The 55,215-nt window shown below is 64.8% G+C and carries 55 protein-coding genes and 1 pseudogene (2 of these 56 only partly in view); 23 read left to right on the top strand and 33 right to left on the bottom strand.

Going from position 1 to position 55,215, the window contains the following annotated elements; all coding sequences use genetic code 11:
• Both F3H96_RS30425 and F3H96_RS08330 read left to right on the top strand, forming a co-directional pair.
• On the top strand, positions 1-63 hold the final stretch of the coding sequence (locus F3H96_RS30425; RefSeq protein WP_188131323.1) for a hypothetical protein. It extends 105 nt beyond the left edge of the window; 63 of the gene's 168 nt are visible here — the last part of the coding sequence; the start codon falls outside the window, past its left edge; its stop codon occupies positions 61-63.
• 61 nt (positions 64-124) lie between these two features.
• A complete protein-coding gene (locus F3H96_RS08330; protein ID WP_149791461.1) occupies positions 125-1,153 on the top strand; it encodes a LacI family DNA-binding transcriptional regulator in 1,029 nt (342 codons plus the stop codon).
• Between the two features lie 33 nt (positions 1,154-1,186).
• On the opposite strand, the gene F3H96_RS08335 is transcribed toward F3H96_RS08330, so the two are convergent.
• The 8 genes from F3H96_RS08335 to F3H96_RS08370 form a co-directional block, all read right to left on the bottom strand.
• Positions 1,187-2,251, bottom strand: coding sequence for an ABC transporter ATP-binding protein (locus tag F3H96_RS08335; protein WP_149791462.1), 1,065 nt, complete (start codon positions 2,249-2,251; stop codon positions 1,187-1,189).
• Entirely contained in the window at positions 2,251-3,039 is a 789-nt protein-coding gene (locus F3H96_RS08340; protein ID WP_149791463.1) for an ABC transporter permease, read from the bottom strand. Before F3H96_RS08340 ends, F3H96_RS08335 begins: the two co-directional genes overlap by 1 nt.
• Positions 3,039-3,908, bottom strand: a complete 870-nt coding sequence (locus F3H96_RS08345; RefSeq protein WP_149791464.1) for an ABC transporter permease — start codon at positions 3,906-3,908, stop codon at positions 3,039-3,041. Before F3H96_RS08345 ends, F3H96_RS08340 begins: the two co-directional genes overlap by 1 nt.
• A gap of 27 nt (positions 3,909-3,935) precedes the next feature.
• Complete coding sequence (locus F3H96_RS08350; RefSeq protein WP_149791465.1) at positions 3,936-5,000, bottom strand: ABC transporter substrate-binding protein; 1,065 nt, start codon at positions 4,998-5,000, stop codon at positions 3,936-3,938.
• A 40-nt stretch (positions 5,001-5,040) separates the two neighbouring features.
• Positions 5,041-6,015: a PfkB family carbohydrate kinase gene (locus tag F3H96_RS08355; RefSeq protein ID WP_149791466.1), complete on the bottom strand. Its 975-nt coding sequence runs from the start codon at positions 6,013-6,015 to the stop codon at positions 5,041-5,043.
• Positions 6,012-7,046, bottom strand: coding sequence for an ADP-ribosylglycohydrolase family protein (locus F3H96_RS08360; protein WP_188131324.1), 1,035 nt, complete (start codon positions 7,044-7,046; stop codon positions 6,012-6,014). The genes F3H96_RS08355 and F3H96_RS08360 overlap by 4 nt, the downstream gene beginning before the upstream one ends.
• Positions 7,047-7,048: 2 nt before the next feature.
• Entirely contained in the window at positions 7,049-7,774 is a 726-nt protein-coding gene (locus F3H96_RS08365; protein ID WP_149791468.1) for a GntR family transcriptional regulator, read from the bottom strand.
• A 228-nt stretch (positions 7,775-8,002) separates the two neighbouring features.
• Positions 8,003-8,773, bottom strand: a complete 771-nt coding sequence (locus F3H96_RS08370) for an IclR family transcriptional regulator C-terminal domain-containing protein (protein ID WP_149791469.1) — start codon at positions 8,771-8,773, stop codon at positions 8,003-8,005.
• Between the two features lie 100 nt (positions 8,774-8,873).
• On the opposite strand from F3H96_RS08370, the gene F3H96_RS08375 reads away from it, so the two are divergent.
• From F3H96_RS08375 to pcaF, 3 genes are read left to right on the top strand one after another with little or no spacing between them, the layout of a single operon-like run.
• Entirely contained in the window at positions 8,874-9,731 is an 858-nt protein-coding gene (locus tag F3H96_RS08375; protein ID WP_149791470.1) for a CoA transferase subunit A, read from the top strand.
• The gene (locus tag F3H96_RS08380) at positions 9,728-10,531 is read left to right on the top strand and encodes a CoA-transferase subunit beta (protein ID WP_149791471.1); all 804 of its coding nucleotides are present in this window, start codon (positions 9,728-9,730) and stop codon (positions 10,529-10,531) included. The genes F3H96_RS08375 and F3H96_RS08380 overlap by 4 nt, the downstream gene beginning before the upstream one ends.
• On the top strand, positions 10,532-11,737 hold the full coding sequence (pcaF, locus tag F3H96_RS08385; protein WP_149791472.1) for a 3-oxoadipyl-CoA thiolase: 1,206 nt from the start codon (positions 10,532-10,534) through the stop codon (positions 11,735-11,737).
• Positions 11,738-11,751: 14 nt separating this feature from the next.
• Here the strand turns inward: pcaF and pobA are convergent, their stop codons facing one another.
• From pobA to pcaD, 6 genes are read right to left on the bottom strand one after another with little or no spacing between them, the layout of a single operon-like run.
• Positions 11,752-12,924 carry a 4-hydroxybenzoate 3-monooxygenase gene (gene pobA, locus F3H96_RS08390; protein WP_149791473.1) on the bottom strand — a complete coding sequence of 391 codons (1,173 nt, stop codon included), beginning with the start codon at positions 12,922-12,924 and terminating at the stop codon, positions 11,752-11,754.
• Positions 12,924-13,976 (bottom strand): 3-carboxy-cis,cis-muconate cycloisomerase, encoded by a 1,053-nt coding sequence (locus F3H96_RS08395; protein WP_149791474.1) that lies wholly within the window; start codon positions 13,974-13,976, stop codon positions 12,924-12,926. Before F3H96_RS08395 ends, pobA begins: the two co-directional genes overlap by 1 nt.
• Before the next feature lie 11 nt (positions 13,977-13,987).
• Positions 13,988-14,602, bottom strand: a complete 615-nt coding sequence (gene pcaG, locus F3H96_RS08400; RefSeq protein ID WP_149791475.1) for a protocatechuate 3,4-dioxygenase subunit alpha — start codon at positions 14,600-14,602, stop codon at positions 13,988-13,990.
• Positions 14,602-15,354: a protocatechuate 3,4-dioxygenase subunit beta gene (gene pcaH, locus F3H96_RS08405; protein ID WP_149791476.1), complete on the bottom strand. Its 753-nt coding sequence runs from the start codon at positions 15,352-15,354 to the stop codon at positions 14,602-14,604. Before pcaH ends, pcaG begins: the two co-directional genes overlap by 1 nt.
• Positions 15,347-15,751 (bottom strand): 4-carboxymuconolactone decarboxylase, encoded by a 405-nt coding sequence (pcaC, locus tag F3H96_RS08410; RefSeq protein WP_149791477.1) that lies wholly within the window; start codon positions 15,749-15,751, stop codon positions 15,347-15,349. Before pcaC ends, pcaH begins: the two co-directional genes overlap by 8 nt.
• Positions 15,744-16,556, bottom strand: coding sequence for a 3-oxoadipate enol-lactonase (pcaD, locus tag F3H96_RS08415; protein WP_149791478.1), 813 nt, complete (start codon positions 16,554-16,556; stop codon positions 15,744-15,746). The genes pcaC and pcaD overlap by 8 nt, the downstream gene beginning before the upstream one ends.
• Before the next feature lie 92 nt (positions 16,557-16,648).
• On the opposite strand from pcaD, the gene pcaQ reads away from it, so the two are divergent.
• From pcaQ to F3H96_RS08470, 11 genes are all read left to right on the top strand, one after another.
• Positions 16,649-17,566 (top strand): pca operon transcription factor PcaQ, encoded by a 918-nt coding sequence (gene pcaQ / locus F3H96_RS08420; protein ID WP_149791479.1) that lies wholly within the window; start codon positions 16,649-16,651, stop codon positions 17,564-17,566.
• 99 nt (positions 17,567-17,665) lie between these two features.
• A complete protein-coding gene (locus tag F3H96_RS08425) occupies positions 17,666-18,631 on the top strand; it encodes an RNA polymerase sigma factor (RefSeq protein ID WP_149791480.1) in 966 nt (321 codons plus the stop codon).
• 208 nt (positions 18,632-18,839) lie between these two features.
• Complete coding sequence (locus tag F3H96_RS08430) at positions 18,840-19,208, top strand: carboxymuconolactone decarboxylase family protein (RefSeq protein WP_244619938.1); 369 nt, start codon at positions 18,840-18,842, stop codon at positions 19,206-19,208.
• 72 nt (positions 19,209-19,280) lie between these two features.
• On the top strand, positions 19,281-19,829 hold the full coding sequence (locus F3H96_RS08435; protein ID WP_149791481.1) for a VOC family protein: 549 nt from the start codon (positions 19,281-19,283) through the stop codon (positions 19,827-19,829).
• 245 nt (positions 19,830-20,074) lie between these two features.
• Positions 20,075-21,391 (top strand): ABC transporter substrate-binding protein, encoded by a 1,317-nt coding sequence (locus F3H96_RS08440; protein ID WP_149791482.1) that lies wholly within the window; start codon positions 20,075-20,077, stop codon positions 21,389-21,391.
• Between the two features lie 34 nt (positions 21,392-21,425).
• Positions 21,426-22,157, top strand: coding sequence for an ABC transporter ATP-binding protein (locus tag F3H96_RS08445; protein WP_149791566.1), 732 nt, complete (start codon positions 21,426-21,428; stop codon positions 22,155-22,157).
• Entirely contained in the window at positions 22,154-22,882 is a 729-nt protein-coding gene (locus F3H96_RS08450; RefSeq protein ID WP_149791483.1) for an ABC transporter ATP-binding protein, read from the top strand. Before F3H96_RS08445 ends, F3H96_RS08450 begins: the two co-directional genes overlap by 4 nt.
• On the top strand, positions 22,879-23,775 hold the full coding sequence (locus F3H96_RS08455) for a branched-chain amino acid ABC transporter permease (protein WP_149791484.1): 897 nt from the start codon (positions 22,879-22,881) through the stop codon (positions 23,773-23,775). The genes F3H96_RS08450 and F3H96_RS08455 overlap by 4 nt, the downstream gene beginning before the upstream one ends.
• On the top strand, positions 23,772-24,833 hold the full coding sequence (locus F3H96_RS08460; RefSeq protein ID WP_149791485.1) for a branched-chain amino acid ABC transporter permease: 1,062 nt from the start codon (positions 23,772-23,774) through the stop codon (positions 24,831-24,833). Before F3H96_RS08455 ends, F3H96_RS08460 begins: the two co-directional genes overlap by 4 nt.
• A 2-nt stretch (positions 24,834-24,835) precedes the next feature.
• The gene (locus F3H96_RS08465) at positions 24,836-25,621 is read left to right on the top strand and encodes a coniferyl-alcohol dehydrogenase (protein WP_149791567.1); all 786 of its coding nucleotides are present in this window, start codon (positions 24,836-24,838) and stop codon (positions 25,619-25,621) included.
• Between the two features lie 40 nt (positions 25,622-25,661).
• Entirely contained in the window at positions 25,662-27,107 is a 1,446-nt protein-coding gene (locus tag F3H96_RS08470) for an aldehyde dehydrogenase (RefSeq protein ID WP_149791486.1), read from the top strand.
• Positions 27,108-27,119: 12 nt separating this feature from the next.
• Here F3H96_RS08470 and F3H96_RS08475 read toward each other — a convergent pair whose 3' ends face one another.
• The 5 genes from F3H96_RS08475 to F3H96_RS08495 form a co-directional block, all read right to left on the bottom strand.
• Positions 27,120-27,974 carry a sugar phosphate isomerase/epimerase family protein gene (locus tag F3H96_RS08475; RefSeq protein ID WP_149791487.1) on the bottom strand — a complete coding sequence of 285 codons (855 nt, stop codon included), beginning with the start codon at positions 27,972-27,974 and terminating at the stop codon, positions 27,120-27,122.
• A gap of 1 nt (position 27,975) precedes the next feature.
• Complete coding sequence (locus tag F3H96_RS08480) at positions 27,976-28,752, bottom strand: ATP-binding cassette domain-containing protein (RefSeq protein ID WP_149791488.1); 777 nt, start codon at positions 28,750-28,752, stop codon at positions 27,976-27,978.
• A complete protein-coding gene (locus tag F3H96_RS08485; RefSeq protein ID WP_149791489.1) occupies positions 28,749-29,741 on the bottom strand; it encodes an ABC transporter permease in 993 nt (330 codons plus the stop codon). The genes F3H96_RS08480 and F3H96_RS08485 overlap by 4 nt, the downstream gene beginning before the upstream one ends.
• 66 nt (positions 29,742-29,807) lie before the next feature.
• Positions 29,808-30,797: a substrate-binding domain-containing protein gene (locus F3H96_RS08490; RefSeq protein ID WP_149791490.1), complete on the bottom strand. Its 990-nt coding sequence runs from the start codon at positions 30,795-30,797 to the stop codon at positions 29,808-29,810.
• 61 nt (positions 30,798-30,858) lie between these two features.
• On the bottom strand, positions 30,859-31,935 hold the full coding sequence (locus F3H96_RS08495) for a LacI family DNA-binding transcriptional regulator (protein ID WP_149791491.1): 1,077 nt from the start codon (positions 31,933-31,935) through the stop codon (positions 30,859-30,861).
• A gap of 146 nt (positions 31,936-32,081) precedes the next feature.
• Here F3H96_RS08495 and F3H96_RS08500 point away from each other — a divergent pair, with 146 nt between their 5' ends.
• The gene (locus F3H96_RS08500) at positions 32,082-33,113 is read left to right on the top strand and encodes a hydroxyacid dehydrogenase (protein ID WP_149791492.1); all 1,032 of its coding nucleotides are present in this window, start codon (positions 32,082-32,084) and stop codon (positions 33,111-33,113) included.
• 46 nt (positions 33,114-33,159) lie between these two features.
• Here the strand turns inward: F3H96_RS08500 and otsB are convergent, their stop codons facing one another.
• The 4 genes from otsB to F3H96_RS08520 all read right to left on the bottom strand — a co-directional run bounded on the left by otsB (position 33,160) and on the right by F3H96_RS08520 (position 39,141).
• Positions 33,160-33,942 (bottom strand): trehalose-phosphatase, encoded by a 783-nt coding sequence (gene otsB / locus F3H96_RS08505; RefSeq protein WP_149791493.1) that lies wholly within the window; start codon positions 33,940-33,942, stop codon positions 33,160-33,162.
• Positions 33,939-35,732: a trehalose-6-phosphate synthase gene (locus F3H96_RS08510; protein WP_149791494.1), complete on the bottom strand. Its 1,794-nt coding sequence runs from the start codon at positions 35,730-35,732 to the stop codon at positions 33,939-33,941. The genes otsB and F3H96_RS08510 overlap by 4 nt, the downstream gene beginning before the upstream one ends.
• 148 nt (positions 35,733-35,880) lie before the next feature.
• The gene (locus F3H96_RS08515) at positions 35,881-38,043 is read right to left on the bottom strand and encodes an amylo-alpha-1,6-glucosidase (RefSeq protein ID WP_149791495.1); all 2,163 of its coding nucleotides are present in this window, start codon (positions 38,041-38,043) and stop codon (positions 35,881-35,883) included.
• Between the two features lie 39 nt (positions 38,044-38,082).
• A complete protein-coding gene (locus tag F3H96_RS08520; protein ID WP_149791496.1) occupies positions 38,083-39,141 on the bottom strand; it encodes a glycosyltransferase family 4 protein in 1,059 nt (352 codons plus the stop codon).
• A gap of 270 nt (positions 39,142-39,411) precedes the next feature.
• Here F3H96_RS08520 and F3H96_RS08525 point away from each other — a divergent pair, with 270 nt between their 5' ends.
• The 3 genes and pseudogenes from F3H96_RS08525 to F3H96_RS30880 all read left to right on the top strand — a co-directional run.
• Positions 39,412-40,617: an ROK family transcriptional regulator gene (locus F3H96_RS08525; protein WP_149791497.1), complete on the top strand. Its 1,206-nt coding sequence runs from the start codon at positions 39,412-39,414 to the stop codon at positions 40,615-40,617.
• A 3-nt stretch (positions 40,618-40,620) separates the two neighbouring features.
• On the top strand, positions 40,621-41,121 hold the full coding sequence (locus F3H96_RS08530) for a peptide deformylase (RefSeq protein ID WP_149791498.1): 501 nt from the start codon (positions 40,621-40,623) through the stop codon (positions 41,119-41,121).
• A gap of 16 nt (positions 41,122-41,137) precedes the next feature.
• Positions 41,138-41,233, top strand: a pseudogene (locus tag F3H96_RS30880) (LysR family transcriptional regulator); the annotation flags it as partial.
• Positions 41,234-41,236: 3 nt separating this feature from the next.
• On the opposite strand, the gene F3H96_RS08540 reads toward F3H96_RS30880, so the two are convergent.
• From F3H96_RS08540 to F3H96_RS08550, 3 genes are all read right to left on the bottom strand, one after another.
• The gene (locus tag F3H96_RS08540) at positions 41,237-42,583 is read right to left on the bottom strand and encodes a sorbosone dehydrogenase family protein (RefSeq protein ID WP_149791499.1); all 1,347 of its coding nucleotides are present in this window, start codon (positions 42,581-42,583) and stop codon (positions 41,237-41,239) included.
• On the bottom strand, positions 42,570-43,022 hold the full coding sequence (locus F3H96_RS08545; RefSeq protein WP_149791500.1) for a DUF2231 domain-containing protein: 453 nt from the start codon (positions 43,020-43,022) through the stop codon (positions 42,570-42,572). Before F3H96_RS08545 ends, F3H96_RS08540 begins: the two co-directional genes overlap by 14 nt.
• Positions 43,023-43,160: 138 nt before the next feature.
• A complete protein-coding gene (locus F3H96_RS08550; protein ID WP_149791501.1) occupies positions 43,161-44,537 on the bottom strand; it encodes an aspartate aminotransferase family protein in 1,377 nt (458 codons plus the stop codon).
• Between the two features lie 198 nt (positions 44,538-44,735).
• Here F3H96_RS08550 and F3H96_RS08555 point away from each other — a divergent pair, with 198 nt between their 5' ends.
• A complete protein-coding gene (locus F3H96_RS08555; protein ID WP_149791502.1) occupies positions 44,736-45,851 on the top strand; it encodes an NAD(P)/FAD-dependent oxidoreductase in 1,116 nt (371 codons plus the stop codon).
• 124 nt (positions 45,852-45,975) lie between these two features.
• On the top strand, positions 45,976-47,472 hold the full coding sequence (locus F3H96_RS08560) for an aldehyde dehydrogenase family protein (protein ID WP_149791503.1): 1,497 nt from the start codon (positions 45,976-45,978) through the stop codon (positions 47,470-47,472).
• 52 nt (positions 47,473-47,524) lie between these two features.
• Here the strand turns inward: F3H96_RS08560 and F3H96_RS08565 are convergent, their stop codons facing one another.
• From F3H96_RS08565 to F3H96_RS08580, 4 genes are all read right to left on the bottom strand, one after another.
• Positions 47,525-48,433 carry an intradiol ring-cleavage dioxygenase gene (locus F3H96_RS08565; protein ID WP_149791504.1) on the bottom strand — a complete coding sequence of 303 codons (909 nt, stop codon included), beginning with the start codon at positions 48,431-48,433 and terminating at the stop codon, positions 47,525-47,527.
• Between the two features lie 31 nt (positions 48,434-48,464).
• Positions 48,465-49,526 carry a maleylacetate reductase gene (locus F3H96_RS08570; protein WP_149791505.1) on the bottom strand — a complete coding sequence of 354 codons (1,062 nt, stop codon included), beginning with the start codon at positions 49,524-49,526 and terminating at the stop codon, positions 48,465-48,467.
• A 303-nt stretch (positions 49,527-49,829) separates the two neighbouring features.
• Positions 49,830-50,822, bottom strand: a complete 993-nt coding sequence (gene ftsZ / locus F3H96_RS08575; protein WP_149791506.1) for a cell division protein FtsZ — start codon at positions 50,820-50,822, stop codon at positions 49,830-49,832.
• Between the two features lie 157 nt (positions 50,823-50,979).
• Positions 50,980-52,020, bottom strand: a complete 1,041-nt coding sequence (locus F3H96_RS08580) for a proline racemase family protein (protein WP_149791507.1) — start codon at positions 52,018-52,020, stop codon at positions 50,980-50,982.
• A 95-nt stretch (positions 52,021-52,115) separates the two neighbouring features.
• On the opposite strand from F3H96_RS08580, the gene F3H96_RS08585 reads away from it, so the two are divergent.
• Positions 52,116-53,075: a dihydrodipicolinate synthase family protein gene (locus F3H96_RS08585; protein ID WP_149791508.1), complete on the top strand. Its 960-nt coding sequence runs from the start codon at positions 52,116-52,118 to the stop codon at positions 53,073-53,075.
• A gap of 100 nt (positions 53,076-53,175) precedes the next feature.
• Here the strand turns inward: F3H96_RS08585 and fghA are convergent, their stop codons facing one another.
• The 3 genes from fghA to F3H96_RS08600 form a co-directional block, all read right to left on the bottom strand.
• Positions 53,176-54,009 (bottom strand): S-formylglutathione hydrolase, encoded by an 834-nt coding sequence (gene fghA, locus F3H96_RS08590; RefSeq protein ID WP_149791509.1) that lies wholly within the window; start codon positions 54,007-54,009, stop codon positions 53,176-53,178.
• A gap of 291 nt (positions 54,010-54,300) precedes the next feature.
• Positions 54,301-54,492 (bottom strand): hypothetical protein, encoded by a 192-nt coding sequence (locus F3H96_RS08595; RefSeq protein WP_149791510.1) that lies wholly within the window; start codon positions 54,490-54,492, stop codon positions 54,301-54,303.
• Between the two features lie 138 nt (positions 54,493-54,630).
• Positions 54,631-55,215 carry the 3' portion of an NYN domain-containing protein gene (locus F3H96_RS08600; RefSeq protein WP_149791511.1) on the bottom strand. 168 nt of this gene lie beyond the right edge of the window, so 585 of the gene's 753 nt are visible here — the last part of the coding sequence; its start codon lies beyond the right edge, outside the window — the gene reads right to left on this strand; it ends in the stop codon at positions 54,631-54,633.

Consider the following 55,215-nt stretch of genomic DNA (forward strand, 5'->3'; position numbering starts at 1 on the left):
CCGGCTTGCATGCGGGCCAAGGCCGGTTACATCATTTCACATCAGAATCGCGGTCGCGGCTGAGGCATTTTTCGGAACGGATTGGAAGCTGCGTGATTTTGATGCTTGCGATGAGGTGCTCGACGTGCGGTCAACCCTGACAGACATAGCCCGGGAAGCCGGCGTTTCTCCGGCCACGGTCGACCGTGTGCTGAACAACCGTCCAGGCGTGCGGGCTCGCACACGCGAGATCGTCATCGAGATGGCGCAGCGCCTTGGCTACATCGCCGAGACCCCGAATGGCACCCAGCAGCGATCGGCGCCGGGCCAGACGATCAGGCTCGACTTCGCGCTGCCCGCTGGCACCAACTCCTTCATCAAGCTGCTGCACCGTCATATCGAAGCCCAGGCGCTGACGCGGCCCGATCTCGATGTTCGCGTGACGACCATCGAAGGTTTCAATCCCGATCGGCTCGCCCGCCTGCTGCAGGATCTCCATGGCCAGTCGCAAGGCGTCGGCGTCATCGCGCTCGATCATCCGACGGTGCGCGAGGCGATCCGCTCGCTGTCGGCCAGCGACGTCAAGGTCGTCACCATCGCCTCCGACATCCTGCATGTGCCGCGGGTCGCCTATATCGGCATCGACAACCGCGCCGCCGGGCGGTTGGCCGGCTATCTGCTCAACCGTTTCATGGGCGCCGGTCATCCGGGCAAGGTGGCGCTGTTCGCCGGCTCGCTCGCCTATCGCGGCCATGAGGAGCGCGAGATGGGTTTTCGCCATATCGTCGCCGAGGAATCCCCCAACCTCGAGATCGTCGAGATGCGTGAAATGCTGGACGATCGCGAGAAGGCCTATACGGAGGCCTCCGCTTTGTTCGAGCGCCACCCGGATCTTGCCGCCATCTACAATGTCGGCGCCGGCAACACCGGCATCGCCCGCGCGCTGAAGGAGCGCGGGCGGGCGAAGGAGATCCTCTTCCTCGGCCATGAGGTGACAGACGGAACCAAGGAGCTCCTGCTCGACGGCACGCTGGACGCGGTGATCGACCAGAACCCGCGTGTGGAGGCCAGGGAGGCGCTCAACATCCTGTCCCACTCCGTCAGGGGATTGCCCTACGAACTGCACCAGCCGCGGCTGCAGGTCATCTTCCGCGAGAGCATCCCGGAGATCTGAGCGCTCTCGGCCCGGCTCCGAGGATCGGTAGCCTCAGGCCGCGATCAGCACGGTGCTGTCCGGCGACCAGCTGAGCATCACGGGCTCACCTTCGGCCAATCTTTCGGCGCCGGTGTTTTGGACGATTACCTTCAGCGTCTGGCCTTCCCGGTCGACGAAATAGGTGCTGCTGTTGCCGGCGAAGATGCGTTTTGAGACCTTCCCCTCGAGCGTGTTGGCATCGACTCGATCAGGCTTTGCCGAGCCGGTGGAAATCTGGATGCGCTCCGGCCGAACCGCGCAGCTCGCCTTGGCGCCGGCCGGCACGGACGCGCCTGAGGCGGCATTGATCGTCGTGCCGTCTTGCAGCCTGATCCCGCTGCCGGTCGCATCGCCGCGGAAGATGTTGGCGTCGCCGAGGAAGGTCGCGGCGAACTCGCTTTGCGGCCGGTCGTAGATCTCCTCCGGCGGCCCTTCCTGCACCAACCTGCCGTCGCGCAGGATGCCGATGCGGTCGCTCATTGTCAGCGCCTCTTCCTGGTCGTGCGTGACGAAGATGGTGGTGATGCCGATCTCGCGCTGGATGCGCTTCAACTCTATCTGCATGTCGACGCGCAGCGCCTTGTCGAGCGCGCCGAGCGGCTCGTCGAGCAGAAGCACGCGCGGCTTGGTGACGATGGCGCGCGCCAGCGCCACGCGCTGGCGCTGGCCGCCGGATAGCTGGTGCGGCCGACGGCCGCCGAGCTTGCCGAGTTGCACGAGGTCGAGCGCGCGCTGCACCTCGGCAGCGATCGTCGCCTTCGCTTCGCCGCGCACCGAAAGGCCGAAGGCGACATTGTCGGCGACGCTCATATTGGGAAACAGCGCATAGTTCTGGAACACCATGCCAATGCGGCGCTTCTCGACCGGCACGCGCTCCACGCTCTCGCCGCCGATGGCGATGCGACCGGCGTCGGGGAAATCGAAACCGGCGATCTGGCGCAACAGCGTGGTCTTGCCGCTGCCCGAAGGTCCCAGCAGCGCATAGAAGCCGCCGTCGGCAAAGTCGATCGAGACGTCGTCAAGCGCCTTCATCGCGCCGAAGCTACGAGAGACGTTCGCGACCTGCACGCCTGCCATTATTTCTCTCCGCCGAATTTGAAGAAGCGCGCCGTGAGCAGCATCAGCCCCATCGACACAACGATGATGATCGTCGACACCGCGTTGATCTCCGGGGTAAAACCCTTGCGGATCGCGGCATAGATTTCGACAGGCAGCGTCGTCTGGCCGGGCGTCGACAGGAAATACGAGACCACGAACTGGTCGAACGAGACGGCAAAAGCAAACAGCCCGCCTGCGATCACGCCAGGCATGATCCAAGGCAGCGTGACGCGCATAGTCACCTGCCACTGATTGGCGCCGAGCGAACGCGCCGCCTCTTCCAGCTCCGGCGCGAAGGTCTGCAGCCGGGCCGACACGACGACGATCACATAAGGCAGTGCCAGCGCGACGTGGCCGAGCAGGATGGCAATGAGCCCGCGGCCGATGCCGACGCCGAAGAAGAAGATCAGCATCGCGGTGCCGGTGATCAGCCACGGAATGGCGATCGGCGGGAAGAGCAGCGCCTGCAGGACTTTCTTGCCGCGGAACTCGTAGCGGTAGAGCGCCAGCGACGCCATCGAGCCCAGCGCCGTTGAGATGATCGTGGTGATAACGGCGATCTCGATGCTGTTCCGGGTCGCCGCGATCAGCTGGTCGTTCTGCCAGAGCGAGGCATACCAGTCCGTCGTCCATTCGAACGGCAGCTGGTAGAAGGGCGAGGCGTTGAAGGACATCGCCCCCATGATGATGATCGGCAGATAGAGGAAGCCTAGCAGCAGCACGACGTAGAAGCGGCCGAGCCATTCGAGGATGCGCGTAGTCGCCATCAGCCGGCCCTCCGCAAGACCGGCGCCGCCAGCGCCAGGATGATCAGCACGACGGCGAGCAGGATGAAAGAGAGCGCCGCGCCCAACGGCCAGTTGAAGACGGCGACGAACTGGTCCTCGATGACGGTGCCATAGAAGGTTCCGGTGCGGCCGCCAAGGATGCGCGGTTCCATGAAGGACCCGACCACCGGCACGAAGATGAGTGCTGAGCCCGCGATCAGGCCGGGCATCGACAGCGGGATAATCACCCGCCGTAGCACCTGCCGCCGCGAGGCGCCGAGCGAGCGGCCCGCCTCGATCAAAGAATCGTCGATGGCCTGCAGCGTGAGATAGCAGGTGAGCACCATGTAAGGTACGTAGGAGTGCACGAGGCCGATGATGACGGCCGGATAGGAATACATCAGGTCGATGTTGATCTTGAACGGCAGCACGGCGTTGAGCGCGGTGTCGAGGATGCCGCCTTCGCGCAGCACCATCGCCCAGGAGAAGATGCGCACCAGCCCGTTCGACCAGAATGGCAGGATGACGAGCAGGAAGATCGCCTCGCGGCTGCGCCCTTTGAGCACTTTGGCCAGCACATAGGCCGCCGGATAGCCGATGACGACGCACCATAGCGTCACCTCGAGGCCGAGCCGAAGCGAGGCAAACAGGAGCGTCGAATAGAGGCTCTGCGAGAAGAAGGCGGCGTAATTGCCGAGCGTGAACGCCCATTCCTTCCCGGCCAACGGCAGGTCGGTCATGAAGGAGAAGAACACCATGGCCGACAGCGGCAGGAAGATCGCCACCGTCAGCCATAGATAGGCGGGAAGCAGAAGCGGCAGGGCAGGCCTCAGTCCGCGGCGCGAACCGGTCGCGAGCTGGTCAGCCATTTTGCCTCTCCTCCCCGAAGACGCCGGTTACTTCACGTTGACCTTCAGCTCCTGCCACAGCGCCAGGTACTTCTCGCGCTGCTCGTCGCTGACCGGCGCCTGGAACTGGATGCGCTTGGCGACCTCGGGGCTGCCCATGACCTTGCGGTTGAAGGCATCCTCGGGCAGCGCCTCGACCGCCTTGGTGTTGGCCGAGACCGGCGCGCCGACCTTGGTGACCCATTCGACATAGAATTTCGGGTCGATCATGTAGTTGATGAAGGCCTCGGCGCCGGCGACGTTCTTGGAGCCGACGGGGATCGAGAAGGCGTCGAGCCATGCGACAGCGCCTTCCTGCGGGATGACCAGCGAAACCGGCAGCTTGAAATGCGTCTTGGCGCGGTCGGCCGAGCCGCTCCAATAAGTGCCGATGTCGATCTGGTTGGACGCGACCATCTGGTTCCAGTCGTTCTCCGAGCTCCAGAAGGTCTTGATCTGCGGCATCAGCGAGGTGAGCTTCGTCTTGACCGCTTCCATGTCCTTGATGTCGTTGATGTTCTGCCCCGACGCTATAGCGCCGAATTGCACCGCCTCGACGGCGTCGTCGCGGATGATGACGCGGCCCTTATGCGCCGGGTTCCACATCTCGGCGATGCTGGTCGGCGGCTTGTCGAACGACTTGTCGTTGATGGCCAGCGCCGTCAGGCCCCAGACCCACGGCACGCCATAGACCTTGCCGTCATGGTTGAGCATCGGCGAGCCGGCCTTGTCCTTGGCGATGTCGGCATAGTTGGAAAGTTTCGAGACATCGATCGGCTGGATCAGCTTGCCGGCCATCGCCTGGTCGTTGAAGGCGGCGTTGATCATGACGACGTCGTAGAGGCCGGGATTGGTCCGGATCTTGGTCAGCATCTCCTGTTCGGAGTTGAAGAAGTCGTTGACCACCTTGAAGCCGGTCGCCTTCTCGAAATTGGCGACCGCCCACGGCTCGTCGGCGCCGTAGCCTTTCCAGTTGAGCACATGCACTTCTTCGGCTGCTTGGGCAGCCAGCGTGAATGCTGAGACGAAGACGGCGGTCGCCGCCAGAAACGCGGTCAGTCGGGGCATGCGCATGTTTTCTTTCCTCTCATTGTTTGCCCGGTTGATGGGCTTGTTAAGTTGCGGTCGCTTCCTCATGGCCATGCGAGGTCGTTGCTTGGCCGTGCTGGCTGAGGAATTCCTGGATTTCCGTGTCGGTCGGCGCCGAAGACCCGCCGTGGCGGGTGACCGAAAGCGCGGCAGCCGCATTGGCATAGCGTGCCGCATCGCAAGGGCGCATACCGCGCCAAAGGCCACTGACGAAGGCGCCTATATGCGTGTCGCCAGCCCCATTCGTGTCGACCGCTTCAACGTCGAAACCGGGCACCGCGCGGGTGCCGCCGTCGGCCGTGCGCACAAGGCAGCCATGCGCGCCGGCGCGGATGACGACGCCTCCAGCCTTGGGGCAATGCTCGGCAAGCAATCGGATAGCGACCGTCTGGGCATCGCCCGCGCCGGCGATTTCGGCGGCCTCATTGGTGTTGCAGCTGAGCCAGGTCGTGCGCGCCAGCACCCTGTCCAGGATTGTCCGTGGAATGTCGGCGATCACCGGTGTCGGATCGAACACGAACGGAATGCCGGCCGGCAGCGCCTCGATCCAGTCGGCGAGCGCGTCGCGGCTGCCAGGATAGCTCAGCGTGTAGCCGGAGGTGAAAACCCAATCACCAGGGACGACTTGGACAGGCGCCATCATGTCCTGCGTGAGCCGGCTCTCGGCGCCCGGCCAGGAGACGAAGGTGCGCTCGGCGTCGCCGCTGATCATGGCGACGCAATTGCCGCTGTCCATGCAGAGCGACGGCGGCGTCAGCGTCTCGATGCCTTCGGCCGCGAAAGCGGCGCGCAGGAAGTCCCCGTCCGGCCCGGTGCCGAGCTGGCCGCCGAACACCACCTTCATGCCGGTTCGACTTGCCGCGACCATCATGTTGAAGCCGCCGCCGGCGACCCGGGCATAGCTCGTCGCCGTCTTTTCCGTGCCGGCCGCCGGCAAGGCGTCGATGCGGTAGACATAGTCGACCACCGCGCTGCCGACATGGACGAGCCGCCCGCTCATGCGGCATCCTCCTTGCCTGGGCCTGCCTTCCCGGTTCGCGCTGCGACGAGATCGTTGGTCAGCGCGCGAACCTTCGCAATGTCGATGCCGTGCAGTTGGGCGATGCGATCCCGGGGCAGCTCCGACAGGCCGGCGCAGGCGCCGGCCATGCCGGCGGCAATGGCGCCGATCGTATCGGTGTCGCCGCCGAGATTGGCCGCGATGACGGCCGCCCGCCATGCTTCCCCTTGCGCGACTTCCAGCACCGCGAAGGCCGCCGGTACCGATTCCTGGCTGGCGACGCCCGTGCCGACGAGGTCGACGATCAGCTTGATCGCTTCTTTCTCCGTCCTGCCCCGAACAAGCTCCTGCGCCCAGAGAATGCGCGCGGCGATGTCGCCGCCGGTGACCCAATGGCCGAGCGCAGCACCAAGTCGCGCCGCTGCGACCGCATGGCCTGATGCGGCGCGCCAGTCGCCGCCCGACACACCGAGGCTGACCGCGGCGGCAACGGCGGCAGCCGATGCAATGGCGATCGAGGTGTTGTGCGTCGCCCGGCAGGTTTCCGCGACTTTGGCGACGAGCGCATCGAGCGGCTCCGGCGGCATCATGATGCCAACCGGCGCGATGCGCATCGCCGCGCCATTGGTGTCGCCGCCACGTCCGGCCTCCTCGGCGGGCACACCGCTGTTGATGGCGTCGATGGCGCGCTTGGTTGACGGTCCAAGCAGGTCGTAGCTGCCGCGCGCCTTCACGTCCCGCTCCCAGTCGAGCAGCGCGTTGACCCAGCGCGCATGGTCGAAACCCTCTCCGGATTCCGCGAGGATGCGGCCGAGCAGCAGCGCCTGCTCGGTATCGTCGGTGATCGCGCCGGCCGGCAGCCCCTTCGACACCGGGTGATCGGCGGCAGGCGCGACGAAACCCTCGACATGGCCGTAGAGTTCGGCGATGCGGGCCGGCGACAGAAGCTGCGTCGGCATGCCCAGCGCATCTCCCAACGCCCCGCCGATCAGCGCGCCCATTGCCCGATCCATCAAGTCAGCGTCCGCCATGCTCAAAATTCCAGATGCAGGGCGAAATGCGCCGGGTTGAGCAGGCTCGTGACGAATTCGATGGCGCGTCCGTCGGCGGCGCGCGTCAGGCGGCGCGTGCGCAGGAACGGCGTGCCGGGCGCGCAGGCGAGGATCGCGGCGTCGGCGGCGCTCAGCATCTCGATGTCGACCCACTCCTCGCCATGATCGGGCACAAGCCCTGCCCCGCGCAGCGTCTGGTGCAGCGTGCCCTCGCGCAGGCCGCGCAGCGGTATGTCTTCCAGCTCGGGCGACAGCGGCACGCGGCTGCGCTCGATCGAAATGGCGTGACCGTCATCGGCATTGGTGCGGGCTCGGTCGACGGCGATGAAGGACGGGCTCTCGACCCCGAGCCTGGCCGCCAGTTCGGCGTCCTCGATGATTTCGAGCCGCAATGTGCGGGTCTCGGCATTGGCGCCCGCATTGGCAAGCGCGCGCGACCAGCCGATCGCATCATCGACCGGCTTGCCGTCGAAGGTCACGAAGGAGCCGATGCCGACCTTGGTGGTGATCAGCCCCCGGCTCGACAATTCCTCGAGCCCCTTGCGGACTGTGTTGCGGCTGACCGAAAAGCGCTGGACGAGCTCGTTCTCGCTCTGCAGGCGGTCGCCGAAGCCGAGCAGGCCGGAGCGTATCTCATGCTCCAGAACCGTCGCGATCTGCTCGGGCTTGCCCGTGCCGGGTGAAAGCTGCATCGCGCGACGGGCCATATCGATACCTGTTCAATGAACCTGTATAGTCCTGTTCATTAGCCTATCCGAAATGAAGCGTCAACGGCCTTTGCGGCTAGCCCCTTCCCCCGTCACCATACGGGGAGAAGTGCCCGGCAGGGCGATGAGGGGCGGCCCTGACTCTTGGCGGTTCGCCGATACAGCTGAGAGTCGCTATCACCCGAGGTGAGCACGCTGCACACGCAAGATGGACTAGCTGTCGTCGGATCAGACGAAGAAGAATTCCTCCACCCGCTGCTTGGCCTTGCGCAGCACCGGCAGGATTTCGCGCTCCATCGCCTCGACCGAGAAACGCGCCGACTGCGTCGAGACGTTGATCGCCGCGACGGTGCGGCCGGCGCGATCGGTGATCGGCACCGCAATCGAGCGCAAGCCGAGCTCCAGCTCCTCGTCGACGACCGCAAAACCGTCCGCCCTCGCCTTGTCGATAGCCTTGCCGAGCCCGGCGCGACTGGTGATCGTCTTCGGCGTTCGTCGCTCGATCGTCGCTGCCGTGAGGAAGCTCTTCAGTTCATCCGCCGCCAGGCCGGCAAGCAGCACCCGCCCCATCGACGTGCAATAGGCCGGCAGCCGCGTCCCGACATCGAGCGCCACGCTCAAGATACGCCGTCCGGGAATGCGCGCGACATAGACGACGTCCTCGCCCGACAGCACCGCCGCGTTGCAGGCTTCGTCGAACCGACCCGCCACTTCGCGCATGATGGGAGCGGCAAAGGTCCAAAGCGAAGCGCCGCTGAGCCAGGTCCGGGCGACCGTCAAAAGGCGTGGCGAGAGCGAAAACAGCCGGCCGGACTGCGTAGCGTAGCCGGTCACAACCAACGTCAGCAGAAAGCGGCGGGCGCCCGCGCGCGTCAGTCCTGCCTCCTCGGCCATTTCGGTCAACGTCATGCCGCCTGGATGGCGCGCGAGGATTTCCATCACCGCCAGGCCGCGTTCAAGCGAGCCGACATGGTCGCGTGAAATGGCTTCGTCTTGCACGAGCGTCTCCAGGCCGGCGTTGACTCCACGCAAAGATTGGAGCTAAAAGTATTTCATATAAAACAAAAGTTCGCAATACGAACTTCTTGGGAGCCTGAAGATGGTCAAGTTCCTGCCACTGAAAGAGGCGGTCGCGGCGAACCTGCATGACGGCGATACGGTCGCTTTCGAGGGTTTTACCCATCTGATCCCGACCGCCGCCGCGCATGAGGCGATCCGGCAGGGTTTTCGCGAGCTGACGCTGATCCGCATGACGCCCGACCTGATCTACGACCAGATGATCGGCATGGGCATGGCCAGGAAGATCGTCTTCTCCTATGTCGGCAATCCGGGCGTCGGCCTGCTGAGGCGCGCCCGCGACGCTATCGAGAACGGCTTTCCGCGATCGATCGAGGTCGAGGAGCACAGCCACGCCGGCATGGCCAACGCCTATGAGGCGGGCGCCGCCGGCCTGCCCTGCGCGGTGTTCCGCGGCTATCGCGGCGCCGGTCTTGTATCGGTCAATCCCAACATCAAATCCGTGACCTGCCCGTTCACCGGCGAGGTGCTGGCCGCGGTCCCGGCGATCCGGCCGGACGTCACCTTCGTCCACGCGCAGAAGGCGGACCGGAAAGGCAACGTGCTGGTCGAGGGCATCATCGGCATCCAGAAGGAGGCCGTGCTTGCGGCCAAGCGCGCTGTCGTGACGGTCGAGGAAGTGGTCGACAATTTCGACGACCTCCACCCCAACCTCAGCGTGCTGCCAAGCTGGACCATCGCGGCCATCGCGGTCGTTCCGGGCGGTTCGCACCCCTCCTACACGCATGGCTATTACGAACGCGACAACGCCGCCTATCTCGAATGGGACGAGATCGCCGCCGACCGCGACCGCTTCCAGGCGTGGATGAACGAGAACGTCATCGAAAGCAGCGCCGACGACTTTGCCGGCCGGGTCAAGCATCTGAGGAAGGCTGCATGAGCGACGCTGACAATCCGGGTTTCACCCCGATCGAGATGATGACGATCGCCGCCAGCCGCGCATTGAAAAGCGACGATGTCTGCTTCGTCGGCATCGGCGCGCCATCCGCCGCCTGCAACGTCGCGCGGCTGACCCATGCGCCCGACATCACGCTGATCTATGAGAGCGGCACCATCGGCACCGCGCCTGACGTGCTGCCGCTGTCGATCGGCGACGGCGAATTGTGCGAGACGGCGGTGACCACCGTCGCGGTGCCGGAGATGTTCCGCTACTGGCTGCAGGGCGGCCGCATCTCGATCGGCTTCCTGGGAGCCGCCCAGCTCGATAAGTTCGGCAACATCAACACCACCGTCATCGGCGACTATGCGCATCCGAAGACCCGCCTTCCCGGCGGCGGCGGCGCGCCGGAGATCGCCACCTCGTCGAGACAGGTCTACATCACCATGGCCCAGTCGAAGCGCGGCATGGTCGAGACAATCGACTTCTTCACCTCCTTCGGCCATGGCGAAGGCGGCGATCACCGCAAGCGGCTCGGCATCGACACCGCTGGCCCCACGCTTCTGATCACCGACCTTGCCATCTGGAAGCCGGATCCGGTGACCAAGGAATTCACCGTGGTGTCCCTGCATCCCGGCGTCACGCGTGAGCAGGTGCAGGACACTTGTGGCTGGGTCGTAAAATTCGCCGAGGCTCTTGACGAGACGCCGGCGCCGACGGAACTCGAGCTGAAGACGTTGCGCGACCTGCAGGCCCGCACCAAGGCGGCGCATCAGGGGACCGCCAAAGGGAAAGCTGCCTAGATGACCGAAGCCTTCATCTGCGACTACATCCGCACGCCCATCGGCCGCTTCGGCGGCTCGTTGTCCTCCGTGCGCGCCGACGATCTCGGCGCCATCCCGTTGAGGGCGCTCGTCGAGCGCAATCGGGGCGTCGACTGGGCGGCAGTCGACGACGTCGTCTATGGCTGCGCCAACCAGGCCGGCGAGGACAACCGCAACGTTGCGCGCATGGCGCTGCTGCTGGCCGGCCTACCCCAGGACATTCCGGGTTCGACCGTCAACCGGCTGTGCGGTTCGGGCATGGATGCCGTCACCATCGCCGCGCGCGCCATCAAGGCCGGTGAGGCCGAACTGATGATCGCCGGCGGCGTCGAGTCGATGAGCCGCGCCCCCTTCGTCATGCCGAAGGCCGAAACAGCCTTCTCGCGCAAAGCCGAAATCCACGACACCACCATCGGCTGGCGCTTCATCAACCCGGTGATAAAGAAGCAGTATGGCGTCGAGTCCATGCCGGAGACCGGCGAGAACGTCGCCGAGGACTTTTCCGTCAGCAGAGCTGACCAGGACGCTTTCGCCGTGCGCAGCCAGGACAAGGCAATGGCCGCGCAAGCCAATGGCCGGCTGGCGAAGGAGATCACGCCGGTGACCATCCCGCAGAAGAAAGGCGATCCGGTGGTCGTGGCGAAGGACGAGCATCCGCGCGCGGGCACGACCATCGAAGTGCTTGCCAAACTGCCGACGCCGTTCCGCCAGGGCGGCACGGTGACCGCCGGCAATGCCTCAGGCGTCAACGATGGCGCCGCCGCTCTCATCATCGCCTCGGAAGCGGCGGCGAAGCAACATGGGCTGACGCCGATCGCCCGCATCCTCGGTGGTGCCGTCGCCGGTGTGGCGCCGCGCATCATGGGCATCGGCCCTGCGCCGGCCACGAAGAAGCTTTGCGCCCGTCTCGGACTGACGCCGGAGCAGTTCAATGTCATCGAATTGAACGAAGCCTTCGCCTCCCAAGGCATTGCCGTGCTTCGCCAACTCGGCATCGCCGAGGATGCCGCGCACGTCAATCCGAACGGCGGCGCGATAGCACTCGGTCACCCGCTCGGCATGTCCGGTGCCCGCATCACCGGCACTGCGGCGCTGGAGCTGCGCGAACGCGGCGGCCGTCTGGCGCTCGCCACCATGTGCATCGGCGTCGGCCAGGGGATTGCAATAGGGCTGGAGCGGGTTTGATCGCTTCGCCTCGATCAATACGGTAGGCCGACGTAGTTTTCCGCCAGCGCGGTCGACGCGGCTTTCGAATGCACGAGATAGTCGAGCTCGGCTTCCTGGATGCGCTGGCCGAACTCGCCCGCCTCGGGAAAGTAGTGCAGCATCGACGTCATCCACCAGGAAAAGCGCACCGCTTTCCAGACACGCGCCAGCGCCTTGGCTGAATAGGCGTCGAGCCCGGCCTCCGATTTGTCGCGATAGAATTCGCGAAGCCCGGCAAACAGATAGCGCACGTCGCTGGCAGCGAGGTTGAGGCCCTTGGCGCCGGTCGGCGGCACGATATGGGCGGCGTCGCCGACCAGGAACAGCCAGCCGAAGCGCATCGGCTCGGCGACGAAGGAGCGCAGCGGCGCGATCGACTTCTCGAAAGACGGCCCGGTGGTGACGGCCGCCGCCGTCTGCGGCGGCAAGCGGCGGCGCAACTCGTCCCAGAAGCGTTCGTCGGACCAGGCTTCAACGCGCTCATCGGCGGGAACCTGCACATAGTAGCGGCTGCGCTGCGGCGAGCGCATGGAGCAGAGCGCAAAGCCGCGTTGGTGATTGGCATAGACCAGTTCATGGTCGGCCGGCGGCACCTCGGCCAGCACGCCCAGCCAGCCGAACGGATATTGCCGCTCGAAAGTCTTCAAGGCGCCCTCCGGCGCCGATCGGCGGCTGACGCCATGATAACCATCGCAGCCGGCGATGAAGTCGCAATCGATGCGATGCGTGGCGCCATCCTTGGCGTAAGTGACGAAGGGCGCAGCGCCATCGAAATCGTGCAGCGCGACATTCGACGTTTCGAACACTGTCGTCAGCCCAGCCGCCTCGCGCTTCTGCATCAAATCGAGCGTCACCTCGGTCTGGCCGTAGACGGTGACATGCTTGCCGCCGGTGAGCGCGGTCATGTCGATGCGATGCAGCCGGCCGTCGAAGGCGAGCGAGATGCCCGCATGCAGCAGACCCTGGGCATGCAGCCTGTCCGCCGCGCCGGCCTCGCCAAGCAGGTCGACCGTACCCTGTTCGAGCACCCCCGCGCGAACGCGCCCGAGCACATGTTCGCGGCTCGAACGCTCGAGGATGATCGTCTCGACGCCGATGGTGGCCAGCAACTGGCCGAGCAGCAGGCCGGACGGTCCCGAGCCGATGATGGCGACTTGCGTGCGCATCAGTGGCCGAGGCTCTCGATCTGCGTGGCCAGTTCCGCAGCGAGCCTCAGCGCCGCCGCGGTCGCCACCACCATTTGCGGCAGGATGAGCCATTCCAGCGTCCAGGCGGCGCCCGAGCGCTCCTGTTCGTGCACCAGCGCCTGGTGCAGGCCCGAGAGCTGGACGGCATTGAAACGCGCCAGCGCCACCAGCGCTTCCGCCTTCACCGGATTCTGCTTGTGCGGCATCGCCGACGAGCCGCCACCGCCGGACAGTTTGATGTCGGCTCCGGCTTGCGCCATCAGCGCGATGTCCTGGCCGAACTTGCCAAGGCTGCCGGTCACCAGCGACAGCCAGCCGGCGAACTCGGCAAGCGCGTCGCGCTGGCTATGCCATTGCAGCGTGTCGCCAAGACCGAGCCTGGCTGCAAGGGCGGCACGCACTGTCGGCGCCTTGTCGCCCAGCTTGTCGAGCGTGCCGGCGGCACCGCCGAACTGCACCACGAGCAGTCGGCCGGCATGTTCCTTCATGCGTTCCTGATGGCGTTCGAGCGGCGCTCGCCACGAAGCGATCCGACCCGCCACGATGATCGGTATGGCCGGCTGCATGCGCGTCACCGCCATCAGCGCCTTGGCGCCGAACTCCTCTTCGAGATTGGCGAGGCGGACGATGTTTTCGCTGAGCAGCAGGCCGATATGCTCGACCGCCTGGCGCAGGCGCAGCACCAGCGAGGTGTCGATGACATCCTGGCTGGTCGCGCCGAAATGAACGAATTCGCTATGCGGCGCGCCGACCACCGCCCCGATCTGGCGCACCAGTTCCGGTACCACGACACCGTCCTTGGCGACACCGGCGCGCAGCTTCGTGGTGTCCGGCCGGAACGAGGCCAGCGCTTTGATGATCGCCGCTTCGGCATCACGTGCAATCACGCCGCACTCGGCTTCCGCCTCGGCCAATGCCCGTTCGAAGGCAAGCATCGCGGCGATATCGGCTTCGACCGAAAAATGCCTCGCCGCCTCCTCGTCGCCGAGCAGGCCGGAAAGCAGTGGGTGGTCGAAGGGCGATACGGTCATGTGGCGGCCGGTCAGCTGTCGAAGAAGACCGTCTCCTTCTCGCCCTGCAGATGGATATCGAAGACGTAAGCATCGCCCCGCCGCTCGGCGATCAGCGTAGGCACGCGCAGCCGATGCTCGATGCGGGCAAGGATCGGATCCTCGGCATTGGCCTTTGCCTCGTCGGAAAAATAAAGCCGCGTGTGCAAGCCTATATTGATGCCGCGTGCGACGATCCACAGCGTGATATGCGGCGCCATCAGACGCCCGTCGCGGAATGGCACGCGGCCGGGCTTGATCGTCTGGAACAGGCAGATACCCGTTTCCATGTCGGTCGGCTTTCGGCCCCAACCCTGGAAGTTCGGATCGGCGGCGCCGCGCATCTCCGCCGGCGAATTGTAGAAACCGTTGCTATCCGCCTGCCAGATTTCGATCAGCGCATCCTTGAGCGGCGTGCCGGTGCCGTCGAGCACGCGAATACGAAGGTCGATGCGCTCACCCTTGGTCTGGTCGTTGACCATGGCCGAGCCAAGGTCGCTCTGATAGACGCCGCCGATGCCGCAGAAATTGGGCGTCAGCCCGATATGGACGTAAGGCCCGGCGGTCTGCGAAGGGCTCTCCTTCAACCGGTCGAGCGATTGCGCCATCAATTGCCCTCCGGCCTGTTCTCGAACAGCGTCGAGCGACGCCCGCGCAGCACGATGTCGAACTTGTAGGCGAGCGCGTCCATCGGCATCGTCGACTGCATGTCGAGCGCGGCAATCAGCGCCTCCACCGCCGCCCTGTTGGAAATGCCGCCGACGATCGGGCAGCGCCAGATCAGTGGATCGCCTTCGAAATACATCTGCGTGATCAGCCGCTGCGCGAAGCCGTGGCCGAACACCGAAAAATGGATATGCGCTGGCCGCCAGTCGTTCGGGCCGTTCGGCCACGGATAGGGGCCGGGCCTGACGGTGCGAAAGGCATAGCTGCCATCCTCGCCGGTGATCGCGCGGCCGCAGCCGCCGAAATTCGGATCGAGCGGCGCCAGATAGCCGTCCTTTTTGTGACGGTAGCGGCCGCCGGCATTGGCTTGCCAGCACTCGAGCAAGACACCGGGCACGCCTTTGCCACGTTCGTCAAGCACGCGCCCATGGACGATGATGCGCTCGCCGATGGCGCTCTCGCCGGGTTTGGCGAAATTATGGATCAGGTCGTTGTCGAGTTCGCCGAGCAGCGCGTGCCCGAAAACCGGACCGGTCAATTCCGACAGCGTGTTGTCGAACGACAGCAGCGCCTTCTGCGGCGAGCGCAGCACGGAACTCTTGTAGCCCGGCGTGAACGCCGGCGGATGCCACTGGCGATCGCGCTGGAAGAAAGCGCCGGTTTCAGGCGAGTGGTTGGAGCCAGGCTCAGCCATGGGCGGTCTTGGCTCCATCCATCTGAGCGAACACATCCTTGGCGATCTTGAAGGCGCGGTTGGCGGCCGGCACGCCGGCATAGATCGCGACATGCAGGAAGGCCTCGCAGATGTCGTCGCGCGATGCCCCAGTGTTGACGGTGGCGCGCACATGCATGGCCACTTCCTCGTCATGGCCAAGAGCCGCGAGCAGCGCCAGCGTCACGATCGAGCGCTCGCGCTTCGACCAGCCGGGCCGCGCCCATACCGTTCCCCAGGCGGCCTCCGTGATCAGTTGCTGGAATGGCCGGTCGAAAGCGGTCGCGGCGTCCTCGGCGCGGTCGACATGCGGATCGCCGAGCACGGAACGGCGGACCTCGAGACCGGTCCGGTAGCGGTTCTTCGTGACATCATCCATGAGCAGATTTTCCCTCGGGCAACGAGGCGACGAAGTCGCGGATCAGCTTGGCAAGCGCGTCGGGCTGCTCGATGCACGGAATATGCCCGGCGCCGTGGATCACCTCGAAGCGCGCGCCAGGAATCAGGTCGGCCAGCGCGCGAACGAGATCGGGCGGCGTCGAACCGTCCTGGTCGCCGACGATGCAGAGCGTCGGCACCGCGATGCGGCGCGCGCTGTCGGTGAAATCGGCGTCGCGCACCGCGAGGCAGGTGCCGATATAGCCGGGCAGCGCCTGCCTGGTCAGCATGTTGCGACAGCCGGCGAGATCAGCCGCGCGCCCTTGGTGGAAATCCGGCGTGAACCACACCTTCATGATACCGTCGGCAATCGCCTCGATGCCGTCGCGCTCGATCGTCGCGATGCGGCTGTTCCAGCTCTCGGCGGTACCGATCTTGTGCGCCGTGTCGCTGAGGATCAGCGCCTCTACACATTTAGGATGGCGGGTATAGAGCCGCTGCGCCACCATGCCGCCGACCGACAGGCCGAAAAGCACGACCTTGTCGAAACCGAAATGATCGATGAGCCCGCTGAGATCATCGGCATGGTCGTCGATCGAGCGCACACCGCCGCCGATATCGGAGAGCCCATGGCCGCGCTTGTCGTAGACGAGCATCGGCATTTCACCGGTAAGCCGCGCGACAATACCGTCCCAGATCCGGAAGTCGGTGCCCAGCGAATTGATGAAGATGATCGGGCGTGACGTACCGGTCGCCTCGATGGCGCGGTGGTGCAGCGTGACGCCGCCTATGCTGACGAATGGCACGATTTCGATCCTCCAAAGCCACATTGCACGAGCAGTTTGGTTCGGTAAAATGATATTTTGCTGCGTTTCACTAACTCCGAGGTTATCAAACCATGGCCGAAAGCCGGATCCGCTTCCGCCATCTGCAGGCGTTCCTTGAGGTCGCGCGACAAGGCAGCGTGGCGCGCGCGGCCGACTTGCTGCACGTCAGCGCGCCGGCCGTGACCAAGACTTTGCGCGAACTCGAAGACGCGCTCGGCATCGCCGTCGTCGAGCGCGACGGCCGCGGCATCCGCGTCACCAGGCTCGGCGAGATCTTCCTCGCCCATGCCGGCTCGGCGATCTCGGCGCTGAAGCGCGGCGTCGATTCCGTGCGCCAGGACGGTGCGGTCAACCGCCACCCGATCCGCATCGGCGCGCTGCCGACCGTCTCGGCCCGCGTGATGCCGCTTGCCATGAGCCTGTTCCTCGAGGAGAACACCGGCGCCGCGCTCAAGATCGTCACCGGCGAGAACGCCGTTCTGCTCGAGCAATTGCGCGTCGGCGCGCTCGATCTCGTCGTCGGCCGGCTTGCGGCACCGGAACACATGGCGGGCTTCTTCTTCGAGCATCTCTATTCCGAACAGGTGCTGTTCGTGGTGCGGGCCGGTCATCCCCTGGCAGAGCCGGGCGCCGATATCTTCGCCCGGCTCGACGAGTTTCCCGTCCTGATGCCGACGCGGGAATCCGTCATCCGTCCCTTCGTCGACCGGCTCTTCATCACCAATGGCATGACCGCGCCCGCCACGGAGATCGAAACCGTTTCCGATTCCTTCGGCCGCTCCTTCATGCGGCAGAGCAATGCGGTATGGATCATCTCGGCCGGCGTCGTCGCCAATGAGATCGCCAGCGGCGCCTTCGTCGCCTTGCGCGTGGACACAGACGAGACCAAAGGGCCGGTAGGCTTGACCATGCGCACCGACACCGCGCCCTCGCCTGCCTTCACCATCCTCTTGCAGACGATCCGCGAGGCGGCGCGGCACCACGTCTGACGAAGCGACCTGGCTCGCGCGTATCGAACCTCGATCGGCGAACCTTTGCCCGGCGCGAAGCATCCTTATATCTGATAGGCTACGTATCCGGAGGCACGCATGGATCGCGACAGCCCGGCGCAACGGCAAAACACCGGCGAAACCGCGCTCGCCCTGGCGGCCATAGGCGGTTGCGCGGAAAGCCTGAGCCTCCTGTTCCAGCACCATCGGCCCCGGCTTTACGCGAACGCGGTTGCGCTGCTCGGCTTCACGAGCGATGCCGAGGACGCCGTGCACGACACCTTCCTTGTGGCGATCGCCAGGATCGGCCAATTGCGTGAGCCGGGGGCATTTGGCGGATGGCTTCACGCGATGCTGCGAAACCGTTGCCTGATGGAAAGACGGCGGCGCCGGCCGCAGACCGGCGGCGCCGAAGCGGAGCGGCATTTTCGAGAATTGCCCGATGAGGAGCGCATCGAGACAGGCATCGAGAATCGCGAGCTGCGGGACTGGATCTGGGCAGCGTTGCAAAAGCTGCCGGAAACGCAGCGTGTCACGGTGATGCTGCGCTATTTCGGTTCCTGCGATTCATACGAGGAGGTGGCCTCTATCCTGGGGGTTCCGATCGGAACGGTGCGAAGTCGTCTGTTCGACGCCAAGATAAGGCTGTCGGATCTGCTGTTGTCGTCGGCGGCGGGTCGGGACGACGCGCACGAAAAACTGCAGGCCGAGCGCAAAGCCTTCTATAAGAATGCTTTTCACTCGCTGTATCGCGGTAATCGGGACAAGTTTCTTTCGCACTATGCTGATGATCTGCATCTGCTCTGGTCGACGGGAACACAGTCGCATGGCCGAGAGCACTTCGATGTCGAGATGGACACAGATTTGCGGACCGGCGTTCGCATCCGGCCGAAAAGCGTCATGGCAAGCGGCAACGTCACCGTGGTCGAAGGCGTTGTCGTCAACCCGCCCGAAAAACCTTACCTCTGCCCACCCGGCTGCGTTCTGGTCATGAAGGAAGGCCGCAGCCAGGTGGAGCGCCTGCACATCCACCTCGCCAGACGCCCGTCACCTCCCGCAGGCTGAAATACAACGAGATCCCGGTCCCGGCGGGCGAACTTTCATGCCGTCTAATGCATCTCCTTTCAGGGGCAGGTGCCCCAGCCATGAAGAAGGAGTTTCCACATGACCGCTTCGTTTTCGATGCTCGCGCGCATGCTCGTTCTCGCCGCGTTGGTGCTTCTGGCGCCAGGCCCGATCCGGTTGGTCCACGCCGACGAAGCCTCGGGCGCGCTTGCCAGAACCCACCAGGATATCGGAAAGGTCTTCGGCAAGGTGCCGGACTTCCTCAAGGTGTTTCCCGACGACGGGCTCCCCCGGCGCCTGGGACGAACTCAAGGCCGTCGACTTCGCCGACGGCGCTCTTACCGTAAGGACAAAGGCACTGATCGCGCTTGCGGTCGCGGCGCAGATTCCATGCCAGTACTGCATCTGGGCTGACACAGTGGAAGCAAAACAGGCCGGAGCCAGCGACGCGGAAATCAAGGAGGCCGTTGCCGTCGCCGCGCTCGAAAGGCACTGGAGTACAGTGTTCAACGGCATGCAGGTCGATCTGGCACAATTCAAGAAGGATCTCAGCGGCGACACCGCCGGCAGTCACTAGCGGGGATTTAGCTGAACGAGGTCGGCGCCCTCTGGCGCCGGCTTCCGGATTTCTTGAACGGAGGAGAAAGACATGAAAGTCCTGCCGCAAGTGCTTGGAGCGACTGAGATGTCGAACAGCTTTCTCGGCAGCCTGGTTCAGGTCTGTGTCGTCACGCGCAATTATCGGCGGACGATCGAAGGGTTCGTCAATCTTGGCATCGGCCCGTGGACGATTCGTATGATCGACGGATCGAACGTGTCGGGTATCTACCGGGGCCAGCCTGCCGATTTCTCGGCCAAGCTGTGCCTGGCCAACAGCCAGAACATGAACTGGGAGGTGATCGAGCCGATCAGCGGACGATCAATCTATGCTGAATTCCTCATGCGGCACGGCGAGGGAGTGCAGCACCTCGCCTTTAATTGCAACGGCATCGATTATGAGGAGCGGGTTCGACAATTCGAAGAACGCGGTTATGTGGCCGTCCAGCACGGCGTGATTTTCGGCGGCATCGATTTCCACTACTTTTCCGCCGAAGACGACCTGCGGACGACGATCGAAATCTATCGAGTGCCGCCCGGTTATATCTTCCCGAAGCCTGACGACTGGTATCCGGCATCGCCGCCGACGGAGCCACGGTAGCGTTAACGGACGCCGTGCCGACGCAGCACAGAGCTGACACTCCCGTCGCGCGTACCTGACAGTCCTAGGACTCGAAGCTCCGACCGATTCAATAACTGCCAGGTTAATAAAACACCGTAAAATATCATTTTACCGAACCAAACCGCCAGTGCAATGTGGCCCTCGGAGGATCGAAGCCGTGCCATCCGGCCGCAAACGGAAGACCTGTTTGCCGTCGTATCGAACGGTCACTGAGGGAGGAGCAGATGTCTCACATTATCGGCAGCAAACCCGCTTTGTCGGGCATTTCGCGACGCCATTTCATCGCCACTTCGGTGGCTGGCGGTGCGGCACTGGCATTCGGCCGCGGCAAGGCCTTCGCGCAAGCCGCCGACAGGCTCAAGGTCGGTTTCGTCAGCCCGCGCACCGGCCCGCTCGCCGGCTTCGGCGAAACCGACGGCTATGTGCTCGACCTTGCCCGCAAGGCTTTGGCCAACGGCATCGAGCTCGGCGGCAAGAAATACAGCGTCGAAATCCTCGATCAGGACACCCAGTCCGATCCGTCACGCGCGGGCCAGCTCGCCAAGGACCTGATCAACAATCAGGCCATCGACCTGATGCTTGCCGTCTCCACGCCGGAGGTTATCAACCCGGTGGCGGATGCCTGCGAGGCGGCCGGTGTGCCTTGCCTGTCGACCGTCATGCCCTGGGAGGCCTGGTATTTCGGCCGCGGCGCCAAGCCCGGCGCGCCCTCGCCCTTCAAATGGACCTATCATTTCGGCTTCGGCGTCGATGAATTCTTCAAGACCTATGTCTCGCAGTGGAACCTGATCGAGACCAACAAGAAGGTCGGCGTCATGTATCCCAACGACGCCGACGGCAACGCCATCCGCGCCCATCTGGCGCCATTGCTCGCCAAGCAGGGTTTCACCATCGTCGATCCCGGCGCCTACGAGACCGGCACCACCGACTATTCCTCGCAGATCGCGTTGTTCAAGCAGGAAGGCGTCGAAATCTTCAACTCCTTCCCGATCCCTCCGGACTTCGCCGCTTTCTGGCGACAGGCCGCGCAGCAGGGCCTGATCAAGCAGATCAAGATCGCCCAGGTCGCCAAGACCGGCCTGTTCCCGTCCGACATCGAGGCGCTCGGCGATCTCGGCATGAAGATTTCGAGCGCCGCGTACTGGCACAAGGCCTTCCCTTACAAGTCACCGCTGGCCGGCGTTTCCGGAACCGAGCTTGCCGATGGCTACGAAGCGACGAGCGGCAAGCAGTGGACGCAGCAGCTCGGCGCCTCGATGTCGTTGCTCGACGCCGGCTTCGAAGCGCTGAAGGCGAGCGCCGACGCCAAGGACAAGGCGGCAGTCGCCAAGGCGCTGAGCACGCTGAAGACCGAGACCATGATCGGCAAGGTCGACTTCACCAGCGGTCCGGTCGCCAATGTTTCGCCCGGCCCGATCATCGGCACGCAATGGGTGGCCGCCAAGGAAGGAGCCAAGTTCCCGCTCGATTATGTCGTGACCGAGAACGCCACCGACCCGAAAGTGCCGATCGAGGCCAAGCTCCAGCCGTATAACGGCTGATCCGGCGGCGCGTGAGGACCGCATCGTGAACGCTATGCCCAACGGCGCGATCCTCAGCGCCACCGGCATCCACAAGCGCTTCGGCGCGCTTGTGGTGCTGGACGACATCGACTTCGCCATGGGCGCCGAGGAGGCAGTGGGCATCGTCGGCCCGAACGGCGCCGGCAAGACGACGCTGCTCAGCGTGCTCTCAGGCGCCTATCCGCCGAGCGCGGGAACGGTTGCCTTCAAGGGCGGTGACGTGACGGCGCTGCCGGCAACGCAACGTTGCCGGCTGGGGTTGGTGCGTACCCATCAGGTGCCGAAGCCCTTCGGCGGCATGACCGCTTTCGAGAATGTCTTCGTCGCCGCTTCGCACGGCGCCGGGCTCAGCCGCGACGAAGCGTATGAGGAAGCGCTCGGCTCGCTGAAGCTGTGCGGCGTGCTTGGCGTTGCCAACCGGCGCGCCGAAACGCTCGGCCTGCTCGATAGAAAGCGACTGGAATTGGCGCGCGCGCTCGCGGCAAAACCGACGCTGCTTCTGCTCGACGAGATCGGCGGCGGCCTGACCGATGGCGAAGCCGGCGAGCTGGTCGAGACGATCCGCGAATTGCGCCGCCGCAGGATAGCCATCGTCTGGATCGAGCACATCGTCCATATCCTGCTACAGGTGGCGGAGCGATTGATCTGCATGGACGCCGGGAAGATCATCGCCGACGGCGAGCCGCAGGCGGTGATGGCCGACCCGCAGGTGATCAGCGCCTATCTCGGCGGAGGTCCGAAATGAGCCTGCTGTCGGTCGAGAATCTGGTTGTCCGGCACGGCCTGCTGCAGGCGGTGCGCGGTGTCAGCCTCACCGTTGAGCGCGGCGAGACGCTGGCGCTGGTCGGCGCCAACGGCGCAGGCAAGACGACGCTGCTGAGGGCAATCGCCGGCGCGCACCAGGCAGCCTCCGGGCGAGTGATCTTCGACGGTACCGACCTTTCCGGCGTGCCCGCGCATGAACGCGTCCGGAAGGGCGTAGCGCTGGTGCCTGAAGGCCGGCGGCTCTTCGTGCAGATGACGGTCGAGGAAAATCTCCTGCTTGGCGGCACCGCCGGCCGCCCCGGCGACTGGAGCGTCGAGCGCGTGCTCGACACCTTCCCCAACCTCAAACCGCGCCGTCACGCCAAGGCCGGGCATCTCTCCGGCGGCGAGCAGCAGGCAACGGCAATCGGCCGCGCGCTGATGAGCAATCCCGACCTGCTTTTGCTCGACGAAGTCTCGCTCGGCCTGTCGCCGCTGGTCGTCGATCGCGTCTATGCCTCGCTGCACGGGCTGATCAGCTCAGGCACGACGATCATCCTCGTCGAACAGGATCTCAACCGCGCGCTCTCCGTCTCCGACAAGGTCGTCTGCGTGCTGGAGGGTCGGGTCGCGCTTGCGGGCGACAGCGCCATCGTCTCGCGCGACGAGGTGACCAAAGCCTATTTCGGATTGCACCGCAAAGGCGCCGAAGGCGTGCTGGCATGAGCAACCAAATCGTCCAGGGCATCCTGCTTGGCGGCTATTACGCGCTGATCGCCTGCGGCCTCTCCTTCATGTTTTCGGTCATGCGTATCATCAACCTCGCGCATGGCAGCCTCGCCGTTTTGTCGGCCTTTGCCCTGTGGCTGCTCGCCTCGCGCTTCCACATCCCACCCTTCTACGGCCTCGCCATCGTGCTGCCGCTGATGGCCGTGATCGGCTGGGCCTTGCAGCGCTTTCTGCTGGAGCGCAGCGCTCGCGGCGGCGCGCTGCTGCCGATCCTCACCACTTTCGGTCTCGCCATCGTCATCGACAATTTCCTGTTCGAACAGTTCGGCGCCGACACGCGCTCGCTGGCGCCTTTCATCGGCAGCCTTTCCTATGATTCCTGGGAATGGCCGGGCAGCATCTATGTCGGCAAGCTCGCAGTGATCATCTTCGTTGCCGCTGTCATCCTGCTCGGCGGGCTGCAGCTCTTTCTCACCCGCACTGGGCTCGGCCGATCGATCAGGGCCACATCGGAAGACCCTGACACGGCCGGTCTCGTCGGCGTCGATGCGCGCCGCGCCAACGCCGTCGCCGCGGCCATTGCCATGGTCACGGTCGGTCTCGCCGGCGCCTTCCTCGGCATGCGCGCGACCTTCGATCCCTATGCCGGCGCTACGCAACTTCTGTTCGCCTTCGAGGCGGCCGTCATCGGCGGCGCCGGCTCGCTCTGGAGCACGCTGATCGGCGGTATCGTTCTGGCGCTCGCCCAGACACTTGGCGCCAAAGTACACCCGCAAGGTTTTCTCATCGGCGGCCATGTCGCCTTCCTGATCGTTTTGTTCATCCGGCTCTACACCTCCGGCCTCGGCCTGCGTGGCTTGCTGCGCCTCTCCACGGGGAAGGCATCATGAGTACCGCCTCCCCGGTTATCGAGCGCGGCACGGCCGCCTCGCGCATCGCTGGACTCGGCGTCGCGGCCATCATCGTGCTGCTCGCCGTCGCGCCGCAGTTCCTGTCGGCCGGCGCGGTCGACCGCATGACCGCGCTGTTCATCTATGTGATCCTCGCCGCGATGTGGAACGCGCTCGCCGGCTACGGCGGCCTGGTCTCGGTCGGCCAGCAGGTGTTCTTCGGTCTCGGTGCCTATTTCGCCATTCGGCTGGCCAACGCCGGGCTGAACCCTTTCGTCTCGCTCTTCGTCGCCGCGGTCATCGTCGGCGCGGTGTCATGGCCGATCTCGCTGTTCATGCTTCGCTTGAAGAACGGCGAGTTTGCTATCGGCATGTGGGTGATCGCCGCGCTCGCTCATCTCCTCGTCAATCTCGACCGGCTGATCCAGGGTGAGACCGGCACGTCGCTGATCTCGCTCAACGTCTATGACGCATCGACACGAAGGCTGACGATCTACTGGCTGGCGCTGGCGTCGATGACGGCCCTGCTCGCGGTCCTGTTCGGCCTGCTGCGCGGCAGCACGGGTGCTGCCATCCGGGCCATTCGCGACAATGAGGATGCCGCCGCTTCCGTCGGGGTGCGTGTCACCGGCACCAAGCGGTTACTCTTCGTGCTCGCCGCCTTCGGCATCGGGATCGCCGGCGCACTGTGGCTGGCGAGCGCGACCACCTTCCAGCCAAAGACCTATTTTAGCGTGCAGTGGACTGCCTACATGATCTTCATGGTGCTGGTCGGCGGCATCGGCACCTTCGAGGGCGCCATCCTCGGCGCGCTGCTCTTCTTCCTCATCGAGACCTGGTTTGGCGGCACAGGCGTCTGGTACCTGATCGGGCTCGGCGCCACGGCGCTCGCCTTCTCGCTGCTATTGCCGCGCGGCCTCTGGGGAACGGTGGAAGAGAGGTTCGGCTGGCGGCTGCTCTCCGTCGGCTATCGTGTCAGGCTTGCCTCCGGCACCGCCGGTCCGACCGGCGAGACCGCGTTACCAGCATCCATTACGACACATCGGGAGAAGGCATGACCATGCTGTTCGGCAAGACGATCCTCATCACCGGCGTTGCCTCCGGCATCGGCGCGCGTACGGCGGAACTGGCCGGCCAGTTCGGCGCCGACGTGATTGGCGTCGATTTGCGCGAGCCGGCCGTCCGCCAGGGCATTTTCGTCCAGGCCGACATCTCGTCCAAGGCCGGCGTCGATGATCTCGTCGCGCGGCTGCCGCAGCGCCTGGATGCTCTCTGCAACGTAGCCGGCCTCTCCGGCAACACCGGTGCCGCGCCGACGCTCGCTGTCAACTTCTACGGCCTGCGTGCCCTTTCGGAGGCGCTGGCGCCAAGGCTTCGCGAGGGCGGAGCCATCGTCAACGTCGCCTCGATCGCCGGCTATGGCTGGCGCGCCAATCTCAACCGTGCCGCCTCGATGGCGAGCATCGAAGGCTTTCCGGATGTCGCCAAGGTAATTGCCGACCATGCGGTGAAGAACGAAGAAGGCTACCCCGTGTCGAAGGAGCTCCTGCTTCTGTGGACCTTCCGCGCCGCGCACCAGGACCTGTTCAAAAGCCGCGGCATCCGCGTCAATGCGGTCAGCCCCGGCCCGGTAGAGACGCCGATCTTGAAGCAGTTCCGCACGGTGCTTGGCGACGCCCGTGTCGACAGCGATATCGCCCGGGTCGGACGCGCCGGCACGTCAGGTGACATTGCGCCTGTCGTGCTGTTCCTGTGCTCGGACGGCGCGCGCTGGGTCAACGGGATCAACGTGCCCGTCGACGGCGGCCTCGAAGCATCCATAAACGCCGAAGTGCTCGGCTTCTGAGACAATCTGCGACGCTCGATCGGGAGCGAAGGGAGGACCAATGGACATCGGACTTCTGATCGACGGCGACGAGCGGGCAGCCACCGGCAAAGCCTCCTATGACCGCCTGGACCCGTTCACCGGCAAGCTGGCGACACGTGCCGCCGCCGCGAGCATCGCCGACGCCAATGCCGCGGCCGATGCAGCGGCGAGTGCTTTCGACGCCTGGTCGAAGACCGGACCTGGCGAACGCCGGGCGCTGCTCTCAAAGGCGGCCGATGTGATGGCTTCAAAAGTCGGCGAGTTCACCCGCCTGATGATGGAAGAGACCGGCGCCACGGCCCCCTGGGCCGGCTTCAACGTCATGCTGGCGTCGAACATGCCGCGCGAGGCAGCCGCCATGACGACGCAAATCTCGGGCGAGATCATTCCATCCGACAAGCCCGGCACGCTCGCCATGGCGATCCGCCAGCCGGCCGGCGTCTGCCTCGGCATCGCGCCATGGAACGCGCCGGTCATCCTCGGCACGCGTGCGCTGGCGATGCCGCTCGCCTGCGGCAACACGGTCGTGCTGAAGGCCTCCGAAATGTGTCCCGGCACGCATCGCCTGATCGGCCAGGTGCTGGTCGAGGCCGGCCTGCCCAAGGGCGTCATCAATGTCGTCACCAACGACCCGAAGGACGCGGCAGGCATCGTCGAGGCGCTGATCGCGCATCCGGCGGTGAAACGCATCAACTTCACCGGCTCGACCAAGGTCGGCAGGATCATCGCAGAGCTCGCGGGACGGCACCTCAAACCGGCGCTGCTCGAGCTCGGCGGCAAGGCGCCGCTGCTGGTGCTCGACGACGCCGACATCGACGCGGCCGTGAATGCCGCGACCTTCGGCGCCTTCATGCATCAGGGCCAGATCTGCATGTCGACCGAACGCCTGATCGTCGATGAAAAGATCGCCGACGAGTTTGTCGCCAAGCTTGCCGCGCGTGCTTCCAAGCTTCCGGCCGGTGACCCGCGGGGCCACGTCGTGCTGGGTTCGCTGATCAGCAGCCAGGCGGCCGACAAGATGGAAGAGCTGATCGCAGACGCCACCGCGAAAGGCGCCAAGCTCGTGGCTGGCGGCAAGCGAGCAGGCACTGTGGTGGAAGCGACACTGCTCGACCACGTCACGCCCGCGATGCGCGTCTATGCCGAAGAATCCTTCGGCCCAGTCAAGCCGGTGATTCGCGTTAGGGGCGAGGACGAGGCCGTGCGGGTCGCCAACGACACCGAATACGGCCTGTCGTCTGGCGTCTTCAGCCGCGACATAAGGCGCGCCATGGCTGTCGCCGCGCGCATCCAGGCCGGCATCTGCCACATCAACGGCCCGACCGTCGGCGACGAGGCGCAGATGCCGTTCGGCGGCGTCAAGGGCTCCGGCTATGGCCGCTTCGGCGGTAAGGCCTCGGTCGCCGAGTTCACCGATCTGCGTTGGGTGACGATCGAGGATCCGGGCCAGCACTATCCGTTCTGAGGGACGGACCGATCAGCCGAGCGTCAGCCCCGCCTTCTTCGCTTCCTCGCGCAGGAACGGCAGTCCGACCTCGATGACGTCGCGCGGATCCTCGGCCACCGGGCGCCACACCGCCAGCCCGCCGGCGATGTCGACATCGACATGGTTCATGCTTTCGAGCGTGATCGCGCCCTGATAGCCGATGTCGGCGATCGCCTTCATGCACGCCCCCCAGTTGAGCATGCCGCGCCCCGGCACGCCGCGATTGGCCTCCGACACATGCACATAGCCGAGGAAGGGCGCCGCCGCCTCGAACCCCGCGGCAAAGCTCTCCTCCTCGATATGCATGTGGTAGGTGTCGAGGTGGATGAAGATGTTGTCGGCGCCGACCCGTTCGATGATCCGCGCGGCGTCGATGCCGCGATTGATCAGATGCGTCTCATAGCGGTTGCACGGCTCGATGCCGAGCTTCAGGCTGCGCGACTTCGCCGCCTTCGCCGCCCGTTCGAGGAAGCGGCACATGCCGTCGATTTCCCGTTGCGTCGGCGCGCGTCCGGTCGTCTTGCCGATCGTGCCGTAGGTGACACCGCCAAGCGCCTCGGCGCCGACCTCGTTGCAGACCTTGAAGGCCGGCTGCAGGAAGTCGAGCGCCTCGTCCGGCCGCTCGACCACGTCGAGCGCGCGCGGCAGGCCGAGCGACGGAATGAGCTGGATGCCGTAGTGGTTGGCGAAGCCGCGCGTGCGCTTGGTGTCGATCTCCTCGGGGCGCAGCAGCGGGATCTCCATCAGGCCGATGCCGAGCTCCTTCAGCCGGTCCATCTGCGGCTCGATGCGGGTAAGGTCCCAGACCGGAGCGACGGCGAAAGTGTGCAGCCCAAAGGTGTTCATGTCAGCCTCGTTGCTCATGCGCCGCCGCTGCGGCGATATCGCCGCCGCCGACGATGCGGCTGACGACTTCGTTCATATTGGTCTTGGCGGTGACGAGATCGGCATCCGCTCGGCCATGGCGCAGCACCACGATGCGGTCGGTGACCGACAGCACGTCGTTCAGCCGGTGCGAGATCAGGATGACGGCTATGCCTTCCGACTTGAGCCGCCGGATGAGGTCGAGCACGCTCTGCACCTCGCGCACGGCAAGCGCCGCGGTCGGTTCGTCCATGATGACGAGCTTCGGATTGAAGGTCAGCGCACGCGCGATCGCCACGGTCTGCTGCTGTCCACCCGAGAACGAACCGACGGAGCGGTTGATCGACGGCAGATGCGCGCCCAACCGCTCGATCATCCTGGCCGCCTGGCGGTCCATCTCGCCCTTGTCGACGAAGCCGGGCAACAGGCCGAACAGGCGTTTCGTCGGCTCGCGTCCCAGGAAGATGTTCGAGGCCACATCCTGCTGTTTGGCTAAAGACAGATCCTGGTAAATCATCTCGATGCCAAGACGGCGGCGCTGGCCGGGGTCGAGCGCAAGGATGTCCTCGCCGTCGAACTCGATCGAGCCGGTGTCGGCGCGGTAGATGCCGGTGATGGTCTTCATCAGCGTCGATTTGCCGGCGCCGTTGTCGCCGACCAGACCGACAACCTCGCCGGCCGCCACCGACAGGTCGACGCCATGCAGCACGTCGACCGCGCCGAAACTCTTGCGGATGCCGTGAAGCGAAAGCAGGGTCATACCCGCGACTCCTTCCGCACCTGGTACTGGTCGATGAAGACCGCGAGGATCAGCACCGCGCCGATTGCCATCTGCTGGTAGTAGGACTGCACCGCAAGCAGCGTCAGCCCGTTCTGCAGCACGCCCATGATCAGTGCGCCGATCATCGTGCCGAGGATCGACGCGCGCCCGCCGAAGAGGTTGGTGCCGCCGATAATGGCGGCCGTGATCGCGGTGAGCTCGTAGTTGATGCCGGCGGTCGGATCGCCGGCATTGACGCGAGCGGTGAAGAGCAGACCCGCGAGCCCGGCGAGCGCGCCGGAGAGCGTATAGATGATGCGGCGGTGATGCTCGACGCGAATGCCGGCGGCGCGCGCGGCGCCCTCGCTGTCGCCCAGCGCCAGGGTGTGGCGGCCGAAGCGCGTGTAGGCAAGCGCCGCATGGGCCACGATCGCGGTGAGCACGAGGATGATGACCGGCATCGGAATGCCGAGCGGCCGGCCCTGCCCGATATAGACGATCTCTGGCGGCAGCCCGTAGATCGCCCTGCCCTGCGAGATCACCAGCGCCAGGCCACGCGCCAGGCCCAGCATGCCGAGCGTGACGATGAAGGCCGGCACGAAAGCGCGGGTCACGAGTTGGCCGTTGATGTAGCCGGCGATCGCGCCGGCGAGGATGCAGGCGATCACCGCCAGCACCGAGGGCCAGCCGAGATTGACGGCGACGAAGGCTCCCGCGACGCCGGCCAGCCCCATCACCGAGCCAAGCGAAAGGTCGAGCCCGCCCGAGCCGATGACGAAGGTCGCCGCTATCGCCAGCACGCCGATCGTCGATGTCGCGAGCAGGATGTTGAGGAAATTGCTGAGCGACAGGAAGTAAGGCGATAGCAGCGCCATCGCCGCGCTCAGCGCCAGAAGCACCACCAGCGACTCCAGCCTGATGTGGAGCCTTTCGACGGATATATGCTGCACCCGAGCCCAGAAGCTGGGCCGCGTCGTTTCGGAAGCCATATTGCCTCGCTGTTGCAAAAAAGTTGGCTGGCGCAGGGTAGACCCGCGCCAGCCCGTCCGGGAGGACTATTTCACATATTGCAGCATCGGCTCCTTGCCGGCGTCGATCACGTCCTTGGTCAGCACCAGCGTCGGGACGGCGATGCTGTCCTCGACCTTCTCGCCGGCCAGTGCCTTCTTGACGTTTTCGACCGCCTGCTTGCCGACCAGGTAGGGAAGCTGCGCCACCGAGGCATTGAGGCGGCCTTCCTTGATCGACTTCACGGCGTCGGAGTTGCCGTCGACGCCGATCATCGTCACCTGCGAGCCCTTGCCGGCGGCGTAAACGGATTCCACGGCGCCCAGCGCCATGCCGTCATTGGCGCAAAAGATGGCGACGAGGTCGGGATGCGCGGTCAGCGTGTCGGTGGCGATCGAGGCGGCCTTGCCGCGGTCCCAGTCGCCCGGCAGCGAGGCGACGATCTCAAGCCCGGGCGCCAGTTCCTTGAGCTTGTCGGCAAAGCCCTTGGCGCGCTTCTCGCCGGTGATGTTGCCAGACAGGCCTTCGATGACCAGCACCGGACCCTTGGCGTCCTTGCCCAGCTTGGTGGCGAGGTATTCGGCGCCCTGCGCCCCGGCGGCGATGTTGTCGGAACCGATATGGAAGGTGACCTTGACGCCCTCCTTGTCGAGCACCGCCTGGTCGAGATTGTTGTCGAGGTCGACGATCTTGATGCCTGCCTCCTGTGCCGACTTCAGGCAAGGCAGAAGATTGGTCGAGTTGATCGCGGCGGTGATCATCGCCACCGGCTTGCGTTCCAGCATGGTGTTGCACAGGTTGAGCTGCGGCTCGGCCGCCTGGTCGCTCTCGGCCGCCTGCTGGAAATATTTCACGCCGGCTTCCTTGGCGCCGTCCGCCACGCCCTGCGCCATCGCGCCCCAGAACGGATTGGCCAGCGTCTTCATCAGCACGCCATATTCGCCGTCCTCGGCCTTGGCGGTGCCGACGGCGCAAAACGCCAGCGCGACACCCAAGGCAAGTGTAAATCGATTTATCTTTGTCAGATGCGATATCATCCTATCCTCCGTTTGATCTTTGGCGCCGGATGCCTCGGCCAGGGCCGGCGCTCGCTTGCGTTCACGACAATGGGGGCTGTTGTCGGTCTCCTCCCCCGGGATGCGGACCGTTACCTGGCGAGCCAACGGATTCCCGCATCAACACCTGACAGGGTTCGAGCCGCGCCGTTGGTGGTCCCTCGGCGCCCTCGATCCTGCGAAACAAAAGGGTCATCGCCTCGCTGGCGATCTGGCGCACGGGTTGTACCACGGCGGCGATCGCCGGCCAGGTCACCTGCATCCATTCGGCGTCGTCGAAGCCGACCAGTGAGATGTCGTTCGGGCAATGCCAGTCACGCCGGCGGAATTCGGACAGCGCGACGAGCGTGCCCTTCAAAAGCAGCGAATAGACGGCGGTCGGTCGCTCGCCCCTGGCAAAGTAATCGCGAAGCGAAGACCGCAGCGGCTCGACGCTCACTTCCGAGGTGATGACGTCGATGCGCACCGACGGGTTGAGCGCCAGCGCCTGCGTGCGAAAACCCTCGAGGCGGGCGCGCACCGTCGCCGCCTGCTCGGCAAGGCCGATAACCAGGATATGGCCGTGCCCCTTGCCGACCAGCATTCGCGCCACCTCGGCACTGGCGGCGGCGCTATCGGCCGATACCGTGTCGAAGGCGTCGTCGGAGAGCACGCGGTCGATCAGGACGCCGGTCATGCCGTTGGATTTCATGAAGGCGGCGGCCGGGCCGTGCTCGTTGCGCACCGGCGCCAAGACCACACCGGCCACGCGCCAGTCATGCATGCGGGCGAGGATTTCCGTCTCGCGCGCTTCCGATTCACGGCTCGACGCCGCGACCAGCGTGTAGCCACGTTGTTCGGCGAGGCCTTCGAGTTCGGTGACCATCTGGCCGAAGAACTCGCTTTCGAATTCCGGCATGATGGCGCCGATGATACGGCGCTTGGCGCGCCGCATGTCGGAGGCGAGCGGATCGACGCGGTAGCCCAAATGCTCGACGGCATCGAAAACACGCTGCGCGTTTTCCGGCTTCACCGTGGTGACGCCGGCCAGCACCTTGGAGACGGTGGCCGCCGACACGCCGGCATGGCTTGCCACGTCATGGATCGACGGACGCCGCTGCGGGCTCTTGTGTTGCGCCATTGACCTCCTCCCCGAGTGCGGGCAGCCGCGCGCTGCCTTGCCAATATAAACGATAAATCGATTTTTCGCAGTTGTAAATCGGTTCATCGGGAGTAAAACTGGAAAGATGTGATTGACGCGATCCAATCGTGCCCGGGAGGAAAAACATGTCCGACAATGCCTTGCCGCTGGTCATCAGTGCGCCCGAGCCGCGCACGCTCGACCTGATTTTCACGCCGTCGCAACTGGCGCTGTTTCGCAGGAAATATCGCATCGTCGAGACAACGCCCGAAGGTGTGGCGGAGTTGCCGACCGATGTGCTGGCCGAAGCGCGCTATATCGTCGGTCAGCCGCCGATTTCAGCCGAAACGCTGGAGAAGCTGAAGGTGTTGCGCTGCATCTTCAATGTCGAGACCAATCTCCTCAACAACATGCCCTATGAGACGCTGTTCGCACGCGGCATCCATGTCGTCACTACCGGCCTGGTCTTCGCCGAGCCGGTCGCCGAGCTCGGCCTGGCCATGGCGCTGAACCTGGCGCGCAACATCGTCGATGCCGACCTCGCGTTTCGAGAGGGCAAGGAATTGTGGGGCGGCGACGGTAACCAGAGCGCGCGCCTGCTCTCGGGCGCCGATGTCGGCATCATCGGTTTTGGCGATCTTGGCCGCGCCCTCAACCGCCTGCTGACCGGCTTCCGCACCCGCACCAAGGTCTTCGACCCTTGGCTGCCGCCGTCGATCCTCGTCGACAACGGCGTCGAGCCGGCCTCGCTGGACGAGGTGTTGTCGCAGAGCGATTTCGTCTTCGTCGTCGCTTCCGTCACCAGCGAGAATCAAGGCTTCCTGGGCGCCGATGCCTTTGCCAGGATGCGCAAGGGCGCCGCCTTCATCTTGCTCAGCCGCGCCGGGGTCGTCGATTTCGCGGCGCTGATGCAGGCGGTGAAGAGCGGCCGCATCGTTGCCGCAAGCGACGTCTTCCCGCAAGAGCCGCTGGCGCAGGACCACCCGGTGCGCACGCTTGCCGGCTTCCTGCGCTCGGCGCATCGTGCCGGCGCCCTCGATGTCGCCTTCAAGCGCATGGGCGACATGGTGCTGGAGGACATGGACCTGATTGACCGCGGCCTGCCGCCGCTGCGATCCAAGCGCGCCGAGCGCGAGACGGTTTCGCGAATGCGCTCCAAGCCGGTCGACAGGAATTAGAGCAATTCCAGTCCCGGAACCGCTGCACGCTTCCGAGCGGCATGCGCTAGGCGACGAGATCGCTGCTTGCTGCTTGCTTGCCCGGCTCTGCGAAATTGGCCTTGAGCCAGGTGATCGCGCTGGCGACGTCTTCGATGGCGAAGCGCGCGGCCGTCTCGCCTTGCGGCTTCACGCGGATAGAAATTCCTCCCGCCGCATTGACGGTCTCGAAGCCGTTCTCGTCGGACGTATCGTCGCCCAGGAACACGGGACGCCTGCCGGTGAACGGATCGATCTGCATGAAGCGGCGGATCGCGGCGCCCTTGGCCGCCTCCAGCGGCATCAGCTCGACGCCGGCATTGCCGGCGATCACGCGGTAGCCTTTCGGCAGGCGGCCAAGCGCGGCCTCGACCAGTTCCGTCGCCCGCGCCAGAAGCTGCGGCGCGGCCCTGGTGTGGATCGCCAGCACCGGACCCTTGCGCTCGACATAGACCGCCTTGCTTGCCAGCTCCAATTCGATCTCGTCGGCGAGTGCCGCCATGTCCGCCGGCTCGTCGGCGGCCTCGATCCGTCCAGCTGGAGCGATCCTGTGCTCCAATCCGTAGAGGCCGGCGATGCGCAGTTTCAAGGGATCGAACAGCTGGTCCACGGCTTCGATCGAGCGGCCGGTGATGAAGGCCAGCGCTCCGTCCAGCCGCCGCTCCATCGTTCCCAGCAGGTGCCGCAACTCGCCGCTGACCGACACGCTGTCCGGATGCGCCGCGTGCTCCAGCAAGGTGCCATCGATGTCGAGGAAAAGCGCCCACCGGCCTTCGGGAAGCGGCGGGGTAAGGTCTGCCTGAATGCTCATCGGAATCCGACTGCGTGTTTGCGTTCGAACATGGAGACGACATTGTCGCCGGTGGGGCCGGTCGGCCGGTCGTATGAAGCGGTGACCCGATCAAGCTCGCCGCGCTTTCTCAACCGCGCCGCGTCGAGCAGCATGCTGCCGGCCCAGCGAAAGACATTGTTGTCGCGGACGATCTCGCGCATGCGCCGCATGCGCTCGCGCTGCTCGTCCGGTCCCATGGTCAGCGCCTGCAGCATGGCCTCGCTCATTGTCGCCGCGTCGTAAGGATTGACGATGAGCGCCTCCAGCAGCTCGCGCGAGGCGCCGGCGAAGGTGCTGAGCAGCAGCACGCCCTGCTCGTCGTCGCGCGACGCCACGAACTCCTTGGCGACGAGGTTCATGCCGTCATGCAGGCTGGTGACCATGCAGATGTCGGCCGCACGATAGATCTCGTACACGCCTTTTTGAGAGTGATGTTCCGCCACCAGCACGACCGGCTGATAGGTGTCGTTGCCGTAGCGCTGGTTCAGCTCGTCGGCATAGCGCAGGCATTCCTCGTGCAGATGCTTGTAAGCCGGTAGCGTGCCGCGGCTGGGTGCGGCGATCTGAAGGAACACCACTTCTCCGATCGTTTCTGGATGGCGAATGAACAGCTCCTCCAGCGCGTGGAAGCGGTCGAGGATGCCCTTGGTGTAATCGAGGCGCTCGACGCCGACGCATAGTTTGGCATCGGCTGGAATGTCGAACCGTTTGCGGATCCGCGCGCTGCACTCTTCGACACCGGGCAGCGCCTTGAGCAACTCGACTGGCCATTCTATCGAGATCGGATAGGCATGCACCAGCGTGACCTGGCCGCCATAGGAGACGGCCGCATCGGCGCGCTCGATCCGGCTTTCCATGAAGCGGTCGACGCTCTCGGTGAAATTGTTGGCATGGAACTGCGTGTGGAAGCCCATGATCGAGCTGCCGAGCAGGCCGTCGAGGATGCGCTCGCGCCACGGGCAGATGCTGAACACTTCCGAGTTCGGCCACGGGATATGCCAGAAGGTGATGATGATCGCCTCCGGCAGCCGCTCGCGGATCATGCGCGGCAAAAGCGCGAAGTGGTAGTCCTGGACCAGAACGATCGGCCGCTCGTTGCGCGCCTCGGCGACAACCGTGTCGGCGAATTTGCGGTTCACGGCCTCATAGGTCTCCCAGTCCGACTCGCGGAAGATCGGCCGCGTGAACGCGATATGGCAAAGCGGCCACAGGCCTTCGTTGGCAAAGCCAAGATAGTAGCCCTGGTATTCGTCGTCGCTCAGCCAGACGCGGCGCAGTGTGTACGATGGATTGCCGGGCGGCACCTGCACACGGTCGCTCGCGTCGACCACCGCCCGGTCGGCGCTGCCGCCGCCATAGGCGATCCAGGTGCCGGCGCAGGCGCGCGTGATCGGTTCAAGCGCCGAGACCAGCCCGCTCGCCGGCACGACGAGCTCGACGTCGCCGTCCTTGGTCTCGTTATGGATGTAAGGTTCGCGATTGGAGACGACGATCACCTGGGCATCCGGCAACTCGTCGGCGAGGATCCTGCGCACCGTGTCCGGCGACCAGGTGACCAGAGCCGCGTCGACCGACTGCCCGTTCTTCTCGAATTCGCGCAGCACCTTGCGCGCGGCTTCGGCGGCAAAGTCGTCGCCCGAGCCTGGCGAAGCAGCAGCTTTCGAATGATGACGACGATGCCGGGACATCGAAATGAAGATCGCGATAGCGGAAAGTGCGAGGCTTGCGAGAATAAGGACCAGTAAGAGGTCGGCGCCATATTGTGTCATTGAAATGCCAGGTAGCCTCCGGCTGTCCGCTCATTGTCTTGGTTCTGGCCCCCTGCAGACGGGCAGGCCGGTTCAGGTCTGCAACGCACAAACCGGCCATGGGTTCCGACATTTTTCGATTGTCGAACTTGGGGTTGCAGAACTTTATTTACGTACGCACGATGAGTGGCACCTGGCCCTCGTGCCGGTCGGACAGGAAGGCGACGACGCGGTCGCCGACCCGCTGGAAGGTGAGATCGACGGCCTTGTCGCCGACCGAGAGATGGCGGAGCGTGAGCGTGTCGATGCCGATCGGCAGCCTCGGGCGCGTGACATGCAATTCGCCTTGCCAGCCGTCGATTTCCAGGCCCAGGCAGGCCTGCATCAGCATGAAGGCGGAGCCCGCCGACCAGGCCTGCGGCAGGCAGGCGACGGGATAGGCGATGGGCGCCTCGCCGGGCGCGCGGGTGAAGCCGCAAAACAGTTCGGGTAGCCGCATGTTGAAATGCACGGCCGACTCGAAGGTGCCGCTCATCAGCCGCACCACGCTGTCGCGTTCGCCGTAACGCGCCAGGCCCACGCCGCAAAGCGCCGTATCATGCGGCCAGATCGAGCCGTTGTGGTAGGACATCGGGTTGAAAAACACCGCATCGTCGGCGAGCGTCCTCAGTCCCCAACCGGAATGGAAGGAGGCCGACAGCAACTGGTCTGCGACCAGCTTGGCCCGCTCGGGCTGCGGCAGCCCGACGAACAGCAGGTGCCCGGCATTTGATGTGCGAACCTTGCATGGCCGGCCCTCGCCATCGATGGCCAAGGCATAGAAGTTCATGTCGTCGAGCCAGAAATCGCGTTCCACGGCGATCCGCATTTCCTCGGCGCGGCCTTCCCAGTGTTCGGCGTCCGCGAATTCGCCGCGGCGGCGCGCAAGTGCGGCCATGCCACGGAAGGCGGCAAAGACATAGCCTTGCACTTCGACCAGCGCGATCGGTCCCTTGGGGATGCGGCCGTCGGCGTGGAACACCGAATCGAAGCTGTCCTTCCAGCCTTGGTTGGCGAGGCCGGATTCGGCGGCGCGCTGGTAGGTGACGAAGCCGGTGGCGCGGCTCGCCTCCTCCGTCCATTCGGCGGCGGCCTTGAGCGATGGCCACAGCTTGTCGATGAAGGCCATGTCGCCGGTGCGGTCGGCATAGGCCGAAGCGAGATGGATATAGAGCGGCGTGGTGTCGACGCCGCCATAATAGCGCCCGAACGGAAGCTCGCGCAGCGCCGCCATCTCGCCCTTGCGCGTCTCATGCATGATCTTGCCCGGCTGGGAATCGCTGAAGGGCGACGTCTCGGTCGCCTGATGTTCGGCCAGATAGGCAAGCACGCCGCGCGCCAGTCCGGGATTGAGCCAGAGCATCTGCAGGCTCGAGATCACGCCGTCGCGGCCGAACGCGGTCGAAAACCACGGAATGCCGGCATAGGGATAAGGCCCGGTCGGTAGCTCCGTCGTGAGCAGCGCTACATCGGCACGGGCGCGCTCGACCCAGTCGTTGAAGACGCGGCCCGAGCTGCGCACCGTCGCGCCATGCCGTCGCTTGGCGCGCATTCCGAACCGGGCACGCGCCGCGGCTGCGCGGAACCGGTCTCGATTGGGAGCCTCGGAAGCTTCCGGGCCGATTTCTACATAAAGCACCTTGCTGCTGCGCTTGGTCACCGCGATCAGGAAGTCGGCACGATTGTCGCCCAGTTTGTCGGGCGCCTGCGAGAACGAGATCGCCGACAGGCGCGGCAGCCCGTCAAGGCCGTCATATCCCAGCATGACGGACTCCTTTTCGGTCTTCGCGACATGCGTCGTTCCGCGCTTTACCCTGGTCGAACCGCGCACCTCGAACATGTCGCGGAAGTCGGCGGCGAAATGCAGCGAGACCGTGATGGTCGAATGCTCGCGGCTGTAGTTGGAAAGCGTGATGCGTTCGAACAGCCGGTCCTGCCAGAGCAGCCGGACACGCTCGATGTGGATCGCGCCCTGCGGGATGTCGCGGCCGGCGGCGCTTTGGATCGGCAGGTTGGTCAGGTTGGAGGTGAACAGCACGTTGTCCTGGCTCAGCGAAGCGCCGAGCAACGACATCTGCCTGCCGCCGATGGTCAGCCGGAACTCGGAAAGCACGCGGGTGTCGTCGCGGAAGAAGCCGTCGCCCGCCCCTCTGATGTCGCCATAGGCATCGGCGACCGCGAAACAATCGCCCTGCTTGAGCGCAAAGAGCCGGTGCGGTTCCCGCGGCGCCATTTCGTCGAGCGAGGAAAGGGCCACGGCAGGATCGAGCTTGCGCTCGTCGAGCTCCGTCATTCGTCACCTCTTCGTTTGCCCCACCCTGGGCCGTCAAGGTCAAGAGGCCTTGGCCTGCGCTATGCCGGTCAGCCGCATATAGGCAGCGAGGTAGTCGCGCGCCATTCTTGCGGCCGAGAACCTTTTCTCGAAGACTGCCCTTACCTGCCGACGATCGACCTTGAGAAGGGCCGGCATCGACGCGACGGCATCGTCGACATTATCCACTACGAAGCCAGTGACGCCGTTGTCGACGATCTCCGGCAAGGCGCCGTTGTTCCAGGCGATCACCGGTGTGCCGCAGGCCATGGCCTCGATCGCGACAAGGCCGAACGGCTCGGGCCAATCGATTGGAAACAGCAGGCCCGCAGCATTGCCGAGAAACGCCTCCTTCTCGTCTTCCGTGATCTCGCCGACGTAGTCGACGCGGTCGCCATCGATGAGCGCCTCGATATTATCGTGAAAATAAGCGCGGTCGTCGTCGCCGATCTTGGCCGCCAGCTTCAACCTCAAGCCGCAGCGGCGCGCGATATCGATCGCAAGGTCCGGCCGTTTGTCGCGCGACAGGCGACCCAGGAAGGCGAGATACGGCTCTTCCGCCGGCGGCTCATAGGTCGGCCGGTAGGCATCGAGCGGCAGTCCGTGATGGATCGTGGCGAGCCAGTTGGCGTCGGGCAAGCCGCGCTTCTGGCTGTGCGATATCGAGATCATCGGGAAACGCGGAAAGCGTTTGTAGGCCGGCGCCAGATCGACATAGTCCAGCCGGCCGTGCGGCGTCGTCACCGTGCGCCCCGCGATTTGCTCGAAGAAAGGAAAATGCAGGAAGTGGCTGAGATGAAAATGGATAACGTCGAACTCGCCGGCGCGCTCGCGCACTTCGGCAAGCATCGCCAGATGCGCGGCGATCTCCGATTTCTTCGGACGCGGGTCGAGGCGTATCGCCTGGTCGCGACCGGGCACCAGCCGCGCCGATGTCTCGCTGTCGCCGCTCGCGAACAACGTCACATCGTGCCCGTGTTCCACGAGCGCCTCGGTGATGTAAAAGACGATCCGCTCGGTGCCGCCATAAAGTTTCGGCGGCACCGATTCATAAAGCGGCGCGACATGGGCAATGCGCATCGAGTCCCTCGGCTGTTGACGCGAAGCAAAATGCGTCAGCCGCGAGATCGTTCCTGCCCAATTCGTCGCGGCTAGGCCGATGCCCTGCGGCCCGCCGCGCCAGGATGGTCGCGACCGGCAAAAGCACGACGGACGGCGCCATCATCAAGGTGCCGCGGCGGTGATGGCGGGCGAAAGCCTTTCTCGCAGGCCAGCCTTGGCGCCACATAACTAAATCAACTTGATTTTCTAAAGTAGTATCATACACTTGCCGCGACTGGTGACTACCGCATGATTGTCAAGAAAGCCATCTCCGGCACAAATCTCGAGCAGGCGAAATCGCATAACCGGCGTGTGGTGATCGAGACGATCCGCACCAACGGAGCGTTGTCGCGGGCGGTCATCGCGAGGCTGACGGCGCTGTCGTCTCAGACAATCTCCAACATCGTCGAGGAGTTGGAGCAGGCCGGCGTGCTGCGGCCGGAAGCGACGCTGAAAGGCGCTCGCGGCCAGCCCGCCGTCCCTTATTCCATCAATCCCGACGGCGGCTATTCGATCGGCCTGCAGCTCGACCACCAGCTCGCGGTCGGCGTCGTCACCGACCTCTCCGGCACGATGCGCGCCCGCATCGAAAGGCATGTGGACCGGCCCGGGCCCGCGGAGGCCATGCCGTTGCTGGCCGCGATCTCAAGCGACCTGATCGCGACGTCCCGCCTCGACCGGAGAAAGCTGCTCGGCATTGGCATGGCGATGCCGGGGCCTTTCGGCGTCGAGGGCATGACCTCGGTCGGCCCGACCGCCCTCCCCGGCTGGCAGGACTTTCCAGTGGCGGAAGAACTGGAACGGTTGACCGGCATTGCCGTGACCGTCGAGAACGACGCCACCGCGGCGGCGATAGGCGAGCGGCTTTATGGCGTTGCCCGCAAGCTCGACAGCTTCGTCTATCTCTTCATCGGAACGGGTCTCGGCGCTGGGCTCTTCCTCGACGGTCATCTCTACAAGGGCAGCCGCCACAATGCCGGCGAGATCGGCCACATCATCGTCCGGCCGGGCGGCCTGCCCTGCGACTGCGGCAAGCGCGGCTGCCTGGAGCGCTACGTCTCGCTGCGCGCGGCATATGACAGGCTCGATCTGCCGGATCCCGACCACGCTTCTCCCGAGCTGCTGGAGGACCTGCTGGCAAAGGGCGACAGCCGCTTCAAGGCCTGGCTCGCCGAGGCGGTCGAGCCATTGCGGCAGGCAATCGACATCCTGGAAATGGCGCTCGACCCCGAAACCGTCGTGCTCGGCGGCTTCATGCCGCTGCCGGTGATCGAGGCTTTGGCCAGCCGGCTGGAACCGCTCCATCTCTCGGTGAGCTCGACCAGCGCCCGTGCCACGCCGCGCGTCGTGGTCGGCGCCGCTGGCAAAGACACGTCCGTTCTCGGCGCGGCCGCGCTGCCGATCTTTTCGGAAACCAACCCGCAATTCGACGTGCTGCAGAAGCCGGTCACCTGACACATGGCGGTCCGGCCGATCATAAAGTTCCCCGATCCCCTGCTGCGCACAGTCGCGGATCCCGTAGAGCTTTTCGACAGCGATCTGCGCAACCTGGCCGGCGATCTCATCGACACCATGCACGCGGCGCCCGGCATCGGCATAACCGCCCCGCATATCGGCATCTTGAAACGCCTTGTCGTGATCCAGGTGCCTTCTGCCGCAAAGCCGGCGATCTATGTGAATCCGTCGATTGTCGAGACCTCCACCGAAACGATCCGCCATCCGGAAGGCAGCGTTTCGATGCCTGGCGTGACGGAAGACGTCGAGCGCCACGCCCGCGTGCGGGTTCGCTATCAGGATCTCGAGGGCAAGGAGCAGTTCGAGGACGCGGCGGGTCTGCTGGCGGTCTGCCACCAGCATGAGATCGATCAGCTCGACGGGCTCTTCTGGACGCACAGGCTATCGCGCCTGAAGCGCGACCGCCTGATCAAACGCTACGGCAAACTGACACGGGCGTCCTAGATTCGCGACGTTGCGACTGATGGAAGAAGCGCTGATCTGCCTGCGCGAACGCAGCGGCGGCAAGCTGGTGCGCGCCTTCCTCGACATGGCCCGCTCGATGTCAGGGGATTGAACCTCACGTGGATCCGGGTGCCGCGGCTGTAACGCGCCACACCGTGTTTCCGACGTCATCGGCAATCAGCAGCGCGCCGGACCTGTCGACGGCAACGCCTACCGGGCGGCCCCTCGCCTCGCCCTTGTCGTTGAGGAACCCGGTGACGACGTCCTGTGCCATGCCGTTCGGATGCCCGCCGCTGAACGGCACGAAGACCACCTTGTAGCCGTTGAAGCGCGAGCGGTCCCAACTGCCATGCTCGCCGACGAAGGCGCCGCCGCGATAGGATTGCGGCAGGCTGCTTGCGGTATAGAAGGCAAGTCCGAGCGGCGCGACATGCGAACTCAGCGCATAGTCCGGCGGGATGGCCTTGGCCACCATGTCGGGCCGTTGCGGCATGACGCGCGGATCGACATGCTGGCCATAATAGCTGTAGGGCCAGCCATAGAAGGCGCCGTCCTTCACCGAGGTCATGTAGTCCGGCACCAGGTTCGGTCCAAGCTCGTCGCGTTCGTTGACCACGGTCCAAAGCGCCTTGCTCTCGGGTTCGAACGACAGTCCGTTGGGATTGCGCAGTCCGCTGGCGAAAATACGCCAGCGGCCGGTGGCGCGGTCGACCTCCCAGATCGCGGCGCGGTCCTTCTCGGCCTGGATGCCGTTCTCGGTGATGTTGCTGTTCGAGCCGACGCCGACATAGAGCAACGAGCCATCGGGGCTCGCAACCAGGCTCTTCGTCCAGTGGTGATCGATCGGACCGCCCGGCAGTTCCGTCAGCACCTTGCCGGGTGCGGTGATCTTGGTGTCGCCCGGCTGGTATGGGTATCGCACGATCGCGTCCGTATTGGCGACGTAAAGGTCGTTGCCGACCAGCGCCACGCCGAAGGGCGAGTTGAGGTGGTCGAGGAACACTCCCTGATAGTCCAGCTTGCCGTCGCCATTGGTGTCGCGCAGCAGCGTGATGCGATTGCTCGGCCCGGTGTCGCCGCCCGAGGTGACCCAGCCTTCCACCAAGCCCATCACGATGTCCTTGGGCCGCTTGACCAATGCCTCGGTCGGCGCCTTCGATTCCACCACCAGGATGTCGCCGTTCGGCAGCACGTAGAGCGAGCGCGGATGCTGAAGCCCCTTGGCCAGTGGCTCGATCTGCAAGCCTTGCGCGACGGTCGGCTTTTCGTCGTTCTTCCAGCCGACCACCGGGGCCAGATGCATGGGCGGGAACAGATACTGATTTATCTCCGGCAGTTTTGGATTTGGACCGATTTGCGCGTTCGGGTCCGTGTTGTCGTCGCTGCAGCCGGCAACACCCAATGCCATTGCGCAGCAAAGCGCCGCGATCGTCGACCTGATTGCGCTATCACGTCGTCTCATCGGCCACTCCTACTTGATGGCGATAGACCAGCCCCCAGCCGAGCCAACCCGTGAAGATCAGGATGATCACCACCAGCGCAGAGAGGATCAGCCCGGTCGGCACCACGGAAGTCCAGGCATCGCGCGTGTGGACGAGCATGTTGAAGAACGACAGAACGAGCGCGACGAGGTTGCCTGCCATGTGCAGCCATGCAGTCGGCTGCTCGCGAATCTTGCGACCCCCTAGAAAGTCGGTAAGCCCCGCAATGGCGGCCAGAATGCCCACGATGACGCCGACGGTGACGAGCCAGGCGGAGAAATTAGCCCACGTCATTTCGGCGGTCCGCCAGTAGACGATATCGGTAAGCAAGGTCCCGACGAAGCAGGCGATCGGGATCGTGACGAGCATGGGATGGATGGGATGGCCGGCTATGCTTGCCGTGGATCGCGGATTGTCCATGCAGAAGCTCCTTTCCGCGCTGCTGCTGCAATTCAACAGCGAGAAAACACAAATGTTCCGCTGGAAATTCTTGCGGTCACCAGAAGGTGAATGCCCAGATTAGTCGGGCCGAGGAGCCTACGATTGACGGAACCCTTTTCAGCCCCGCGGGTGAACCTGCGGCAAGGCTGTGTCGAGCGAGCACTCGAACGCATCGACCAGCGTGTCGATCTGGGCCTCGGTGATGATCAGCGGCGGGCAGAAGGCAATCGCATCGCCCATATTGCGCGAGATGACTCCGTTCTGCTGCAGGAAGCCGTTGACCAGCGCGCCGAGCGCTGACGGCTTGCCCCAAGGCGCCTTGCTTGCCTTGTCGGCGACAAGTTCGACCGCCGCGATCAGGCCGACGCCGCGCACTTCACCGACCAGCGGATGCGAGGCGAGCCGGCGCAGCCTTGCCTGCAGATGCGCGCCGACCTTGCGCGCATTGCCGACAAGGTCGCGCTCCTCGATCAGCTTTATGTTCTCCAGCGCGACGGCCGCTGCGACCGGATGGCCGCCGCCGGTGAAGCCGTGCCCGAAGGTGCCGATGCGGTCGCTTTCGTCGGCGATCGGCTCGAACACGCGATCGTTGATCAACAGCGCCGAGATCGGCAGGTAGGAGGAGGAAATCTGCTTCGACAGCACCATGATGTCGGGCTTCATGCCGAAGGTCTGCGAGCCGAACATCTCGCCGGTCCTGCCAAAACCGCAAATCACCTCGTCGGCCACCAGCAGGATGCCGTATTTCGACAGCACGGCCTGGATCTTTTCCCAATAGCCGGCGGGCGGAACGACGACGCCACCGGCGCCCATCACCGGCTCGCCGATGAAGGCCGCGATCGTTTCAGGCCCCTCGGCAACGATAAGCTTTTCCAGATCGTCGGCGAGCCGGGAGGCGAACTGCTCTTCGCTCTCGCCGGGCGGGGCATCGCGCCAGTGATGCGGCGTCGACGTGTGCAGTATATTGGCGATTGGCAGGTCGAAGGAGAGATGATTGTTGGGCAGGCCGGTCAGGCTGGCCGAGGCGATGGTGACGCCGTGATAGCCGCGCTTGCGGCTGATGATCTTCTTGCGCGCCGGCTCCCCGAGCGCGTTCGACCGATACCAGATCATCTTGATCGCCGTGTCGTTGGCCTCGGAGCCAGAATTGGTGAAATAGGCCTTGCTCATCGGCACCGGCGCCATCTGCACCAGCTTCTCGGCCAGGTCGATCAGCGGCGAATGCGCCTTGGAGCCGAAGTCGTGATAGTAGGGCAGCTTCGACATCTGTCTTGTCGCTGCTTCGACAAGGCGCTTTTCCGAGAAGCCGACGGCAACGCTCCACAAACCCGCCATCGCCTCGATGTAGCGATTGCCGGCGACGTCCTCGACATAGACGCCATCGCCCTTTTCGATGACCAGCGGGCCGGTTTCCTGATGCTTGCGGGCGTTGGTGTAGCCATGCATGTGATAGCGAATGTCGCGGGCTTCAGGGGAATTCGGTCTGGCGTCCATCGTGGAGGCTCCTGTCTGCGGGCGTCCAAGACGGAAAAAGGACCGCTCCCTCGTTGAGAAGTCCCGGTATTCCGCCTTGCATTGTCGCGGTTGATGCCCCATCGGGCAGGCTGACCGCAAGAGCCGCAACGTCGAGATCGATAGCGCCAACAAACCTCGGGCCGTCGCGGCCAATGATGTGCAACAGCCGGATTGAGCATGGAACAAGTCGATTGCATCATCGCGGGCGCCGGCGTTGTCGGTCTGGCGATTGCGCGCGGACTGGCCGCGCGGGGCCTCGAAACGCTGATCCTCGAAGCCGCCGACTCCATCGGCACCGAGACCAGCTCGCGCAATTCCGAAGTCATCCATGCCGGCATCTATTACCCGCAAGGCTCGATGAAGGCCCGGCTGTGTGTCGCGGGGCGCGACATGCTCTACCGCTACTGCGCCGACCGTTCGATCCCGCACCGCCGCTGCGGCAAGCTGATCGTCGCGACCGACGGGACGCAGCGGCCGGTGCTGGCGACCATTCACGCCAACGCCGCGGCCTGCGGTGTCGACGGCCTGCGCTTCCTCTCCGCCATGGAGGCGCAGGCGTTGGAGCCGGCGCTGCATTGCACCGCGGCGCTGCTCTCGGCCTCGACCGGCATCGTCGACAGCCACGCGCTGATGCTTGCCTTGCTGGGCGATGCCGAACAGAGCGGCGCAATGCTCTCGCTCAACACCCGCATCGTCTCTGGCCGCATAGAGGCCGGCCGGATCGTGCTGCAGACGACAGACTCGGCAAGCGGCGTTGAGTTCGAAATCGCGGCATCGCGCCTCATCAACGCGGCAGGCCTCGGCGCTGTCGCATTGGCCGGCTCGCTCGAAGGGTTTGGCCGCCAGTTCCTGCCGACGCTTCGCTACGCCAAGGGCAATTATTTCTCGGTTGCCGGGCGCGCGCCCTTTTCGCACCTGGTCTATCCCGTGCCCGAGCCCGGCGGGCTTGGCGTCCATCTTACCCTCGACCTTGCCGGCACTGCCCGTTTCGGACCGGACGTCGAATGGACGGACGCCCTCGACTATCGCGTTGATCCGGCGCGCGGCGAGCGCTTCTACGCTGAAATCCGCAAATACTGGCCCGGTCTGGCAGACGGCAGCCTGCAGGCGGCCTATAGCGGCATTCGGCCGAAGCTGTCCGGCCCGGGCGATGCCAACAGCGATTTCGTGATCCAGGATGCCGCAACGCACGGCGTCGACGGCCTGGTCAACCTGTTCGGCATCGAAAGTCCAGGCCTGACCTCCAGCCTGGCGATCGCCGACCACGTGGCGAGCATGCTGGGCGCAGGCTGATGGACGTCGGGCGAGACGCGCGGGTTGCGCGGGTCCTATTATCTGAATTCCCGTTCAGCTTTCCCTGTTTGAGGTCGCCCGCGCGGAGGAGTAATAGTCCCGTCGCAATTGCGAGGAGGAGACGATGACGCTGAGCTTCGACCCGACGGCGAAGGCCGCGGCCCTCTACCACGGCGAATTCCGGCCGATGTTCATCGGCGGCAAGTGGGTCGCGGCGCAATCCGGTGAAGAGATGCAGGCGCTGAACCCGGCGACGGGCGAGGTGCTGGCGACGGTGCCGCGCGGTTCGGCCGCCGATATCGACGCGGCAGTGGCGGCCGCGCGCGCGGCCTTCGAAGGCCCCTGGTCGAAATTCTCGCCTTACGAGCGGCAGTGCGTGCTGCTCAGGATCGCCGACCTGTTCGAGAAGCATTGGGAAGAGCTCAGCGTCTCCGACACGCTGGACATGGGGCTGCCGATCACGCGCACGCTGGCCAACCGGCGCCGCGTCATCGGCATGTTGCGCTTCTATGGCGGCATGGCGACGGCGCTGCATGGCGAGGCGATAGACAATTCGATCCCCGGCGAGGTCGTCACCTTCACGCGGCGCGAGCCGGTCGGCGTCGTCGGCGCGATCATACCCTGGAATGCGCCGACCGCCGCGTCGGTTTGGAAGATCGCCCCGGCCCTCGCCACCGGCTGCACCATCGTGCTGAAGCCGTCGGAGGATGCATCGCTGACGCCGCTGCTGATCGCGCGGCTGATGCAGGAGGCCGGCGTGCCCGACGGCGTCGTCAACATCGTTACCGGAACCGGCGCCGAGGCCGGCGCGCGGCTTGCCGAACATCCGGACGTCAACAAGATCGTCTTCACCGGCTCGACGCTGACCGGCCAGGCGATCGCCCGCGCCGGCGTCGTCAATCTCAAGCGCGTCTCGCTGGAGCTCGGCGGCAAGTCGCCGATCATTGTCTGTCGCGACGCCGATATCGACAAGGCGGTGCCGGTCGCGGCGATGGCGGTGTTCGTGCATTCGGGCCAGATCTGCATTGCCGGCTCGCGGCTGTTCGTGGCGCGCGAGATCCATGACGAGTTCGTTCGCCGGGTCGCCGAGTTCGCCGGCAAGCTGCGCGTCGGCCACGGCATCGAGGCGGAGACCGAGATCGGGCCGCTGATCAACGCCAGGCAGGCCGGCAAGGTGGAAGGCTACATCAAGGCGGGCAGCGACGAGGGCGCCGTACTCATTGCCGGCGGTTCAAGGCTGACGGGCGACCTCTATGACGGCGGCAACTTCATTGCGCCGACGGTCTTTGGCGCCGTGTCGGACAAGATGACCATCGCGCGGGAAGAAATTTTCGGGCCGGTCATCTCGGCGATGCCTTTCGACACGCTGGATGAGGCCGTCGCTCGGGCCAATGCAACGCCTTACGGTCTGGCGGCCGGTATCTTCACCACCAATCTCGGCACCGCGCACAAGCTTGCCCGCCGGGTCAAGGCCGGCTCGGTCTGGGTCAACATGTACCACGCCATCGATCCGGCCGTGCCGTTCGGCGGCATGAAGATGTCCGGCTACGGTCGCGAAGGCGGCATCGAGCATCTGCACGAATATCTGGAGACGAAGGCAGTCTGGATCCAGACCGATTAAACCGTGCTCGAACCGCCATGAGCCAGTTCCCGCAGGTCGATGCGGATCAGAGTCAAGTTCCCCCGGCTTTTGGGGCCAGGACGAAGTCCCACTCGACGGACCAGAACGGAGCTTCCAAATCAAGCTCGCGCGCCATTTCCCGATCGGTGACTTTCTTGAATTCGGCGATCAGCGAATCCTTCACGCCGAACACGGCGTCCTCGGCGAGGTAGCGGCAATCGGGCGCGAAGATGTGGGTGATGACCGGATCGTAACCCGGGGCGCTGACGATGTAGTGCACATGGGCCGCGCGGTTCGGATGCCGCCCCAGAGCCGCGAGCATCTTTCCGACGGGTCCGTCGTCGGGGATCGGATAGTAGCGCGGCTTGACCGAACGGTACCAGTACGCGCCCGTCTCACTCGTGGTGAAGACGCCGCGCAGGTTCCAGTCGGGCTGAACGTCCTTCTGCTGGACATCGTAGAAGCCGTCGTCATTGGTCTGCCAGACGTCGATCAGCGCGCCGGCGATCGGCTTGCCTTCCGTGTCGAGCACACGCCCGCGCACCACCATCGGCTCGCCCTTGCCGTCAAGGCAGATATTCGCGCCGTGCTCGTAGCGCGGAGCCTCGGGCACATAGAACGGGCCGAGGATGGTGTTTTCGGTGGCGCCGTTCGGGCGCCGGTGATTGATGGCGTCGACGAGCATCGAGACGCCGAGCGTGTCGGAAAGAAGGATGAACTCCTGCCGCCAGTCGGAGCACATCTTGCCGACATCGGTGAGGAACTTGATGCCTTGCAGCCACTCCTCATGCGCCGGCTCGATCTCCTTGATGGCCGCATGCAGGTGTTTCACCAACACGCTCATGACTTCCCGCAGGCGCGGGTCGACATCCGCGCCCATGCGCGCGTTGACCACGTCGACCGAGGTCTCTTCCTCGAAATAGGGATATGTCGGTCGGGCAGCGTCTGCGGTGCCTGTCATGGCGATAGCTCCTCCTGAGAAATTCGCGGGCTCAGGCCCGCGGCGGGTCGCCGGCATAGGCGCGCGCGATGAGGGCCCGGATCGGTTCCCGCTCCAGCGGCCGCGGATTCCAGTAGGGATTGGCCAGCGCACGGTCCGTCGCGATGTCGATCCCGTCGGGCGGCATGCCTATCTGCGACAAGGCGCGCCTGGCGCCTACCCGGCCCGCCAGATCATAAAGCGCCATCGCGGGATCGTCCGCCTTCAACACGGCCCGCAAGGTCTCGATGACGGCCGGAACGGCGGGGGCGTTATAGGCCAGCGCATGCGGCAGCACGATCGTATGGGTCTCCGCGTGCGGCAGGTTGAAACTGCCGCCGAGGGTGTGGCAAAGCTTGTGATGCAGCGCCATGCCGACCGAGCCGAGGCAGATGCCGCAGAGCCACGCGCCATAAAGCGCCTTGGAGCGCGCATCTCGGTCATGCGGGCTCTGCGCGATCACCGGCAAGGCACTCACCAGCGCACCGATGGCCTCCGCCGCCATGAGGTCTATCAACGGGTTGCCTTCCCTGGCGTAGAGCGCCTCGACGGCGTGGGCGATGGCGTTCATGCCGCTGGTTCCGGACAATGAAGCAGGAAGCGTCATCGTCAGATCGACGTCGTAGATGACCACTTCCGGCAGCACCTTCGGGCTCGATTGGGTGACTTTCACGCCATCCTTCGTCTCGCCGAGGATCGGCGTCATTTCCGAGCCGGCATAGGTCGTCGGCATCACGATCTGCGGCAGGTCGGTGCGCAATGCGATCGCTTTGGCGAGGCCCGTCGTGGATCCGCCGCCGACAGCGACCAGCCCGTCGGCCTGGAGGTCCGCCACGACCTGGAGCGCATCCTCGGTCACGGAGACGGGCGTGTGCATCGTCGCCTTGGCATAGACGCCGGCCGCCGTGCCGCCGAGCGATCCGGCAAGACGCCGGGCATCGGTCTCCCGCGGCGGGGTTGCAAGCACGAGCACGCGTTTCAGCCCGAGCCGCTCGATCTCCTCCGACAGCCGCGCGATTGTGCCGGATCCGAAGACGACGCGTGCCGGCTGTCCGTTGTAGACGAAGCTTTTCATTTGAGCCCTCCCCGTCATCGGCATGGTCGAGACAGTTGCCGGCGAAGAACACGACAAGCCTCCCGGGTAAGCGTGATCTGCTAATCTCTACTCCTCCCCGCCGGAACTCAAATCGACTTCCGTCGAATTTGACGACCAATCAGCCCAATACGGACCGACGCGCCGGGTGCCGCAGCCATGAACGCCGGGAGGAAGAGGCGCGCAAGCCCTGCCGCGGCGCGCTGGCCAGCGGCATCTGGCGGTCCGGATTTCCGATTGCGCGGTGCCGTCGCGGACAAGCGCAGCCGCGAGATCGCGGTGGCTTCAGGCGATTCTCTGCTCGAACTGCGCGATGTCCGCGCTCTTGCGCAGACCCGTCGCAACGACGGACACACGGAACTTTCCAGCCAGCGCCTGGTCGAAGATGGCGCCGACGATGATGTCGGCATCGGCGTCGACTTCTTCGCGTATCCGTGTCGCGGCTTCATCGACCTCGAACAGCGTCATGTCCAGGCCGCCGCAGATCGACACCAGCAGCCCCCTGGCGCCCGACATCGATGCCTCGTCGAGCAGCGGATTGGCGATCGCCGCTTCGGCCGCGATCCTTGCGCGTCCCTCTCCGGAGGCCTCGCCGGTTCCCATCATCGCCCGGCCCATGTCCCGCATCACCGACTTCACGTCGGCGAAATCGAGATTGATCAGGCCTTCCTTGACGATGAGATCCGTGATGCAGCCGACGCCGGCGTAGAGAACGCGGTCCGCCATGGCGAAGGCGTCGGCGAAAGTGGTCCTGGCGTCGGCAACCCTGAAGAGGTTCTGGTTCGGGATGACGATCACGGTGTCGGCGCTCTCGCGAAGGCGTTCTATGCCTTCCTCGGCGGCCTGGGTCCTGCGCTTGCCCTCGAAGACGAAAGGCTTGGTGACGACGGCCACCGTCAAGATGCCGGCGTCGCGCGCGGCCCGCGCGATCACGGGCGCGGCGCCGGTCCCCGTGCCGCCCCCCATGCCGGCGGTGATGAAACACATATGCGTTCCCGCCAGATGGTCCATGATCTCGTCGATCGATTCCTCGGCGGCGGCGCTTCCGACCTGGGGCAAGGATCCGGCGCCCAGGCCCTCGGTCACATGCGCGCCCAACTGGATCAGCCGCGACGACTTCGACATCGTGAGCGCCTGGGCGTCAGTATTGGCGACGACGAATTCGACGCCCTGCAAGCCCTCGGCGATCATGTTGTTGACGGCGTTTCCGCCTGCGCCCCCGACCCCGACAACGGTGATCTTGGGCCTCATCTCCAGGATTTCCGGCTTGACGGTCATTTTTTCATCTTTCTACCGAAAGCACCGCGCTGCTCCACCGCGCGACCATGCGGAACCGGAGCAACGAGCACACGAATCAGGCGATCCCCACCAACCCTAGGGAATCAGAGCACGCGCCTCCCCGCAAGGTCCACTCGGACACCCATCGCGGATCTCGCTATTGCGTGACCGAGGTCGAGGTGCCCCAGGTGTCCGACAGCACATAGCCTTGCGGATAAGGGTCCGTCGGATCGAGATAGTAATTGTGCTCGCCGGTGATCCAGGCGCGGCCGGTGATCTCAGGAACGATCGCCTTGCGTCCGGCGATTTCGGTCTGTTCCACGATCCTGCCGGTGAAGCGGGAGCCGATGATGGATTCGTGGATCAGAACCTCGCCCACGCGCATCAGGCCGCGGGCTTGCAGCACGGCCATGCGCGCCGACGTGCCGGTTCCCGTCGGGCTGCGGTCGGAGCGTCCGGGCGAGACGATGCAGGTGTTGCGCGTGACGTTGCCCGGCCCCTCGAACGGCATGGCGAACTGCACGATCGACACCCCGCGCACATTGTCGAACTCCGGGTGGACGACATCGAGCTGCTTGCGCGCGGCGCGTCGAATCTTCTCACCGATCACCGCCAGGTCGCGCGCCTCGTCGGGAACGACCGAGAAGCCAAGCGCCTTGGCGTCGACGATCGCGTAGAACATGCCGCCATAGGCGATATCGACCTTCAGCGCGCCGATCCCTTCCACCTCGATGTCGGCATCGAGGCGTTCGGCGAATGCAGGGGCATTGCGAAGTGTGATCGACAGGCATTTGCCGTCGCGGCATTCAGCGCGCACCTCGACGACACCGCCCGGCATGTCCAGTTTGAAGCGCGTCTCGGGCTCGTTCATCGGCACCATGCCGGTCTCGAGCAGCACCGTGGCGACGCAGATCGTGTTGGAGCCGGACATCGGCGGGTATTCCGTCGGCTCCATGATGATGGCGCCCGCGACGCAGTCCTCGCGCGTCGACGGAACCAGGAGATTGACGTGCCGGGCAACGCTGCCGCGCGGCTCGCAGATCAGCATGCGCCTTATATGGTCGTGATCGCGTTCCATCGTGATCATCTTTTCCATCATCGTGCGACCCGCCGGCGGCAGCACGCCGCCCACGATGACGTCGCCGACCTCGCCCTCGGCATGGCAACCGACGACGCGAATGCTGGTTCTCGTACGCATTGTTTCTCCCTGTCGTCCGCGACTATCCGCTTGGCAATCGGTTCTTTGCGGGACAAACTGATCAATCTGCGCGCCAGCCTCAAGGAGAATCCGAAATGACCGCCAACGTTTTTTCCGGCTGCATGCCGGCGCTGATGACGCCTTGCACCAACGACCGCCTTCCCGATTTCGACGCGCTCGTGCGCAAGGGTCGCGAGTTGATCGCGTCCGGCATGTCGGCTGTCGTCTATTGCGGCTCCATGGGCGACTGGCCGCTGCTGAGCGACGCGCAGCGCATGGAAGGCGTGGAGCGCCTGGTGAAGGCCGGCGTCCCGGTGATCGTGGGAACCGGCGCTGTCAACACCGCCAGCGCCGTCGCGCACGCCGCCCATGCCCAGAAGGTCGGCGCACGGGGTCTTATGGTGATCCCGCGCGTTTTGTCGCGTGGACCGTCGGTCACCGCGCAACGCCATCACTTCAAGGCGATTCTGGCGGCCGCCCCCGATCTCCCGGCGGTCATCTACAACAGCCCTTATTATGGCTTTGCCACGCGCGCCGATCTCTTCTTCGCGCTGCGCTCCGAACATCCGAACCTGGTCGGTTTCAAGGAATTCGGCGGCCCGGCGGATTTGCGCTATGCGGCGGAAAACATCACCAGCCGCGATGATGAGGTTGCGCTGATGATCGGCGTCGACACCGCCGTCTTCCACGGCTTCGTCAACTGCGGTGCCTCCGGCGCCATCACCGGCATCGGCAACGTGCTGCCCAAGGAAGTGCTGCATCTGGTGGGTCTCAGCCGGGCGGCCGCGAAGGGCGATGCCGAAGCGCGCCGGTTGGCGCAGGAGCTGGATGGCGCGCTCGCCGTGCTGTCCTCCTTCGACGAAGGCCCAGACCTGGTACTTTATTTCAAGCACATGATGGTGCTCAAGGGTAACCCCGAATACAGGCTGCACTTCAACGAGACGGATGCGCTGAGCGACAGTCAGCGCGGCTATGCCGAGCAGCAGCTCAAGCTCTTCGACGCCTGGTATGCGCAGTGGTCAAGGCAGCCCGTGATGGCACGGTACGCGGCCTGAGCTCATTCGGCGCGAGATCGCCAACCAAGTCGAAACCCGTCGTTGGCGATTGGCGATGGTCTCCCCAGCTGATGACCGGGCTGGAGCGTCTGACGCCACGCTATGCCAGCCGCGCCGCATGCCACCTCAAATGGTCGTCCATGAAGGTGGAGATGAAATTGTAGGAATGGTCGTAGCCATCCTGCATACGCAGCGTGAGATCGATGCCTGCCTTCCTGCAGGCTTCTTCGAGCAGCCACGGACGCAGACCCTCCCGCAGGAACCCGTCGGCGGTGCCCTGGTCGACCAGCACCTCGCCAAAGCGATAGCCGTCCTCGATGAGCAGCGTGGCGTCGTAAGCGCGCCAGCTCTTATCGTCCCCTCCGAGATATTTCTCGAATGCCGGCCGCGACCAGCCCGCCGTGCTGGGCTGCACGATCGGCGCGAAAGCCGAGCAGCTCCGGAAGCGACTGGGGTTCTTCAGCGCGATCGTCAGCGCGCCATGTCCGCCCATCGAATGGCCGAAGATGGCCTGGCGTGACATGTCGACTGGGAAGTTAGCGGCGATCAGCGACGGCAATTCCTCGGCGATGTAGGAGTACATGCGGTAGTTCTTCGCATAGGGCTGCTCGATCGCGTCGAGGTAAAAACCAGCACCGCAACCGAACTGCCAATTGTCCTTTTCGTCCGGAACGTCGGTGCCGCGCGGGCTGGTGTCGGGGCACACGATGACGAGCCCCAGCTCGGACGCCAGGCGCCGGTACTCGCCCTTGTCCATGACGTTGGCATGCGTACAGCTGAGGCCCGACAGGTACCAGAGAACCGGGAGCGGCGCGTCCTTGGCCTGGGGCGGCACGAAGACGGCAAAGGTCATGTCGCAGGCGCAGGCCGCGGAGGCATGCGAATAGACGCCTTGGACGCCGCCATGCGATCTGGACGTGGAAACGACGTTCATTGCTCGTGCCTTCTCGTCAGGAATCTTGGACCGGATAGCCGCTCGCCCTGGCGCCTGCAACACCGTGCTTTACGAGGCGATACCGACGGCGTGATCGAGCTGGCCAACTCGGCCGCGCCGCCGGCCGGCGCCAGGCTTTGGTCGACGATCCTCGGCACGGTGCCATGTCGCCCAAAGATGTGCAGCGATTTTGGGAGAATGACACGCATCAAACAAAGACATAAAAAGCACGGCGCCTGAATCCGTCTCAGCGCGACGCGCCTTGGTCCGCCGCAGCTCGGTTTTTTCGGATTAGAGCCGCGTCACCTTATCCAGGCCTAGCCTTATTCGCTGACCTTCCGCATAGGCTAACGCAAACGATTCAGTCTCGAACGATCTGGTGAGTTCCTGGCCATCCTCGACCACGCGGACAAACCATTCCCCGCAGGCTTCGACCACTTCAATCGCAGGCTGGCGTGTGCCGCCGCTCTGAACGTTATCCATCGCAGCTCTCCTCGGACGCAATGGTAAACATCGAGATTTTAATAAGGCGCGGCCAGGAGGATTTTCAACAGCGAAATTGCAAGCGGAACGATCGCTTTGGTCAGACCATTTCTGCGCTGAAGAGCTGCAGGTTGAGCGTCATCTCCTTCGCCTGCTTTTTGGCGGCGCCTCCGGTTTGATTCTGATGCGCAACATCCCACCCTCGGGATGATCGATCTCGAATGCGTTGGTCTTGCGGACGAGATCGCTCAGCTTGCGGAAGCCGAAGGTGCGCGGGTCGAAGTCAGAGGCCAGATTGGCAAGCTGGGTGCCGACCGCACCCAGCGGGACCCAACCGTCCTCGCTCTCCATCTGCGCGATGACCCTCCCGATGATGGGAACCGCCGCGGCCGGCGGCTGCAACGACTTCGCGCTCGGGGCAGCCTCGGGCTCGTTCGCCGGAGCAGATGGCAGCAGGTTCTCGGTGTAGACAAATCGCCGGCATGCCTGCCGGAAGCTCTCAGGTGTCTTCTGTTCCCCGAAGCCGAAGACATCGATGCCTTGCTCGCGGATACGGGCGGCCAGCCGGGTGAAATCGCTGTCCGAGGACACAAGGCAGAAGCCGTCGAAGCGGCCGCTGTGGAGAAGATCCATGGCGTCGATGACGAGAGTGATATCCGAGGCGTTCTTGCCTGTCGTATAGGCGAACTGCTGTTGCGGTATGATCGCATGCCTTGAAAGCAC

It is taken from the genome of Mesorhizobium sp. NFR06 (assembly GCF_900115245.1).
Classification (GTDB): Bacteria; Pseudomonadota; Alphaproteobacteria; order Rhizobiales; family Rhizobiaceae; genus Mesorhizobium.

Excerpts from the sequence above, each read along its gene's own strand:
- pcaH (WP_149791476.1), bottom strand. The coding sequence starts at position 15,354 with ATGGCTGAGCCTGGCTCCAACCACTCGCCTGAAACCGGCGCTTTCTTC.
- pobA (WP_149791473.1), bottom strand. The coding sequence starts at position 12,924 with ATGCGCACGCAAGTCGCCATCATCGGCTCGGGACCGTCCGGCCTGCTG.
- F3H96_RS08540 (WP_149791499.1), bottom strand. The coding sequence starts at position 42,583 with ATGAGACGACGTGATAGCGCAATCAGGTCGACGATCGCGGCGCTTTGC.
- F3H96_RS08375 (WP_149791470.1), top strand. The coding sequence starts at position 8,874 with ATGGTCAAGTTCCTGCCACTGAAAGAGGCGGTCGCGGCGAACCTGCAT.
- F3H96_RS08345 (WP_149791464.1), bottom strand. The coding sequence starts at position 3,908 with ATGGCTGACCAGCTCGCGACCGGTTCGCGCCGCGGACTGAGGCCTGCC.
- F3H96_RS08495 (WP_149791491.1), bottom strand. The coding sequence starts at position 31,935 with ATGGCGCAACACAAGAGCCCGCAGCGGCGTCCGTCGATCCATGACGTG.
- F3H96_RS08530 (WP_149791498.1), top strand. The coding sequence starts at position 40,621 with ATGGCGGTCCGGCCGATCATAAAGTTCCCCGATCCCCTGCTGCGCACA.
- F3H96_RS08515 (WP_149791495.1), bottom strand. The coding sequence starts at position 38,043 with ATGACGGAGCTCGACGAGCGCAAGCTCGATCCTGCCGTGGCCCTTTCC.
- F3H96_RS08450 (WP_149791483.1), top strand. The coding sequence starts at position 22,154 with ATGAGCCTGCTGTCGGTCGAGAATCTGGTTGTCCGGCACGGCCTGCTG.
- F3H96_RS08335 (WP_149791462.1), bottom strand. The coding sequence starts at position 2,251 with ATGGCAGGCGTGCAGGTCGCGAACGTCTCTCGTAGCTTCGGCGCGATG.
- F3H96_RS08545 (WP_149791500.1), bottom strand. The coding sequence starts at position 43,022 with ATGGACAATCCGCGATCCACGGCAAGCATAGCCGGCCATCCCATCCAT.
- F3H96_RS08425 (WP_149791480.1), top strand. The coding sequence starts at position 17,666 with ATGGATCGCGACAGCCCGGCGCAACGGCAAAACACCGGCGAAACCGCG.
- F3H96_RS08395 (WP_149791474.1), bottom strand. The coding sequence starts at position 13,976 with ATGACCGTATCGCCCTTCGACCACCCACTGCTTTCCGGCCTGCTCGGC.
- F3H96_RS08460 (WP_149791485.1), top strand. The coding sequence starts at position 23,772 with ATGAGTACCGCCTCCCCGGTTATCGAGCGCGGCACGGCCGCCTCGCGC.
- F3H96_RS08435 (WP_149791481.1), top strand. The coding sequence starts at position 19,281 with ATGAAAGTCCTGCCGCAAGTGCTTGGAGCGACTGAGATGTCGAACAGC.
- F3H96_RS08355 (WP_149791466.1), bottom strand. The coding sequence starts at position 6,015 with ATGAGCGGGCGGCTCGTCCATGTCGGCAGCGCGGTGGTCGACTATGTC.
- F3H96_RS08570 (WP_149791505.1), bottom strand. The coding sequence starts at position 49,526 with ATGAAAAGCTTCGTCTACAACGGACAGCCGGCACGCGTCGTCTTCGGA.
- F3H96_RS08360 (WP_188131324.1), bottom strand. The coding sequence starts at position 7,046 with ATGGCGGACGCTGACTTGATGGATCGGGCAATGGGCGCGCTGATCGGC.
- F3H96_RS08465 (WP_149791567.1), top strand. The coding sequence starts at position 24,836 with ATGCTGTTCGGCAAGACGATCCTCATCACCGGCGTTGCCTCCGGCATC.
- pcaG (WP_149791475.1), bottom strand. The coding sequence starts at position 14,602 with ATGGCGCAATCGCTCGACCGGTTGAAGGAGAGCCCTTCGCAGACCGCC.
- F3H96_RS08510 (WP_149791494.1), bottom strand. The coding sequence starts at position 35,732 with ATGACACAATATGGCGCCGACCTCTTACTGGTCCTTATTCTCGCAAGC.
- F3H96_RS08585 (WP_149791508.1), top strand. The coding sequence starts at position 52,116 with ATGACCGCCAACGTTTTTTCCGGCTGCATGCCGGCGCTGATGACGCCT.
- F3H96_RS08525 (WP_149791497.1), top strand. The coding sequence starts at position 39,412 with ATGATTGTCAAGAAAGCCATCTCCGGCACAAATCTCGAGCAGGCGAAA.
- F3H96_RS08380 (WP_149791471.1), top strand. The coding sequence starts at position 9,728 with ATGAGCGACGCTGACAATCCGGGTTTCACCCCGATCGAGATGATGACG.
- F3H96_RS08445 (WP_149791566.1), top strand. The coding sequence starts at position 21,426 with ATGCCCAACGGCGCGATCCTCAGCGCCACCGGCATCCACAAGCGCTTC.
- fghA (WP_149791509.1), bottom strand. The coding sequence starts at position 54,009 with ATGAACGTCGTTTCCACGTCCAGATCGCATGGCGGCGTCCAAGGCGTC.
- F3H96_RS08595 (WP_149791510.1), bottom strand. The coding sequence starts at position 54,492 with ATGGATAACGTTCAGAGCGGCGGCACACGCCAGCCTGCGATTGAAGTG.
- F3H96_RS08550 (WP_149791501.1), bottom strand. The coding sequence starts at position 44,537 with ATGGACGCCAGACCGAATTCCCCTGAAGCCCGCGACATTCGCTATCAC.
- F3H96_RS08365 (WP_149791468.1), bottom strand. The coding sequence starts at position 7,774 with ATGGCCCGTCGCGCGATGCAGCTTTCACCCGGCACGGGCAAGCCCGAG.
- F3H96_RS08565 (WP_149791504.1), bottom strand. The coding sequence starts at position 48,433 with ATGACAGGCACCGCAGACGCTGCCCGACCGACATATCCCTATTTCGAG.
- ftsZ (WP_149791506.1), bottom strand. The coding sequence starts at position 50,822 with ATGACCGTCAAGCCGGAAATCCTGGAGATGAGGCCCAAGATCACCGTT.
- F3H96_RS08555 (WP_149791502.1), top strand. The coding sequence starts at position 44,736 with ATGGAACAAGTCGATTGCATCATCGCGGGCGCCGGCGTTGTCGGTCTG.
- F3H96_RS08485 (WP_149791489.1), bottom strand. The coding sequence starts at position 29,741 with ATGGCTTCCGAAACGACGCGGCCCAGCTTCTGGGCTCGGGTGCAGCAT.
- pcaC (WP_149791477.1), bottom strand. The coding sequence starts at position 15,751 with ATGGATGATGTCACGAAGAACCGCTACCGGACCGGTCTCGAGGTCCGC.
- F3H96_RS08500 (WP_149791492.1), top strand. The coding sequence starts at position 32,082 with ATGTCCGACAATGCCTTGCCGCTGGTCATCAGTGCGCCCGAGCCGCGC.
- otsB (WP_149791493.1), bottom strand. The coding sequence starts at position 33,942 with ATGAGCATTCAGGCAGACCTTACCCCGCCGCTTCCCGAAGGCCGGTGG.
- F3H96_RS08490 (WP_149791490.1), bottom strand. The coding sequence starts at position 30,797 with ATGATATCGCATCTGACAAAGATAAATCGATTTACACTTGCCTTGGGT.
- pcaQ (WP_149791479.1), top strand. The coding sequence starts at position 16,649 with ATGGCCGAAAGCCGGATCCGCTTCCGCCATCTGCAGGCGTTCCTTGAG.
- F3H96_RS08480 (WP_149791488.1), bottom strand. The coding sequence starts at position 28,752 with ATGACCCTGCTTTCGCTTCACGGCATCCGCAAGAGTTTCGGCGCGGTC.
- F3H96_RS08580 (WP_149791507.1), bottom strand. The coding sequence starts at position 52,020 with ATGCGTACGAGAACCAGCATTCGCGTCGTCGGTTGCCATGCCGAGGGC.
- pcaF (WP_149791472.1), top strand. The coding sequence starts at position 10,532 with ATGACCGAAGCCTTCATCTGCGACTACATCCGCACGCCCATCGGCCGC.
- F3H96_RS08340 (WP_149791463.1), bottom strand. The coding sequence starts at position 3,039 with ATGGCGACTACGCGCATCCTCGAATGGCTCGGCCGCTTCTACGTCGTG.
- F3H96_RS08470 (WP_149791486.1), top strand. The coding sequence starts at position 25,662 with ATGGACATCGGACTTCTGATCGACGGCGACGAGCGGGCAGCCACCGGC.
- F3H96_RS08520 (WP_149791496.1), bottom strand. The coding sequence starts at position 39,141 with ATGCGCATTGCCCATGTCGCGCCGCTTTATGAATCGGTGCCGCCGAAA.
- F3H96_RS08475 (WP_149791487.1), bottom strand. The coding sequence starts at position 27,974 with ATGAACACCTTTGGGCTGCACACTTTCGCCGTCGCTCCGGTCTGGGAC.
- F3H96_RS08455 (WP_149791484.1), top strand. The coding sequence starts at position 22,879 with ATGAGCAACCAAATCGTCCAGGGCATCCTGCTTGGCGGCTATTACGCG.
- F3H96_RS08350 (WP_149791465.1), bottom strand. The coding sequence starts at position 5,000 with ATGCGCATGCCCCGACTGACCGCGTTTCTGGCGGCGACCGCCGTCTTC.
- F3H96_RS08440 (WP_149791482.1), top strand. The coding sequence starts at position 20,075 with ATGTCTCACATTATCGGCAGCAAACCCGCTTTGTCGGGCATTTCGCGA.
- F3H96_RS08560 (WP_149791503.1), top strand. The coding sequence starts at position 45,976 with ATGACGCTGAGCTTCGACCCGACGGCGAAGGCCGCGGCCCTCTACCAC.